This window comes from Microbacterium sp. EST19A, assembly GCF_019969685.1.
Lineage (GTDB): Bacteria > Actinomycetota > Actinomycetes > Actinomycetales > Microbacteriaceae > Microbacterium.
The window spans coordinates 1,065,294-1,120,271 of record NZ_JAHXYZ010000001.1 but is presented as its reverse complement, the minus strand read 5'-3'; the positions used below and the strand labels follow the sequence as shown (position 1 = coordinate 1,120,271).

Genomic DNA, 54,978 nt, shown 5'->3' with positions numbered 1-54,978 from the left:
TGCCCGGGTGGGCAGGCGGACGCGTCTCGCTACTGCGCGGCGTTCTGGCAGCTGGGGCAGAGGCCCCAGAAGGTGACTTCGGCTGTCTGGACGGTGAAACCCCCGGCCGAGGACGGGGTGAGGCACGGCGCCTCGCCGACGACGCAGTCCACATCGCCGACCGCACCGCATCGGGTGCAGACGACATGGTGATGGTTGTCGCCGATGCGCCGCTCATAGAGGGCTGCGGAGCCTGCCGGTTCGATCCGGCGGATGAGTCCCGCCGTCGTCAGGTCCGCGAGGATGTTGTGCACCGACTGGATCGACGTCGTCGGGAGCACGTCGCACACCGCGCGGTAGAGCCGCTCGGCATCCGAATGGGCCATGGAGTCCAGCGCCTCGAGAACGGCGACGCGGCCCGCGGTCGCCCTCAGTCCGGCGTCGCGAAGCGCCGAGTCGAGTGCTGTCTCCATGTCCTCGACCCTACACGTCTTTTGAATCATTCAAAAGAAGGATGCTGGTATATCGGAGCTAGCCTCCCAGCAAACTTTCAGGTATATGTATCAGCTATGGACTCCATCACCACTCAGACCGACCTGACCGCGCTTTACGGCGTCTCCGGCGTCATCAGCTTCATCATCTACATCATCCTCGCGATCGCCCTCTGGAAGGTCTTCGCCAAGGCCGGTGAGCCCGGATGGCTCGCGATCATCCCGATCGTGAACGTCTTCGTGCTCGTCAAGATCGCCGGCTTCTCGATGTGGCTGGGACTGCTCTACCTCATCCCCATCGTCAACATCATCATGCACATCATCGTCGCCCTGCGCGTGGGCAAGGCCTTCGGCAAGGACACGGTGTTCTCCGTCTTCCTGCTGTGGCTGCTCTCGATCATCGGATACCTCATCCTCGGCTTCGGCTCCGCGACCTACGACCGCTCGCGCATCGCCTGAGTCCACTCACCCGCCGGACGAAGACCCCCGCAGCCGACAGCTGCGGGGGTCTTCTGCGTGCCGGGGTCAGGACTCCGACGGGGCCAGAGGCAGCTCGCGGCCGTAGTTCCACGAGAGGATGGCCGGCTGCTCGCGGTAGTAGCTGAGAACCGACACCGATCCCGCGTCCAAGCTGATCTGCGCGCCGAATCGCGGAGCCTGCCGCAGGAACACGGCCGTCAGGATGCGCAGGAAATGGCCGTGCGCGACCAGCGCCACATCTCCGTCGACCAGGGCGGGGAGCACGCGCGTCAGCACTCGTGAGGCCCGCGCGGCCACTTCCTCCACCGTCTCTCCCGGGGTCTTGCCCCGGATGACGCCGTGGGTGAAGGCGCTCCAGTCGTAGCCGAGCTCCGCGCGGATGTCCTTCGTGCTGCGGCCTTCGTATCCGCCGTAATCCCACTCGACGAGAAGCGGATCCACGTCGGCGTGGAGCCCCGCGAGCTCTGCGGTGCGCCGGGCGCGCTGCAGCGGCGAGGTCAGCACGAGCGAGAAGTCGTAGTCGGCGACCAGTTCGCCGGCACCCCGGGCGAGATCCTCGCCGCGAGGTGTCAGCGGGACATCCGTCAATCCGGTGTGCAGCCCCGCTCTCGACCACTCCGTCTCGCCGTGGCGCAGGAGCACGAGCTTCCCGGTGGGGTTGTCGGGGGCGGGGCGGTCGGGCAGCGGATCGATCGTGGGCACACTGTCAGGCTGTCACGATCAGCGGAGCCTGTCACGCCCGCGTGATGGTGAACCCTTCGCCGCGCACGCGCACTTTCCCGCCCTGCACGGCCTGGCCGCGCGACGAGCCGTCGGCGTCGTACGACCGACCGGAACCGGGCGCGAGCGCCGCGACCCGCTCGTCGTGCCGGGCGCCGTTGGCGTAGAGCACGGCCGACCCCGACGTCGTCGCGTAGACCGCGTTCACGACCTTCGGCTGGATCACCAGGGCATCGAGCCGCACGTCGCCGCGACTCGTGCAGCGCACGGTCACCGCGGCATCCGGAAGATCGCCGCCGAGCAGCTGGGGCACCAGCATCCCGTCCGCCTCGGTCAGGCCGCGGTCGCCCGTGCCGCCGGCCGGAGTCTTCGTGCTCCAGAGCTTGCGTCGACCCTTGAACACCTCCCACACCGCGTCGCCGACCTCCGCCGCCTGCCGCCAGACGAGACCGTGCAGGATGCCGCCGGCCTCGGTCACGTCGAATTCGGCCCACTCCCCGCGGGCCAGGCGCACGAAGGAGGCGCCGGAAAGGTTGCCCTCGCCGATCCAGGCGCCGGTGTCGGGAGTCTCGACGACCGCGCCGGGCGAGAGTCGCGCGGTCTCGGCCTCGAGCACGCGCAGCCCCGAGAACGAGCGCAGCCCGGTGATCGAGGTCGCCAGCTCGGCGATCCCCCGGTCGGCGTCGAGCAGCTGCATCGTGAGCAGTCCGTGGATCGTCGACTCGGCGCCGGAATTCCGGTTCACGCGTCCGTCGGTCTCCACGCCGTCGAAGGTGACGCCGGTGGCCGGGTCGTACACCGGGAGGCCGGCGGTGTTCGCGCCGAAGAACCAGCCGGCGGCGAGGCCGGCGAGCACGCGGTGGCCTTCGCCGCCCGCGGCGACCGCGCCCGCGACGCGACCGTGCGCACCGTAGGCGATCTGCGCCTCGGCGGGGAGGGGCGCCCACGCGTTGTGCGGACCACCGGAGGCGAGCACCTGCGGCGTGAAGCGTCCGGCATCCGCCAGGGCGGCGGCGGTCCAGTCGCGTCGGCGCAACACGGCGCCACCACGCGCCAGCGCCTCCGGAGCGGCGGCGCCCCACGCGTGCCAGAACCCGAGCGAGCCCGTCCACGGCAGGACCGCGCCGAACGGCCAGCCCTTCGACGGGTCCGCGGCCATCGCGACCACCCCTTCGCCGTAGGTCTGCAGCGCCTTGCGGCTGCGGCCGTCGCCGGCTTCGGACGCGGCTGCGAGGCCGAGCATGGCCTCGGCCGTGGCATCCGCTCCTCCGGCGATCAGCCATGCCGGCAGCTTCCGGCCGTCGCTCTTCACCCACTGCCCCGCACGTGACAGCGACTCGCGGCCGAGGGCGTCGAGGCACAGGTGCAGGCGGGCGAGCAGGAAGGCCGCGAAGTCGGCGTCGACATCGCGGAAGGCGGCATAGCCCTCACCGAACGCCCACACCGAACGGGCGAGCCAGTACGACTCGGCCGAGTCTGACGGATCGGGCAGCTCGACGGGGATCGCGCTGGGGTTCAGTGTGCCGTCCTCCTGCTGCCACAGCACCACGCGACCGGCGTTCGGCCCGGTGGTCGTCTGCAGGAACGCGAGCGATCGCAGCACGTCGCGCGCTTCGTCGGCGGTCTGCGCGTCGCCGGTCGCCTTCCAATCGCGCAGGAACACGATCGCCGCGCGCGCGATGTCGTCGGCGTTGTACGCGCCCTGCGTCCAGTACCCGGTGACCGCGTCGCGCGTGCCGCCGCCGACCGGACGATAGCCGCCGGCCCCGTCGGTGTCGGCATAGGTCCAGGGCGCGCGGACGATCGGCCGCACGTCGATGCCGTAGGTCGTGTGGGCGTCGCTCGGCGTCACCGGCACCTCCGCGAGGAGGAACCGCAGGTGCGCGAGATTCGTCAGCCGAGGTCGGCGTGCGGCCTCCAGCGGGAGCGCACCCGCGACGCCGGGCGCGGCGTGCGCCGAGCCGAAGGCGGCATCCGTCGGGAGGAGGGCGAGAGCGGATGCCGTCGCCGCGAGTGTCAGGAATGAGCGTCGTGAGGTGTCCATGTCGTCACTTCTTCGTGCTGTCAGTGGATCGGGGGGTGGTCGGATGGGGTCTAGGGGCGACGAATCGCGGAGCGGATGACGAATCGCGGAGAAAACGACGGGGATTCCTCCGCGATCCGTCCTGGTCTCCGTGATTCGTCGGGATTGGGGGTGGAGTCCGGGGCCCACAGTCGGGCCCCGGAGATCAGGCGGTCTCGGAGTCGCGCAGCGCGCGGCCCCACGGCTCGGCCGGGTCGTGGATCGCGACGGCGAGCGTCGTGTCGGATTGTCCGTAGTACGCGAACCACTTGTCCTGGAACTTCACGAGCCCTTCCACGAAGGTGACGTTCGAGACCAGGCCGTGCATGTCCTCGAAGGTCTGCGGCCGCAGCCACGGCTCCTGCAGACGCGCGATGACTTTCGTCGGCTCATCCGGGTCGATCGCGATCTGCCCGCAGCGGTAGTCGACGTCGACCGAGCCGTCGTCGTGCACGACGCGGGTGGCGCCGTTCGTGAGGAAGAGCAGCAGCCCGTTGTCGGTGACGACGGGCGACGTGCCGATCTCGACGAGTGCCTCGTCCCAGGTGCCAGGAGTCGGCGAGTACATCGGCTCGGTGTCGGCCGTGCCGGGGGTCCAGTGGATCAGGTCGTCGCTGGTGGCCCAGTAGATCGCCCCCTCGCCGAAGTACATCCACCACTTTCCGTGCATCTGCTGCGGCACGATGACCCCGGCCTTCGACCAGTTGAACCCGCGGGGATCCATGGTCTTGAAGGTGTCGAAGTCGTCGAACAGCGGACCGTGCTTGGTCCAGGTGCGCAGGTCGGTCGAGGTCGCGAGGCACAGCTGCGCGCTGCGGCGGTCCCAGCCCGTGTAGGTGAGGTAATAGGTGCCGTCGATCAGCGCGATGCGCGGGTCTTCGCAGCCGTAGGTCTCGTAGTCCTCGGAGGGCGAGAGGATCGGCGCATCCTCTCGGGTGAACGTCACGCCGTCCTTCGATCGGGCCAGGCCGATGTGGGAGATGATGTCGTCGGCGTGCGCCCGGTAGAGCAGCACGACCTCGTCGCCGTCGACGATCGCCGCCGGGTTGTAGAGGTTCGCCGATTCCCAGCTGTCGCCGCGGGGACGCAGGATGGGGTTGCCCTCGAAGGGGGTGAACGGACCGAGGGGGAAGGAGGCTCCGGAGAACATGGATGCCCTTTCTGGGTTGACGGCTTCTGGTCAGCCCTTGACGGCCGCGCCGAGGTCGGTGGCGCGGAAGAACCGTTGGAAGACGATGAACAGGATGACGACGGGGAAGGCCAGCGCGGTCGCGCCGGCGAGGATCGCTCCGTTCGGGTTCGCGGTGGACTGCGCCACGTTCGAGATGTAGTTCGCGAGGGAGACGGCGAGCGGCTGCAGCGTCGCATCCTTCGTGATGAGGAACGGCCAGAGGAACTCGTTCCAGGGGCCGATGAACGTGACGAGCACGACCGTGACCAGCACGGGCCGGATGAGCGGGATCGCGACCGAAGTCAGCAGACGGATCTCGCCGGCCCCGTCGATGCGCGCCGCCTCGAAGATCTCCACGGGCAGCGCCTTGAAGAACTGCACGAAGATGAACACCGCGGTCGTGTTGATGAGGAACGGCAGGATCATGCCCATGTACGAATCGCCGAGCCCGTAGCTGCGGGTGATCTGCACGTAGAGCGGGATCATCAGCAGCTGGAACGGCACCATCTGCACGAGCAGCATGAGCACCCAGACGACACCGCGTCCGCGGAAATCGAGACGGGCGATCGCGTAGCCGGCGAGCAGTCCGAAGACCACGGTGCCGAGCAGCACGCCTGCCGTGAAGATCAGCGAGTTCAGCAGCGAGCCCGCCAGGTCGATCCGCGAGTCGATCGCGATGAAGTTGTCGACGGTCCACCCGCTCGTCGGGAAGAGCTCGTTCGGCGCATTCGTCGGACTCTCCTGGAACGCCCCGACGATCATGAAGTAGAACGGGAAGGCGAATCCGATCGCCGCCACCGTGAGCAGGACGATGCTCAGGATGCGTGGGGCCTTGCTTCTGCGTTTCATCATCGCTCCCTGGTCGCGCGGTTCGCCGCCAGCGACAGCATCCCGACGAGGATCACGAGGATCATGCCGATGGCCGCCGCGGTGTCAGGGTTCTGCTGCTGGATGCCCAGCTGGTAGATGAGCAGCACGGGTGTGGAGGAGGCTCCGTCGGGACCGCCGCCGTTGGTGAGCAGGTACGGCTCGGTGAAGAGGTTGGCGCCGGTGATGATCGAGAGGATCAGCACGAGCGTGGTGGCGCTGCGCACGCCGGGGACGGTGACGTGCAGGAAACGCTTGAACGCGCCGGCTCCGTCGGTCTCCGCGGATTCGTAGAGTTCCTTCGGCACGTTCTGCAGCGCCGCGAGATACAGCAGGATGTAGAAGCCCAACTGCTTCCACGTCACGTACAGCGCGATCATCGGCATCGCGAGCCCGCTGTTGACGAGCCAGGACGGATCGGGGGCGAGCGGGCCGAGGATCGTGTTGATCAGACCATTGCCCGAGAAGAGCAGCATCCACACGCCGACGAGCGAGACGCTCGCCGTCAGGTACGGCACGTAGAAGGCCACCCGGTAAGCGGCCACCCATCGGATGCCGGTGTTCAGAGCCGCTGCGAGCACGAGAGACAGCACCGCGGTCAGCGGCACGTTGATCACCAGGAACACGAGCGTGTTGCGGAACGAGCCGAGCACGCGCGGATCGGTGAGCACCGTGACGAAGTTCTCGAAACCCACGAACGGACGGTCGGGCTCCGTTCCCGGTGCGGTGAAGAAGTAGTCGTGGAAGGCGATGTAGACAGCGAACGCGAGCGGATACGCGAAGATCGCGATCACGAACACGAAGTACGGCAGCGCGAACAGGCCGCCGATCGGTTGCGCACCCAGCCATCGGGTGCGCAACCGCCGGTTGTCGGTCATCAGATCACTCGGCGACGAGTTCGTCGATCTTGGACGAGGCGTTCTTCAGGAAGTCGTCGATCGAGTCCTTGCCGAAGATCACCGCGGGGGAGTACGCGTCGCGGAACGCCTGCCAGGCCTCGACCGAGTTCGGGATGCTGGGCACATCGGCGGTCGCCTCGGCCTGCTCGGCGAACGAGACGTAGTTCGGGTTCGCCTCGAAGTAGTCCGCGAAGGTGCCCGTCAGGTCGGTGCGCATCGGCATCTGGCCGGTCGCCTCGAGCAATGCCCCGTCGTTCTCGACGGTGGTGGAGAACTTCAGGAACTCCCACGCGGTGCCCTGGTTCTCGCACGCCGTGAACATCGACACGCTCTTGGAGTCGGCGAAGGTGACCGGGTTCTCGCGGCCGTCGCTCGTCGGCACGGGCATGAAGCCCACGTCGACGGTTTCGGCGTAGGACGGGATGGCCCACGGGCCGGCGAGCTGCATCGCGGTCGTGCCCGAAGACATGGCGTCGTCGGTCGCGGCCTCGTTCGGCGCCAGCTTGTCCTTGTAGATCGTGGCCCAGAACTCGGCGACCTCGCGGCCGGCATCCGAATCGATCGTGGCCTTGCCGTCTTCGACGAGCATGGTGCCGTCGGTCTCGGCGAGGTACAGCGGGTAGTAGTCGAACCACGGCTGGTAGAACTCGCTGGTCGGGGCCGGCCAGATCGCGCTCTGCACGCCCGAGTCGACGATCTTCTGCGAGCCCTCGAGGAACGCGTCGTACGTGTTCATCTGCGGGTTCTCGGGGTCGATGCCCGCGGCCTCGAACAGTGCCTTGTTGTACATGACCATGACGGGGTTCGACTTCCACGGCAGCTGGTAGTAGCTGCCGTCGCTGGAGTACGACTCGACGTCGCCGCCGCGCTCGGTGATGTAGTCGCTGCCGCCCTCGATCTTGCTGAGGTCGACGAGACCGCCCTGCTTGACCCAGCCGGAGACCGCGGCGGGCGCCACGTTGTAGACCAGGCACGGGGCGGTGCCGGCGGTGATCGCGGCGGTGATGGCCTCTTCCGACGAAGAGCCGGCGGGGATCTCCTGCGCGGTCACCTTCTCGTCGGGGTGATCGGCGTTCCAGGCCTCGACGACGGCCTTGCCCCATTCGACCTCCTGCTCGTTGTTCGAGAGCCAGATGTCGATCGGGCCGGTGCCGGAGGCGTCGCCTTCACCGCCGCCCCCTCCACCTCCGGCGGAGCAGCCGGTGGCGACGAGTGCGACAGCGCCGATGAGTGCGATGGCACGGATCTTCTTCATGGTGTCCTCCTCGACACAGTGGGTATGTCTGATGCGGGTGATGCGGATGCCGACGACGCAGTGCTCTCGCGGAAGTGCACGACGTTGCAGTCGACGATCTCGGTGCGCGGGTGCCCACCGAGGATGACTTCCCGCAGGATGCGGGCTGCGGCGCGACCGCGCGCCGCCGGGTCCGACGAGACGCTCGTCAGCGCCGGAGAGAGGTGGGCCGACAGATGGTCGTCGTCGAAGCCGGAGATCGCGAGATCCTGCGGGATCGAGAGTCCCTGCGAGCGGGCGTACGAGAGGCCGGCGATCGCCATCGTGTCGTTCGAGTACAGGATGGCGGTGGGGCGTTCGGGCAGCGCGAGCAGCTCTTCGGTGAGATCGCGTCCGCTGGCGGCGGTGAAGTCGCCCTCGCGGAGCAGCTCGTCGTCGCCCGTCGCTTCGATGTAGGCGTCGGCGCGGGCACGGGAGTGCACGTAGTCGAGAGGGCCGGAGACGTGGGCGATGCGCTCGTGCCCGGCGGCGCGGAGGTGGGAGATGATCTCGCGCATCGGGGCGGCGTCGTCGGTGCGGACGCAGGAGAACTCGGTCGCCTGGTCGTAGGCGCCGACCAGGACCGTGGGGAGTCCGAGCTCGTCGAGCAGCGGGACGCGCCAGTCGTCGGTGCGGAGGTCGAGCAGGAGGGCGCCGTCGGCGCGGCCGTGACTGAGCGTGCGATACGCGCGTTCCTCGGCGTCGCGGCCCGGGACGACCTGGAGCAGCAGGGCTGTCTCGGTCTCAGCGAGCACCGACTCGACGCCGGCGATGAAGGCCGGGAAGAACGAGTCGTTCGCGATGACCTCGGGATCACGGGCCAGCACCACGGCGACCGCGTTGGCGCGGCGGGTGGCGAGTGCCCTGGCGCTCTGGCTCGGCACCCAGTCGAGCTTCGCGGCCGCGGCCAGCACCTTCGACCTGGTCTCCTCGGAGATCGGGCGATTGCCGCTGAGCGCGTGGGAGACGGTGGCCTTGGTCACGCCGGCCTCGCGGGCCACGTCGGCGATCGTCGTGCGGCTCATGCCACCTCCTCGTGGGTTCGCACCGGAGCGCACGCACGGGGCGTTGAACCGGTTTGATCGAGTGTAAACCGGTTTGATTGCGGATGTCAACGAACGCGTCAGGCCGCGGCGTCCCACCAGTCGAGCACGCGGGTGCCGAAGAGCGTGAGCCACCGCGAAGGCTCGCCCTCCGGAGCGTCGACCGGGAACCAGACCCGCCCGGGCAGCAGCTCGCCCTGCAGCCAGGTGCCGTCGGGCTGCCGCGCGGCGCGGACCAGCTCCACCGCATCGGCGAGACGCGGGTCGGGAGGAGTCCCGTCGCGCAGCGACGCCGCGCGGAAGTGGTCGAGTGCGGTCAGCGCGCTGTATCGATAGCGGTGCGGATACGTGAAGTGCGACACGAATCCGCCCACCCGCTCGCCGGTCGACTCCCGGTACAGCAGGTGCCGCCGCAGGAGGTACTCCTCGCCGCCGTGGCGGGCATCCTGCACGGACGTGTCATCGGTCAGCTGCTCGTAGTCGAGCAGTCCGCGCAGCGCGTTGAGCGTCGAATGGAACGACGACCGCGTCGACCGGCCCTCCTCGGCCTCGCAGTTCCAGCCGCCGTCGGCGAGGCGGTGCGTCACGAACCAGCGCGCGAGCTCGCTCATGTCGACCCCGAGCCAGGCGCCGCCGGCGAGGGTGTACGCGTTGATGCACACGTCGACCTCGCCGCCCCAGAAGGGGAGGTCGTCATACTCCCAGTGGCAGTTCGCCGCCAGCTTCTCGACCGTCCCCTCGAGGGCCGCGGCATCCACGCCCCATTCGCGGAGGTCTTTGAGCGACCAGCTGGTCGCGGTCCACGGCTGCCCGGGCGCCTCAGCCTCGGGGGTGCCGAAGAAGTCCGCGGGGAAGTGTGCGCCTCCCGCCCACTGCCCGTCGGCATCCTGTCGAGCGAGCAGCGCCGCGCCGAAGCCCTCGGTCGTCACGCGCGCCCTGGTGGCCTCCCAGACCTCGGGCGGAGCATCCGTCAGATCGCGCTCGACCTGCCAGCGCAAGGAGGGGTCGGAATCGAGCAGCCAGTCGAGCACCGCGGTCGTGAGCGCCATGCCCGCACGCTACCCGGGACCGCCGACCCGGGGAAGGGTCTCAGGCGAAGCGGGTCCGCTGGATCAGCCGGGTGCGGATGTCGAACAGCTCATTGCCGCCGATGACCCGAGACCCCGGCATCCCCTTCCGCAGCAGGAGAGGCAGGGCGCTGCGGCGGACGACGACGACCGGGAGTCCGCGGATGCTGCCGAGCGGGGTGACCGCCTGAGACAGGTCGTCGTCGGGCAGGGCGATGATGGCGCCGCTGAAGCGCACCCGCGCGGTGCGGGCGATGACGTTGATCTGGGCGAGGAGCGTCGTCACGGGCGCCCGGTGCCCCAGGCTCGGACCCGTGATCTCTCCGCGGCGGAATCCGACCACGCCGCCGAAGTCCGCCGACATCACGCCGTAGAGGCCCGACGGGCCGAGCACGATGTGGTCGAGCCGATCCGCGGCATCCGTCGTCTCCGCATCGGATGCCGAGACGGCGACGCCGTGCCACAGGGTGAACCCCATGCCGAGACCGGCGACGGCCTGGGCCGTGCCCTCCTCGGCCAGCGCGTCGGCGAGCAGGCGCTTGAGCTCCCGCGGAGCCGCGCGCACCAGAGCAGGGGCGTAGGGATCGGGCACGTCCTCGCCGGCCCATTCCTGCAGGCGGGTCACGTACCGCGCCCGCCGCCACGCACCGGGCTCGCCGTACGACTTCGGTCGCGGTCGCGTGTCGGTGCGCGTGGTCGGGGCGCGCCATCCGCCCCACTCGGTCTCGACGCCGATGCCGTGGCTGCGGTCGTACGCCGCCCGGCCCTCCGGTGTGCCGACCAGTTCCCACGCACGCTGCACGCGGATGAACACGGCCGCGTCGCCGCCGGTGTCGGGGTGCGTCTGCCGCAGTCGCAGCCGATACGCGCGCCGCAGGTCGTCGTCGGCGCTGGTCGACGCGACGCCGAGCACTTCGTACGCCGACGCCGAGAGCGGACTGTCGAACATCGCGCTCCTTCCGTCGCCGCAGCATCCAGGCTATTGCGTCGGCGGCGCTGCTCCGGTCGCACTTCGTGCCGCTTCGAGAACGGTCGGACGGCAGGAACTGCGACCGGAACGACGGCCGGCGGCAGCAACTGCGACCGGAATCCCGCGAACCGCCCCGTCGACCCCGCTCAGCGGTCGACGAAGCTCATCTGCTGCGGGTTGTACCGGTCGCCGGCGACCCCGACCCGGTCAGCCAGTCGGTCGAGGTCGGCGACCTCGTCGGCCGACAGCGCCACGGCCGTCGCTCCCGCGTTCTCCGCGATCCGCGACGTGCGACGGGTTCCGGGAATCGGCACGATCCACGGCGCGCGGGCGAGCAGCCAGGCCAGGGCGATCTGACCCGGGGTGGAGTCCTTCGCCGCGGCGAGGTCGGCGACCTGTCGCACGAGCGCCTGGTTGGCCGCGCGGTTCTCCTCACTGAAGCGCGGGATGGTTCCGCGGATGTCGCCGTCCGCGAAGGTCGTGTCCTGATCGACCGTGCCGGTGAGGAATCCCTTTCCGAGCGGGCTGAACGGCACGAAGCCGATCCCGAGTTCGCCCAGCACCGGAAGGATGTCGGCTTCGGGATCGCGCGTCCAGAGCGAATACTCGCTCTGGAGGGCGGTGACCGGCTGCACGGCGTGCGCCCGGCGGATGGTGGATGCCGAGGCCTCGGAGAGTCCGAAATGGCGCACCTTGCCTTCGGCGATCAGGTCGGAGACCGTGCCGGCGACGTCTTCGATCGGAACCTCGGGGTCGACGCGGTGCTGGTAGAAGAGGTCGAGCACGTCCGTGCGCAGGCGACGGAGCGACTCCTCGGCGACGCGGCGGATCTGCGCGGGCGTGCTGTCGAGGCCGACGCTGCGACCGTCTTCGATGCGCCAGCCGAACTTCGTGGCGATCACGACGTCGTCGCGGATGGGCTCGAGCGCCTCGCCGACCAGCTCCTCGTTGACGTAGGGGCCGTAGACCTCGGCCGTGTCGAAGAACGTGACGCCGTGATCGGGTGCGGAGCGCAGCACGCCGATCATCTCGGCACGGTCGCCGGGGTTCGGCCCGTAGCTCTGCGACATGCCCATGCAGCCGAGTCCGACCGCCGAGACCTCGAGGCCCTGTCCGAGAGTGCGGAGGTGCATGAGGAGTTCCTTCCTTCGGGAGCGAGGCCGCCGGTGCGACCGTGCGATCGACGTTACGCGCGGTGCTCGTGGCGAGGGAGGGGCTGGCGGAACCCCTCTCTCCCGGGCGGATCGACCGAACGATGGAGGCGCCGGGCGCGGGCCGGGGGAAGAATGTGAGGATGCCGTCCACCGAGCCGTCGCCCCGCCAGCCCGCACGCACGTGGGCGAGCCTGGTCGGGTCGATCCGCATCGGTCAGGCGGTCATCACGGTCGTGCTGCTCGTGATCGGGGCATGGCGTGCGGCGGCCGACGGCGTGCCGCTGCCCTGGGTCCTCGCGCTGTCGCTCGTGTTCCTCGGCTGGTACGGCGGCGGACTGCTGCTCAGCAGACGGACCGCCGATCGGCGGCTGGCGACCTGGTGGCTGCTCGGTCTGACACTCATCTGGCTCGGCGCGGTCGCCGTCTCGCCCGAGTTCGTGTGGCTCGCCTTCCCGCTGTGGCTGCTCGCCGGATTCGTGGTGCGCCTGCCCGGGGCCCTGCTGCTCAGCGCCGCCGTGCTCGCGGTCGTCATCACCGCGCCCCTGGTCCGCACCGGCACGACGAGCTACGCCAACGTGATCGGCCCGCTGGTCGGCGGGGTCTTCGCACTCGGCATCTCGCGCGGCTACCTCGAACTCGTGCGCGACGGGCGCGAGCGTCGGCGGCTGATCGCCTCGCTGGTCGCTACGCAGGAGGAGATGGCCGCGCTGCAGGATGAGCTCGCCCGCACGCAGCGCGAGTCGGGCGCGAGCGCCGAGCGCACCAGGGTCTCGCGCGACATCCACGACACCGTCGCCCAGAGCGTCTCCTCGATCGGGATGCTGGCGCGCTCGGCTCTGGAGACCGACGACCAGGCGCAGAGCACTCGTGCGCTCACGCAGATCGGGGCGCTCGCCGCGGAGGGGCTCGCCGATGCGCGGCGCATCGTGAACGCCCTGATGCCCGCCGAACTCGAGTCGAGTGCGCTCGGCGACGCCCTCGCGCGCATGCTCGAACGCCTGGCCGCGGAGACCGGGATCACGACGACGCTGCACGCGGACGACGACCTGCCCTCGCTCGGCCTCGACGCCGAGGTCGCCCTGCTGCGCACCGCGCAGTCGGCCCTCGCGAATGTCCGCTCGCACGCCGCCGCCACTCGAGTCGTGGTCACCCTCGCCGACGCCGGCGACGCCGTGCGGCTCGACATCGTCGACGACGGGGTCGGTTTCGACGCCACGCACTGGGACGCTCAGGGCGGAGCGGTGGCCCAGGGCGGCGGCTACGGGCTGCGGTCGATGCGTGCGCGGCTGCGCGAGCTCGGCGGGGGACTCGACGTGGAGAGCGCCCTGGGCGACGGCACCGCGCTGTCGGCGCACGTCCCTCTCGGCGGCGCCGCTCCGGCACGGCGATCCGGAGATGACGGATGACCGCCGTGCGCGTGCTGCTCGTCGACGATCACCCCATCGTCCGCGCCGGGGTGCGCTCGCTGTTCGACCGCCGCGACGACGTCGAGGTCGTGGGGGAGGCGGCATCCGGCGAGGAGGCCGTGCTGCTCGCCCGGCACCTGACCCCCGACGTCGTGCTGTGCGACCTGCGGCTGGGCGAGGGCATGGACGGCGTGCAGACGACCGCGGCCCTGCGTGCGCAGCATCCGCCTCCCGCCGTGATCATCCTGACGACCTTCGACCGCGACGCCGAGATCCTCGGAGCGATCGAGGCGGGAGCGGCCGGCTACCTCCTCAAGGACGTGGCGCCCGACGACATCGTGAAGGCCATCCGGCAGGCGGCATCCGGCGGACTGGTGCTCGGGCCGGAGCTCAGCGAGCGGGTCGGGCAGGTGATGCGGGCTCCCCGCGTGCGTCTGACGGAGCGGGAGCAGGAGGTGCTCGCGCTGCTCGACACCGGGGCGTCGAACCGCGAGATCGCGAAGACCCTGTTCGTCACCGAGGCGACCGTGAAGACGCACCTCGTGCACGTGTTCGAGAAGCTCGGCGCCGACAGCCGCGCCCGCGCGATCGCCATCGCCCGGGACACCGGCCTGCTCTGACGTCGACTCGGCTGCGACGCGGCGGCATCCGCATCTCAACCGTTCGATGGATCCCCGGGAGGGACGCTGCGCCGAGGCTGGAAGCGACCCGAAAGGTACACCCATGCGCAGACTCTTCCACGCCGCGTTCGCCTACATGATCGTGGGCGTCGCCTCCGGACTCTTCTACCGAGAGTTCACCAAGATCAACGACTTCCCCGAGGGGGAGGCGACGCAGCTCGGGCTGGTGCACACGCACCTGCTGGTGCTGGGCTTCGTCGTGCTCCTCATCGTCCTCCTCCTGGAGAAGGCGTTCGCCCTGTCGGAGAGCCGCCTCTTCGGCTGGTTCTTCTGGCTCTACAACGCCGGCCTCGTGCTGACCTCGGCGACGCTCGTGTGGCACGGCATCCTGACGGTGCTCGGCCAGGAGTCGTCGAAGATGATCGCCGGCATCGCGGGAACCGGGCACATCCTGCTCACCGCCGGGATGGTGCTGCTGTTCCTCGCGCTGCGCAAGCGCCTCTTCGCCGCGAAGGATGCCGCTCCGGAAGCGGCCGTCCTGGCGCGGGCCTAATCCGCCTCCACGGACTCGTCACGCAGGTACCGGATGTGCGCCTCGTGGCGGGTCAGGTGGTTCTGCGACTTCCGCACGAACAGCCAGGCCACGATCAGCAGCGCGAACCAGATCGGCGTGACGAGCAGGGCGGTCAGGGTGTCGGGCTGGGTGGTCAGCGCCCAGAGGATGAACACGAAGAAGGCGAGCACGACGTAGACCATGACCACGCCGCCCGGCATCCGGAACGTCGACGCGGCGACCTTCTCGGGCCGACGACGACGGTAGGCGAGGTAGCTGCAGAGGAAGATCGTCCACACGAACATGAAGCAGACGGCCGAGACGGTGGTCACCATGTCGAAGGCCGTGCCGATGTCGTCGCCCGCGTAGAGCAGCACCACTCCGGAGAGCAGCAGGATGCACGAGAGGAACAGCGCGTTCTGCGGCACCCGACGCTTCGAGAGCCGCCCGAAGAGCCGCGGGGCGTCACCGTCCTGCGCGAGCCCGAACACCATGCGCGAGGTCGAGTAGATGCCCGAGTTCGCGCTCGACATCGCCGAGGTCAGCACGACCAGGTTCACGACGGTCGCGGCGATGCCGAGCCCGGCCAGGGCGAACATCGCGATGAAGGGGCTCTCACCCGCGACGTACTCGGTCCACGGCGTCACGGCCATCAGCACGACGAGCGCGCCGACGTAGAAGAGCAGGATGCGGATCGGGATCGCGTTGATCGCCTTCGGCAGGTTGCGCTTCGGGTCCTTGGTCTCGGCGGCCGCGGTTCCGACGAGCTCGATGCCGACGAACGCGAACACGGCGATCTGGAAGCCCGCGACGAAGCCCAGGAACCCGTGCGGGAACATGCCGCCGTGATCCCACAGGTTCGCGAAGCTCGCCGTTCCGGCATCGTGCTGGAAGCCCGTGAAGATCATCACGAGACCGGTGACGATGAGCGCGACGATCGCGATGATCTTGATCAGCGCGAACCAGAACTCCATCTCGCCGAACGCCGCGACCGTCGGCAGGTTCAGGGCGAGCAGGATGACGATCACGAGCAGTCCGGGAATCCAGAGCGGGATGCCGGGGATCAAGGCATCCGTGTACCCGGCGATCGCGATGACGTCGGCCACTCCGGTGACCACCCAGCAGAACCAGTAGGTCCAGCCGGTGAAGAAGCCGGCCCAGGGGCCCAGGAGATCGCTCGCGAAGTCGCTGAACGACTTGTACTTGAGGTTCGACAGCAGCAGCTCGCCCATCGCCCGCATGACGAAGAACAGCATGAAGCCGATGATCATGTAGACGAAGATCACCGAGGGGCCGGCGACCGAGATGGTCTTGCCGCTGCCCATGAACAGGCCCGTGCCGATGGCTCCGCCGATCGCGAGCAGCTGGATGTGCCGGTTGCTCAGCGCTCGCCGCAGATGCTGGTCGTCGCCGGCGGGTCCGCCCACCCCGACGGCCCTCTCCGTGTTCTCTTTCGTCACTTTCTTCCTCCGGTGTCCCTCGATGCCGATGCCCCCGGCATCTTCTCGACCGTAGTGGGGGACGGGGTCTTCCGCACCCCCGAATCGATTCGATAAACTGGAGCCTCCCCCGGTCCGTCCCCCAGCTCTGCGAGCCGCTTCTTCATGGCCACTCCCCTCACCACGGGTCGCCCGTGGCGTGTCATCCTCGCCTTCTCCATCCCGCTCCTGATCGGCAACGTCGTCCAGCAGCTCTATCAGTTCGCCGACGCCATCGTCGTGGGTCGGCACCTCGGCGTCACCTCGCTCGCGGCCGTCGGTGCGACCGGCAGCCTGCTGTTCCTGCTGCTCGGCTTCGCCTGGGGCCTCACCAGCGGATTCGCGATCCCGATCGCCCAGGCCTTCGGCGCGCGCGACGACGCGGCGGTGCGGCGCTCGGTCGCGACCGGCGTGCTGCTCACCGGAACCACCAGCGTCGTGCTCACGATCGTGGCGCCGCTCATCGCCGCGCCCGTCCTCGCGCTGCTGCAGACCCCGCCCGAGCTGATGGCCGAGGCGACGGTCTTCACCCAGATCAGCTTCCTCGGTGCCGGCGCGACGATGTTCTTCAACTACCTCTCCGCGATCATCCGCGCGATCGGCGACTCGCGCACGCCGCTGGTGTTCCTGACGGTGTCGTGCGCGCTGAACGTCGGACTCGTCGTGCTCATGGTCGGTCCGCTCGAGTGGGGCGTCGCGGGTGCCGCGCTCGCGACCGTGGTCGCGCAGGCCGTGTCGGTCGCGCTGTGCCTGGAGTTCGTCCGCCGTCGCCTGCCGATGCTGCACCTGCGCCGGATGGACTGGCGGGTCACCCGCGGAGACATCGCCGAGCACCTGCGCCTCGGGCTCCCGATGGGCTTCCAGGCATCGATCATCGCGATCGGCACGCTCACCGTCCAGGTGGCGCTGAACACCATCGGCTCCGATGCGGTCGCCGCGTACACGACCGCGTCACGGGTCGACGGACTGGCGGTGGCGCTGCTCTCGTCTCTCGGTCTCGCCAGCTCGATGTACGCGGCGCAGAACCATGGCGGTCGTCGCCCCGACCGCATCCGCCGCGGCGTGGTCGAGGCCACGTGGATGGCGATCGTCTCGGGTGTCGTCCTCGGCGGTCTGATGATCGCCTTCGGCGCGCCGATGGTGCGGCTCTTCATCGGCGCCGGATCCGACGACGTCGTGGACTACGCCCACCAGATGCTGATCGTCAACGGCTGCGGATACTGGGCTCTCGGCGTGCTCTTCGTGCTGCGCGGTGCCCTCCAGGGGCTCGGCCACACGCTCGTGCCGACGGTGACGGGGGTGATCGAACTCGTGATGCGCGTCGGCGCTGCCATCGTGCTCGGCGCCATGATCGGCTTCACCGGTGTCGCCCTGAGCAACCCCCTCGCCTGGGTCGGCGCGATCGTGCTGCTCGTCCCGGCCTACGTCACAGCACATCGCGCGCTGGCGCGGATGCCGGTCGACCCCGCCGAGGCCACCGAGACGTCGGCGATGGCGATCATCGGTCCGACCGACGGCTCCATGGTCGTCGACGCCGTGATCACGCAGCCGGTTCCCACCATCCGCACGTCCCGTCTGCGGAAGCTCACTCTGCGCAGGCGGCCCTCCGATCGCGCCCGCCGCTGACCCGGCGACGACGATTCTGCGTCCGGAAAGAACGGAACGCGCAGGAAAAAGATCGTTCTTGAGGATGATGCCGCGTCGCACTTGAGACGGATGGCATTCGCCTGACACTCTCATAGTGTCGAAGGAGCGGATATTCCGCTGACGGGGGGTCGTCATGACGACATGGAGGGTGGCCAGCGATCTGGCCTCGGTGATGGTGCCGATCGGAATCGTGGGTGCGGTGCTCGCCGCGATCTGCGCGATCGTGGCGGCGGTGGCGATCGTCCGCGGGGCCGAAGGGCTCAGCGGCGGAGCCGTCGCCGTCTGGATCGTGGGCGCGCTGACGAGCTTCACGGCGTCGTTCGCGAATCAGTGGATGCCGTTGATCGTCGCCTGCTCCGCGCTCGTGGCGATGCTCGTGATCGGCGGGGTCGTCCGGCTGATCGTCGGCGCGACGGCAGACGGGCGAGAGGCGCGACGACAGGCGCGGGAGCGGGAGCCCGTGCCCTCCGTGGTCAAGCCGGCGCCGGCGATGCAGAGCGCGTCGACCGGGGCGATCGCCGTCGTCTCCTGACGTCTCAGCGGTAGTCGCGGTCGCGGTGCTGTCCGGTCTCGTCGCCGGACTCCGTGCGCGCGGCCTCCCGGGCGCGCAGCTCGACACGGCGGATCTTCCCGGAGATCGTCTTCGGAAGCTCCGGGACGAACTCGATGATGCGCACCCAGAGGTGCGACGACAGCCGTTCGTGCGCGTACGAGAAGATCGCACGCGCGGCGTCGGCGTCGTCGTCCGTGGCATCCGGCCTGAGGCACACGTACGCCTTCGGCACCGCGAGACGCGTCGGGTCCGGGCTCGGGATCACGGCGGCCTCGATCACGAGGTCGTGCTCCAACAGCACCGACTCGAGCTCGAACGGCGAGATCTTGTAGTCGGACGCCTTGAAGACGTCGTCCGATCGTCCGATGTACGTCAGGTAGCCGTCGGCGTCGCGCACGGCGATGTCGCCGGTGTGGTGGTAGCCGCCCTCCCGTGATTCTGCGGTCTTCTGCGGGTCGTCGTAGTAGCCCGCCATGAGTCCGAGCGGTGGCCGGGACAGGTCGAGCGCGATCTCGCCCTCGTCCTCGACCTCGGCGCCGGAGGCGGGGTCGAGCAGCACCACCGGGTAGCCGGGCAGGGGCCGTCCCATCGAGCCGACCTTCACCGCCTGGCCGGGGGAGTTGCCGATGCAGGCGGTCATCTCGGTCTGGCCGAAGCCGTCGCGGATGGTCCCGCCCCATGCCTCACGCACGCGGTCGATCACCTCGGGGTTCAGCGGCTCGCCGGCGCCGACCAGCTCGCGCGGCGGGTGGGTCAGCCGGGCGAGGTGGGCTTGGATCAGCATCCGCCACACCGTCGGAGGTGCGCAGAACGTCGAGACATGATGCCTGTCCATGACCTGCATGAGCGTGTTCGCGTCGAACCGGTCGTAGTTGTAGACGAACACGGTCGCCTCGGCGAGGAACGGCGAGAAGAAGCTCGACCAGGCGTGCTTCGCCCAGCCCGGCGACGAGATGTTGAGGTGCACGTCATCCGGGCGCACGCCCAGCCACCACATGGTCGAGAGGTGCCCGACCGGGTACGAGACGTGCGTGTGCTGCACGAGCTTCGGGCGGTTCGTCGTGCCGGAGGTGAAGTACAGCAATGCGGTGTCGGTCGCCCGGGTGGGTCCATCCGGGTCGAACGTCGTCGCCGCGGTGCGGGAGTCGTCGAATCGTGCCCAGCCCGAAGGCGCGTCGTCGCCGACGCCGATCCGCAGGATGCCGGCGTCGACACCGCTCAGACGGTCGGCGAGTCCGCCGAGGGTCACGACGGCGCGGGCGCGCCCGTGCTCGGTGCGATAGGCGAGATCGGATGCCGAGAGCAGCGTCGACGTCGGGATGGACACCGCGCCGATCTTCGTGATCGCGAGCATCACCTCCCACAGTTCGATGGTGTTGCCGAGCATCACGATGACGTGGTCGCCGCGACGGATGCCGATGTCGGTCAACCATGCGGCGACCTGGTCGGAGCGGGCGGAGAGCTCGCCGTACGTCCACTCCTGAACGCTCAGGTCGGCGGACACGATCTGCACGGCGGGACGATCGGGTCGTTCGCCCGCGAGCACGTCGAACCATTCGAGGGCGAAGTTGAACTCCTCGAGCTCGGGCCACGCGAAGCCGGCGCGCGCGGCGTCGTAATCGGTGGCGTGCGCGAAGAGGAAGTCCCGCATCTTCCGGATCGTGTGCGTGGCGGCGGTGGCACTGCGGCTCATCGGAACTCCCTTGCTGATGTGCAGTCCATCCTCGCAGCTAGCGCGCGAGCAGGCCGCTGCCGTCACGGAGCTCGAACACGAGCTGCGTCTCGGTGCCGCGCACGACCGGGTGGATCGTGATGTGCTCGAGCACGATGTCGCGGAGCGCCGTGGCATCCTCGACCGCCACGTGCACGAGGAAGTCGTCGACTCCGGCGACGTGGAACACCTGCAGCACGCGCGGCACGCTCACCAGGGCATCGAACAGCGCCGTGACCTTCGGGCCGGTGTGATTGGCGAGGCGCACCTTGATGATCGCCTGCAGCGGGAATCCGAGCGCGGCCTCGTCGACGCGGATGCGGGTGTCGCGGATGATCCCGCGCTCCCGGAGGCTCCGCACGCGATGAGCGCAGGTCGATTCCGCCAGGCCGAGCCGGTGGGCGAGCGCCTTGTTCGTGATCTCCGCGTCGCGGGTGAGCACCGCGAGCAGCGCGAGGTCGATCTCGTCGAGCGGTGAGCCTTGCGCTTTCGGCAACGGAATCCTCTCATCAACGGTCGATATTGCTCAGAATAGCCATCTGCGCGGATTAATTGGCGGATACTGTCGAATTTGAACGCAACTCTGATGTTTCCGGCAACGTGGAGGCATGACTGCACCGCTGCATCCCGACACCGTCGCCGTCCACAGCGGCCGTTCCGACCTCGAAGGTCTCGGGGTCCACGCGCTGCCGATCGACCTGTCGACGACCAACCCGCTTCCCGACATCGAGCGCGGCGGCGACTCCTACGAGGCGATGGCCACCGGGGGACGGCCACCCGCCGACGGGAGCATGGTCTACGCCCGGCTCTGGAATCCGACGGTCGCGCGCTTCGAAGAGGCGCTCGCCGAGCTGGAGCACGCCGAGGCCGCCGTCGCCTTCGCGTCGGGCATGGCGGCGATGACCGCGGTGATCCTCGCGCACACGAACGCGGTGGGCAAGCGGCACGTCGTCGCGGTGCGTCCTCTCTACGGCGGCACCGACCACCTGCTCGGCTCAGGTCTCCTCGGCGCCGAGGTCACCTACTGCGATCCGCACGAGGTGGCCGACAGCATCCGCTCCGACACCGGTCTCGTCGTGGTCGAGACGCCGGCGAATCCCACGCTCGACATCGCGGACATCGCCGACGTCGTCGGGCAGGCGGGGGAGGTGCCGGCCGTCGTCGACAACACGTTCGCCACCCCGGTTCTGCAGAACCCGATCGACCTCGGTGCGGCGATGTCGCTGCACAGCGCGACCAAGTACCTCGGCGGTCACGGCGACGTCATCGCCGGCGTCGTGGCGTGCAGCGAGGAGACCGCCGAGGCGCTGCGCCGGGTGCGGGCGGTGACGGGTGGCCTCCTGCATCCTCTCGGCGCGTATCTGCTGCATCGCGGACTCACGACCCTGCCGGTGCGGATGCGCCAGCAGCAGGAGAACGCACAGCGGATCGTCCAGTGGCTGATCGACCGCCCCGAGGTGGTCGAGGTGTTCTACCCGGGGCTCGACGGCGACCCGCACGGCATCCTGGAGCGGCAGATGCGGGGCACGGGCGCGATGATCGCGATGCGGATGCGGGGCGGCTTCGCCGCTGCGTCGGCGATCACGACGGCGACGACGCTGTTCACGCACGCGGTGTCGCTCGGCGGCGTCGACTCGCTGATCCAGCATCCGGCCGCGCTCACGCACCGCCCGGTGCCGCCCGAGGCGCGCCCTGCCGCCGACGTGCTCCGGCTCTCGATCGGCCTGGAGAGCGCCGACGACCTGATCGCCGACCTCGCGCAGGCGTTCGCGATCGCGCCGCAGCCGGACGATGCCGCGGCATCCGTCCTGTCCGGCGAACTGCACGCGACCCGCTGACGCCGACGCTCAGAGCGATGGCAGCCGGATCGTCCCCGTCGCGATGCGCTCGGTCGGCATCCGGTCGCGGTTGTACGTGATCTCGCGGTAGCCGTGCGGCGTGGGCACGCCGTCGTCGTCGAGGCTGACGAACACGATCTTCTCGATCGTGAGGATGCGCTTGCGCGTGATCATGTTGCGCGCGAGCGCCCGCATCGTGAGCGACGTCGTGCCGAAGTGCGTGGCCTGCAGGCCGATCTCGATCAGGTCACCCTGCACCGCCGAGGCCTCGAAGTTGATCTCGGAGATGTGCTTGGTGACCGCGCGGTAATTGCCGAGTTGCACGATCGCGTAGATCGCCGCCTCCTCGTCGATCCACTTCAGCAGGCTGCCGCCGAACAGCGAGCCGTTCGCGTTGAGGTCCTCGGGTCGCACCCACTTGCGCGTGCGGAAGTTGATCCCGTCCTCCGACCACTGCCATGCGGGTGCCGTCTGCTTCGCCATGGTGCCGAGAGTACGAGGGCTGTGAGTCGGCGGTGTTACAGCAGGTTTTCCGCGGTGTGCACGCCGCCGATCCCGTGCCTCTGCTCACGGCGGATCCGCTCGGGGCGGATACCGGCCCGCGACCGCGGCGACCGGCGGATGCTGGGGGCATGAGCGAAGACAACCCCATCCCGCAGTTCGGACCCGAAGCCCGACGGGCCCTGTTCCACGAGCGTGTGCTCGTGCTCGACGGCGCCCTCGACGACGACAACGGGACCCTGCTCATGACGCAGCTGCTCGCGCTGTCCGCGGAAGACGCGACGACCGACATCGCGCTGTGGATCCACTCGCCCGGCGGCTCGGTGCCGTCGATGCTCGCGATCCGCGACCTCATGCAGCTGGTGCCCAACGACGTGTCGACCCTCGCGCTCGGCCTCGCCTGCAGCGCCGGTCAGTTCCTGCTCTCCGCCGGCACGAAGGGCAAGCGCCGCGCCCTGCCGCACGCCCGCATCCTCATGCACCAGGGATCGGCGGGCATCGGCGGATCCGCGGGCGAGATCGAGACGCAGGCCGACGATCTGCGGCACATGCGCGACACCGTGCTCGGCCTCATCGCCGACGACACCGGCCAGCCCGTGACGCGGATCTTCGAAGACTCCCTGCACGACCGCTGGTACACCGCCACCGAGGCGCAGGACTACGGCTTCATCGACGAGATCGTCGGCTCGCTCGCCGAGATCATGCCTCGTCGACGCCCGCGCGTCGGACTGGGGGCGAACGCATGAGCACCTACTCGATCCCCAACGTCATCGCGCAGCATCCGCGCGGCGAACGCATCATGGACGTCTACTCGCACCTGCTCGCCGAGCGCGTGATCTACCTCGGCACCGGTATCGATGCGGGCGTCGCCAACGCCCTGATCGCGCAGCTGCTGCATCTCGACGCCGACAGCCCCGAGAGCGGCATCCAGTTCTACATCAACAGCGAAGGCGGCGATCCGGGCGCGGCGCTCGCGATCTACGACACCATGCAGCACATCCGTCCCCGCATCGCGACGACGTGCGTCGGGCAGGCGATCGGTCCGGCCGCGCTGCTGGTCGCCGCCGGTGCCCCGGGCGAGCGGGCGGCCCTGGCCCACGCGCGCATCGTGCTGCACCAGCCGGCCGGACAGTCGCGCGGAGCCATCCCCGACCTGATCCTCGCGGCCGACGAGGTGGTGCGGGTGCGTTCCGACATGGAGGCGATCCTCGCCGCGCACAGCGGACGCACGGTCGAGGAGCTGCGGGCCGACACCGATCGGGACCGCGTGTTCACGGCATCCGCCGCCCTCGACTATGGGCTCATCGACACCGTGCTCGGCGCACGCACGTCGGCCGGTTGACGGCTCGCCTGCCGGCCGAGGAGCGGATGCCGCCGACTGGAGGGACGGATGCCGCGGCTCAGGCGGCCAGCGCGAACACGGCGCGTCCGGCCGACGCCAGCGCGGACGCCGGCGCGGTCGCCGTCGTCGAGCGCAGTTCGTCGGCCACGGCGCTGGTGAGTTCGATCAGCGAGGTCTCGAGCGCACCGCTGATCGCGGCGATCATCTCGCTCGACGGCTCCTTCAATCCGCGCTCGACCTCGGACAGGTACTGCGGGGAGACGCCGGCCTTCTCGGCGGTCTCGGTGAGCGTCTCCTCGCGGTCGTGCCGGCGACGGCGCAGCTGGTCGCCGAGGAGTTGACGCCAGAGCGGCTCGGGGTCGCTCGGCTGCGGGCGACGGACGGAACGAGGGGCGAGGGGGAACGGAACGATGTCGGCCATGCCTCACGATAGGCCGCCGCATCCGCGCTGTTCGAGCGGTTCTGCTCAGAGCAGAACCGATATACCAGCATCTTCCACACCTCGCCAATTCGGTGTGAACAGCCGACTGATAACTTTCTGCGCGCCGGTACAACGCCATGCTTCCGTGCCGGCACAGCCCTATGGGGGCATAGGGATTAGGGCGGGGAGTGAGAGCGACCTGGTTCGCTCTCACTCCCCACGCCCCGGTCACCAACGGAGAGAGCGGACGCGACGAAATGATCAACGGATTCAAGGAATTCATCCTCCGAGGCAATGTCATCGAGCTCGCGGTCGCCGTGGTCATCGGCGCCGCGTTCACCGCCATCGTCAACGTGCTGGTGGAAGCACTCATCAACCCGCTGATCGGGCTGTTCTTCCAGGCGGGGAGCCTGAACGAGGCGATGCAGGTCTCGGTTCCGACCTTGGGCGGCGGAACCTCGGTCTTCTCGTTCGGCCTGATCATCGGTGCGGTGATCAACTTCCTCGCGGTGGCCGCGGTGGTCTACTTCGTGTTCGTGCTGCCGATGAACAAGGCGAAGGAGCGCGCGGACAGACTGCGCCCCGCCGTCGTCGAGCCCGAACCGCTGCCGACCGAGGCGGAACTGCTCGTCGAGATCCGCGATCTGCTGCAGTCACGCAGGTCCGTCTGATGGTGCGGCCCGCGTCGTCACGTCTCCTCGCCGTCGTCACGGCCGGTGTACTGCTCGCCGCGGGTCTGACCGCCGTCGTCGCGCCGGCTCCTGTCGCGGCAGCAGCACCCCTGGCGTGCTTGAACACCTTGTACTTCAGCAACAGCACGGCAGCGAACGTGGGTCAGCTCGACCTGACCACCGGCACGACATCGGCGGCCCCCGTGTTCGCCACCCCGGCGACCGCGGGCACGAACACGAACCAACTGGGCGTCGGGCCCGGGGGAACCGTCGCCATCACCGGCACGACCACGAGCCTCGTCGAATACGAGCCGACGGCGAGCGCCGCGGGCACCACCACCGTCTCGCCGAAGGCCGCCGGCGTCGGAGGGGGCACGATGGGTGCCGTCAATCCCCTGACCGGGCTCTACTACTACGGAGCCTTCTCGGGCGCGACGGTCAACATCTACGTCTTCGACCCGAGGACCAACAGCGCTCCGGCAGGCCCCGTCGTGTCCGTGACGACGGCGAACGCTCCGGGCGGCAACGGCGACATGGCGTTCGATAAGGACGGGCGGCTCTACCTCGTCTCCGGCAGTGCGACCCAGGCGGCGCTCTACGTGGCGGAGGGCGTGGTCCCGACATCCGGCACGGGCGCGACACTGACCTCTCGCGAACTGTCCCGCGGCACCACCACCGTCGCGACCAACGGCATCGCGTTCGGGTCCGATGGATTCCTCTACCTCGGCGGCAGCACGGTGCTGCAGAAGACCAACCCGATCACGGGCGCACCCACCGGTACGACGTTCACGCTCACGGGCGCCACGTCGACCGACCTGGGTTCCTGCGCGAACCCGTCCACCACGCAGACGGTCGCCGGGTTCGACGGTCCCCGGCTGACCCCCACCGATCAGGTGCGCGTCGTGCTGGAGGGCGGATCGTACGGTCAGAGCGGAACCGGCCCCGATTTCCCGCCGAGTTCGTCGGGACCCGACGGCGGCGGAGTCCCGAGCGAGCCAGGACTGATCATCCCCGGCGAGACCTACACCTTCCGACAGGAGCCGGTCGCCGGCACGGACCTCAGCGAATACCGGACCACCTGGTCATGCGCGGACGGGACCGGTGCCGTCGTCTCGAGTGGCACGGGTAACAACGCCAGTTTCACGGCGCCGACCGGCACCGATGGCGCGAACATCGTCTGCTCCTTCGTCAACGTGCTGCCTCCTCCTGTCGCGGTCCCGGACGCCGGGGCCACCCCGTTCGGAGACCCGATCACACTGCCGGGTGCGACGAACGATCAGCCAGGCACCGGCGCGATCCTCCCCGCGCAGACCGTGTTCACCGATCCCGCTGCGACCGACGGCGGCACGCGTCTCGAGACCGCGCAGGGCATCTGGACCCTCGGCGCCGACGGCCGCGTCACGTTCACTCCCGCTCCGGGGTTCAGCGGGGACGCCACGACCGAGTACCGCATCATCGACGACAACGGTCAGACGTCGACCACCACCGCCACCGCCTCGGTCCGCCCCGGTCCCGCGGCGGGCGCCGACACCGCCACGACGACGCAGGGGACGGGGGTGCAGATCGCGGTGCTCGGCAATGATGCTCCCGGGCAGAACGCCGACGGCACGCCGGGCACGATCCCACCGGCATCCGTGCTCTTCGCACCGACCGGACAGCCGGCCGGTGCGGTCGTCAGCGGCGATCGCCGCCGTCTCGAGGTGCCGGGAGAGGGCGTCTACACGATCGACCCGGCCACGGGGGTCGTGACCTTCGAGCCCGAGGCGACCTTCGACGGACCGACCACGACCCCGGTCACCTACGGCTTCATCGACAGCCTGGGCAACCCGGCGTCGGCGACCATCGCGGTGACGGTCACCGCCGTCGGTCCGAGAGCCGTCGACGACAGCGTGCAGACCCCCTACCGGTCGCAGGTGGGTATCGACGTCGTCAGCAGCGACCTCGATGGTCCCGGTGGACCGATCGTCCCCACCTCGACCGTCTTCACCGATCCCGCGGCCACCGATGGCGGAAAGGCTCTCGCCACACCGCAGGGCGAGTGGAGCATCGACGAGTTCGGGGATGTGCGGTTCGTGCCGGCGGATGGCTTCGTCGGAACGGCGTCGACGACGTATCAGATCACCGATGAGAACGGACAGACCGCGACGGCGACGGTGTCGGTGGTCGTCCTTCCCGGCCCGGTGGCGAATCCCGACTCCGCCTCGACAACGCAGAACGTCGACGTCTCGTTCCCCATCCTCGGCAACGACGTGCCCGGCGCCGGTCCGGCCGGCACCACCTCGGGATTCGACCCGGATTCCGTGCGGTTCCGCGTCACTCCCGGCCTCCCCGCCGGCAGCGCGATCAGTGCCGGTGGACGCGTGCTCACGGTCCCCGGCGAGGGCGTCTACGCGTTCGACCCTGCGACGGAGGTGGTCTCGTTCGATCCCGAGCCGCGGTTCCGCGGTTCCGCCACGCCCGTCACCTATGTCGTCACCGACACGTTCGGCAACGACGCGTCGACGACGATCGCGGTCACCGTCACGCCCATCACCCCGGTCGCGATCGGCGACGCCGCGAAGACCCCGGGGGCGACGCCCGTGGTGATCGACATCCTCGCCAACGACGCGCCCGGTGCTCCGTCGGTGCCGTTGGTCCCGGACTCGGTCGCGTTCACGTCTCCCGATGCGACGGACGGCGGCACGACGCTCGTCGTGCCGGGGGAGGGGACCTGGACCGTCCGGGATGACGGCAGCGTGCGCTTCGCACCCGTCGCCGGCTTCGAGGGCCCGACCACTCCCGTGACCTACAGCGTTCTCGACGAGAACGGCACCGTCGCTTCGGCCGAGATCATCGTGACCGTCGGCAGCGGTGCGATCGCCGTGCCCGATTCCGCCACCACGCTCCAGAACACCGCGGTCGTCATCGACGTGCTCGACAACGACCTCGCCAGCGATCTCGGAAACCCCTGCGACCCCGGCGAGACGGATGAGCCCGCGGGGTGCGACACCGGACAGTTCTTCCCCCCGAGCGTGGCCTTCCCGACGACGGGTCAGCCTGCGGGAGCGATCGTGTCGGACGACGGCACGACCCTCACCGTTCCGGGTGAAGGCGAGTACTCGGCCGACCCCGCCGGTCGAGTCACCTTCACCCCCGAGCCGGCCTTCGCCGGCGTCACCACCCCGGTCGTGTACACCGCGACCGACTCGAACAGTGCGAACGTCACGTCGACGATCACGGTCACCGTCGGCGCCGTCACGCCCGTCGCGCAGGACGACCGTGCGAGCACCCCGTATGCCGTGCCGGTCACGGTCGACCTGCTCGACGACGACAGTGCCGGTGACCCGTCCGCCCCGCTGGTACCGGCCGCCACGACCTTCCCGGCGACCGGTCAGCCCGCCGGAGTCACGGTATCGGCCGACGGGAAGACGCTCACCATCGACGGCCAGGGCAGCTACGTGCTCGACGCCGCGGGAGCGGTCGTCTTCACCCCGGCCGACGGATACAGCGGCACCACCACGCCGGTGGCCTACCGGATCACGGATGCCAACGGCACGACCGCCGACGCGCGCATCCAGGTCACCGTTCGCCCCGGGCCGTCGGCCACCCCCGACGCCGACTCGACGCTGCAAGGGGTGCCGGTGACCGTGCAGCCCTTCTCGAACGACATCCCGTCGCAGGACGCTGACGGCTCGGCGGGAGACTGGGACCTCAGCACGCTGCGGTTCCCGACGACCGGGCAGCCGGCCGGAGCCCAGGTGCTCGACGGCGGCACGCGCCTCGTGATGCCGGGCGAGGGCACCTACACGGCGGCCGCAGACGGGTCGGTCACCTTCACGCCGCTCGCCGCGTTCCGCGGCGGCGCCACCCCGGTGTCGTACACCGGAACCGATGAGATCGGCAACGCGGTCTCGTCGACCATCACGATCACCGTCGCCCCGGTCGTTCCGACGGCGGCGGATGATTCCGCGGTCACACCCTTCGCGACACCGGTGACGTTCGACGTCGCAGGGAACGACGCACCGGGCGATCCCGCGGTGCCGCTCGATCCCGCCTCCGCGGTGTTCGAGACCGCCGGCATCCCCGCCGGGCTCACGGCGGAGATCCGCGATGCGGGCAAGACGCTCGACGTCGCCGGTGAGGGCGTCTACACGCTGCGCGACGACGGTACCGTGACGTTCGCCCCCGCGTCCGGGTTCAGCGGCACGAGCACGGCGGTGCGCTACACGATCCGCGATGAGAACGGTTCGTCCTCGGTCGCCGCGCTCCGCGTGACCGTGCGTCCCGGTCCGGTCGCCACCCCCGACTCCGACCGCACGTCGCAGAACGTGCCGGTGACGGTCGGCATCCTCGGCAACGACCGTCCGGGGCAGCTCGCCGACGGCACGGACGGCGAGCTCGACCCCGCGTCGGTCGTGTTCCCGCCGACGGGCCAGCCGGCCGGATCGACGGTCGGTGACGGAGGGAAGACCCTCGAGGTCCCCGGTGAAGGCGTGTACAGGATCGGCGCGGACGGACAGGTGACCTTCACGCCCGAACCGCCGCTCCGCGGTGCGGCGACGCCCGTCGTCTACGCCGTGACCGACTCGCTCGGCAACGTCGCCTCGTCGACGCTGACCATCACGGTGGCCGGAGTCGACCCGATCGCACGGAGCAACGCGGCGACCACGTCACAGGGCGTTCCGGTCGTGATCGACGTGATCGGCAACGACTCGTCGGGAACGGATGGCGCGGCGCTCGACCCGGCATCCCTCCGCATCGTCGGTGCCGGCGGCACCCTCGTGACCGAGCTCCGCGTGCCGGGCGAGGGCCTCTGGGCCGTCGTCGACGGCACCATCGTGTTCACTCCGGCAGCGGGCTTCGTCGGCACCACGACGCCGATCACCTACTCGGTGGCCGACGCCAACGGCACGCGGGTCACCGCGACGGTCACGGTCACGGTGGCGGCGGGTGCGGCGGCGGGGCCGGCTCTCCCGACGACCGGCGGTGCGGTTCCCTGGGCGCCCCTCGGTGCCGGTTTCCTCCTGCTGCTCGCGGGACTCGTGATCGTGCTTCTCCGCCGGCGGTCGGCCCGCTGAACGGGCGGCGCGCGGAGGCTAGAGGGCGGCCGTCACAGCGGGGAGCAGCTTGGTCAGGATGCCGCCGAGCTGCGCGCGCTCCTCATCGCTGAGCGGATCCAGCACGAGCTCGCGGATCTGCGCGACGTGCACCGGGGCGGCGGAGCGCAGCAGTTCCCGCCCGGCGGGAGTGAGCGTCGCTGAGAGCGTCCGCTTGTCGCTGGAGCACGACGACCGCGCCACCCACCCACGCTCCTCCAAGGAGTCCAGGGCATGGCTGAGGCGCGACCTGCTGAGCCCTGCGATGTGGGCGAGCTCCGTCATGGTGACGGCACCCTCGCCGCTCCCCGCCAGGGTGATGAGGATCGCGTAGTGCGCGTGATTCAGGCCGGTCTCGGCCTTGAGCGCTCGGTCGAGCACCTGCGGGAGCAGCTGCACGAAGCGGATGGTCGGCAACCACGTCGCCATCTCGGCGTCGTCGAGTCGCCGATCGTCCATCACGCGGCGGACAGATCGATCGTGTGCGCGGTGTGGTCGCGCTTCGCCTGCAGGTAGCGGGAATTCGCGTCCGACAGGTGCACCTCGGTGCGCACGCGATCCGTGACCCGGATGCCGAGGGCCTCGAGCTGCACGGCCTTGTCGGGGTTGTTGCTCAGCAGGCGGATGCTGTCGACGCCTTCCGCGGCGAGCATCTGCGCCGCGACCGTGTAGTCGCGCTCGTCCTCGCCGTGGCCGAGCGCGACGTTCGCCTCGTACGTGTCGAGTCCGGCATCCTGCAGCGCGTAGGCATCGAGCTTCGCGTAGAGGCCGATGCCCCGGCCCTCCTGGCGGAGGTACAGCAGGAATCCGCCCTCGTCGGCGATCCGCTCGACCGCTTCGCGCAGCTGCGGACCGCAGTCGCAGCGCTCGGAGCCGAACACGTCACCGGTCAGGCATTCGCTGTGCGGACGCACCAGGGGCGCGTCGCCGCCGGCATCCGCTCGTTCCATCGCGGCGCGCCAGTCGCCGAGTCCCAGAAGCAGGTGCTCGCGTGCGTCGACGAGACCGTCGAACGTGACCACGTCGGCCGTCGTGGCGTAACCGTCGGCGAACCGCATCGGCACCCGCACGCGGGTCCGCTCGGTCGCGACAGGAACGACGGTTGAAGTTTCAATCATGCGAGGTGCAACGCCTCGGCGAGCGGGCTATTCCCGACGACGACGGATGAGCTTCAGCTCACTGGCGAGGATGCCGAGCACGACCAGCGCTCCGCCGATGAGCGCGGTGGCGGGCAGCCGCTCGCCGGCGATGCGTCCGATCACCCCCGCCCACACCGGTTCTCCGGCGTAGATGATCGTGGCGCGGGTGGGTGACACCGACTTCTGCGCCCAGTTCATGGTGAGCTGGATCAGGCAGCTGGCGGCGCCGAGTCCGACGGCGCAGCCCACCCAGATCCAGGAGAACTCCGGGAAGCCCTCGCCGACGACCGGCATGGTCAGAAGGCCCAGGACGCCGGCGGTGAGCAGCTGCACCACGGTGATGCGTCCGAGATCGATCTTCCCGGCGAAGAGGCTGATCAGGATGATCTCCGCCGCGATCGGCAGGGTGCTGATCATCGTCGCGATCTCTCCGGCACCGAGGCTCAGCGCGAACGCGTCCGGCCCGGCGATGAGCAGCAGTCCGACGAAGGCGAGTCCCGCTCCGACGAAGGCCATGGCGGGCGGGCGCGTGCGGAACACCGCCCACTGCGCGAACGGCACGAGCGGCACGTACATCGCGGTGATGAACGCGGAGGTGCTGCTGTCGATCGTCTGCAGGCCCAGCGTCTGGAGACCGTAGCCGAGGTAGATCATCACGCCGATCGCGACCCCGGCTCCGATGTCGCGCCAGCGGATGCCGCGCAGCACGCGCCGGAAGATCACCACGCTGATGAGGCCGGCGATGAGGAACCTGATCCCGACGAAGAACCACGGGCCGGAATGCTGCATCGCCCAGTGCACGAGCAGGAACGTGCTGCCCCACACCGCGGTGATCGCGATGAGGGCGGCCTCCTGCGGACGGAAGCGCATCCAGTGAAGACGAGAGGGCATCGCAGCCCTTTCTCGACGTTGCCGGATCGAGCCTATCGCCCGGGGTCGCCGACGAATCGTGACGCGAGAAGACGGGGGCGGGCGGATGCCGCGGCCGACTCGCTAGCCTCGGAGGATGAGCAGTTTCGTGAGCGTGAACGAGTTGAAGGACCTCCTCGCCCAGGGCGCACCGGTCCGGGTGATCGACGTGCGGTGGCGGCTCGACCGTCCGGAGGCCGGACACGACGACTACCTGACCGGGCACATCCCCGGCGCGGTGTTCGCGTCGCTCGACACCGAGCTCTCCACGCACGGAGAGCCCTCCGAGGGGCGGCACCCGCTGCCGTCGACCGAGACCCTGCAGACGGCCGCACGCCGCTGGGGCGTCCGCACCGGAGACATCGTGGTCGCCTACGACGACGCCAAGAGCACCGCCGCATCGCGTGCCTGGTGGCTCCTCCGTCAGGCCGGCGTCGACGTGCGGGTGCTCGACGGCGGGCTGCGCGCCTGGAAGGCCGCCGGCCTCGACGTCGCGACCGACGAGGTGTCACCCGAGACCGGCGACGTCGTGCTCGACGACATCGGACGCGACGCACTCTCCATCGACGAAGCGGCCGCGTTCCCGGCATCCGGCGTCCTGCTCGATGTGCGGGCCCCGGAGCGCTACCGCGGCGAGACCGAGCCGCTCGATCCCGCCGCCGGCCACATCCCCGGCGCCCGCAACCTTCCGACGATGCTGCATCTCGACGCCGAGGGGCGACTGCTCGATCCGGAGACCGTCCGCGCGAACTTCGCCGCTGTCGGCGTGACCCCGGGGGCCTCCGTCGCCGCGTACTGCGGATCCGGAGTCACCGCGGCGCACACGGCCCTGATCCTCAGCGAGGTCGGCATCGACGCGAAGGTGTTCCCCGGGTCGTGGAGCCAGTGGTCGAACACGCCGGGGCGCCCGGTCGCGACGGGTGATCAGCCGGGCTGATCGCCCACGGGCTCGCGGGGACCGTATCCCCACAGCAGCTCGACGGCACCCGGACCGAACGCCCGATGCACCAGATGCACGGACCCGCCGCCGCCGGGCGACACCGGGGTGACCGTGACGCCCGATGGGGTCGACACCCGCTCCTCGCACCAGTCCGGCAGGGCATCCGGATGGAATCGCACCCAGACCAGGAGTTCCCGGCACTGGCGCGCGACGGCATGGCCGGTCTCCCGCGTCGCCGGGTAATCGGGCGGGTAGGCGACCGACCATTCGACCATCGTCGTGTCGGGAGCGGTCAGCGGGGCGTCGAGCTCGAACAGCACGCCGTGGACCTCGCCGGCGCCGTGCGAGTACGTACCGGCGATCCGCCCGCCGGACACCGCGCGGAAGATCGGCGCGGGCGTGGGGAGCCCGGGGGTCAGCTCGAGGAACGGCGTCGCGGTCATCGTGCCGGACGTCGCCTGCAGGACGCTCCGGGTGCTGCAGAACGACACGTTGCCCTGAGCGTCGACATCCGTCACGGAGTGGGTGGTCACCTCGCGCGACGTATCGGGATAGGCGGCGCCGAGCGCGGCGTAGGCATCCTTGACGGCCTTCTCGATGTCCTGCTGGTCGATCGGGAACTGGGTCGGCCCGAGCGGTCCGGTGCGTTTCGTGGACGGCAGCTGACGGCTGAGGTCTCCTTCGTCGAGCCCCAGCAGCTCCTCGATGTCGGCCAGTGCCGCGAGCGACTGCACGCCCTCCGGGCGGCGGGCGCCGGAGCGCCAGTAGCTGAGCGTGGCGATCGAGACGCGGTTCCCGCGGTGCTTGAGCTGCTTCTGGAGCCACGAGAGCGTGACGTCCTTCGCGTTGATCGCATCGCGAAGAGCACCGGCGAACGCGTCCGAGGAAAGCCCTCGATCGTCATATTCGAAACTCATCACACGCCCCCTCCGGTATGTGAAAGTGAAAACCCTAGAGTGAGCATACGACCGCACACGCACACCTCAGGGGACCGGGTGGGCGAGTGAGGTCGCTCGGCTGTGTCGTCGAAGGGCAGGGTGCCCGACCTTGCGCACGACCAGTCCGACGCAGTGACGCCCCCTTGCTGCGTTCGTCGTGAAGCCCGGTGATCGATCTGGGGAGATCCACCGGGCTTCACGAACACCCTCCCGTGCCCTCCGACGCGACCGCTCCGCGCCCCCGCGTAGACTGGGAGGAACACCCCGGAGGACCCTGGATCTTCATGTCTGCCCCTGCCCGCGCATTCACCGTGCGACACGTGCAACTGCTGCGCGCGCTCTTCGCAGCCATCGCCGCGGTGATGATCACGTTCTCCTCCGACCACTCGGCTCCGGTCGGCCTCTCGGTCTTCAGCGGATTCGTCCTCGTCACCGCCCTGGTCCAGTTTCTCGCGGCCTGGCTGGTGGTGCCGAAGGGCTCCCGCTGGTCGTACGTGCTCCTCGGCGCGCTCGGCGTCGTCGCCGGCATGACGAGCGGCGTCCCGGCCTGGCGCACGGATGACCTCTTCTTCGTCGTCGTCTCGGTCTGGGCGATCCTCAGCGGCGGCATCGAACTCCTGGCCGGCTTCCGTGCGCGCCGCACCGCCGACCCGCTCGCGCGGGATGCGATCACGGTCGGCGCCTTCGGCATCCTCCTGGGCATCGTCCTGCTGCTGATCCCGGCCGGATTCCTCCAGGAGTACACGATCGACGAGGCCGGCACGTTCCTGCTCTCCGGCATCATCCTCGGTGTGGGCATGTTCGGCGGCTACGCCGCCATCGTCGCGGTCTTCCTCGGCATCGCCGGCCTCACGCCGAAGCGGAGGGATGCCGCAGGCGACCTGCCGGTGGTCGACGCGGTCGACGGCCCCGCGGCATCCGTCACCGACCAGAGCGCCACGCCGGCCGAGCGCGGAGGAGACCGATGAGCGACGAGAAGCCCACCCGCCGGGACATCCTGCGGCCCCTGCATCTGCTCGGGATCGCCCTGGCCTGCGGCGTCTTCGCCATGATCGTCACTCTGGTCTCGACCGGCGCCTTCACCGCACGCGTGAACGCGGCGATCGCGAACGGCAACTACGACGGCCTCACCCCGGTGGCGCTCGGTCTCGTCGTCGGCGGTGCCGCCTTCATCGCGACGCTGCTGATCCTCGCGATGCTGATCCTCGCGGTCGATCCGGCCGACGTCACCAAGACGATCGACCGTCCGGTTCTGTACGACCCGGAGTCCGGTGACGATGCGGGTTCCGAGAAGCCCGGCCCCGCATCCTCGTCCTGACGATCGCGCGATCCGGAATAGTCGCGCGTGAGAAGGGCTTGTGCCTAGAGTGACTGCCTCCGTCGACCGCGCCTCCATCGGACTGCGCTCGGCACGCGGGCCGATCCTCGGTGCGCTCATGCTCGCCACCGGCCTCATCGCCATCGACGCGACGATCCTCGCGACGGCGGTGCCCAGCATCGTGCGCGAGCTCGGCAGCTATCAGCAGTTCCCGTGGCTGTTCTCGGTGTACCTGCTGGCGCAGGCCGTGAGCGTGCCGATCTATTCGCGGTTCGCCGACACCGTCGGGCGGAAGCCGATCATCCTGCTCGGCATCGCCCTGTTCCTGCTCGGCTCGATCCTCTGCGGTTTCGCCTGGAGCATGCCCGCCCTCATCGCCTTCCGCGTCATCCAGGGTCTCGGCGCCGGCGCGGTCGCGCCGATGGCGATGACCATCGTCGGCGACATCTACACCGTGGCCGAACGCGCCAAGGTGCAGGGCTATGTCGCGAGCGTGTGGGCGGTGTCGTCGGTCGTCGGCCCGGCGCTCGGCGGCGTCTTCGCGCAGCTCGAGGCGTGGCGGTGGATCTTCTGGGTCAACATCCCGCTCTGCCTGATCGCCGGATGGATGCTGCTGCGCAAATACCACGAGAAGAAGCAGACGCAGCGGCACCGCATCGACTACGCCGGAGCGGTGCTGCTCACCGTCGGGCTGACGGGGATCATCCTCGGACTGCTGGAGGGCGGCAACGCCTGGGCGTGGATCTCGGCGCAGAGCGCGCTGTGCTTCGGCGTCGGCGTCCTCGCGCTCGCAGGATTCGTGCTCGTCGAGCGCCGCACGCCGGAGCCGATCGTCGACCTGCGTCTCGCGCGCCGGCGGCTGATCCTCACGACGACGATCGTCTCACTCGGTGTCGGCGCCCTGATGATCGGCGTCACGAGCTTCGCTCCGGCGTACCTCGAAGGGTCCATCGGCATCGCGCCCCTGCTCTCCGGACTGGCGGTCGCGGCACTGACGCTCGGCTGGCCGCTCGCTGCGGCGAACGCGGGCCGGCTCTACCTGCGGATCGGCTTCCGACGCACCACGCTCATCGGGATGAGCATCGCCACGGTGGCCGCGATCGCACTGGCCGTGGTCTCGCCATGGCCGAACCCGTTCGTCATCGCCGGAGTCGCCTTCCTGCTCGGATTCGGACTGGGGTGGAGCGCCGCCCCGACCCTGATCGCGGCGCAGGCCTCGGTCGGATGGGGAGAGCGCGGGGCCGTCACCGGCATGAACGCGTTCGCGCGATCGGCGGGCAGTGCGGTCGGCGTCGCCGTCTTCGGGGCGATCTCCAACTCCGTGATCGCTCAGGGACGCGGACCCGGAGACCCCGACACGATCATCTCGGCATCCGTCTGGGTGTTCGTGGCTGTCGCGGTGACCGCCGTGCTCACGCTCGTCGCCGCCGCCTTCATGCCGAAGGACCCGGCGCCCGAGTACTCCGGCGAGGTCGACGACGTGCACGTCACCGAGAACTGAGTCCTACGCGCCGAGTTCCCGCAGCCGGATCACGACTCGGTCGAGCAGGTCATCGACCGCGTCCGCGTCATAGCCGGGTGCGAACATCGTCGCGACCTCGAACTGACGGACGACGACGTCGTCGCCGCGCAGGGTCGACGGCCTCCCCGCTTCTCGCCCCTTCAGCGCCGCGCGGCATTCGCCGAGGAATCGGTCGACATCGGCGACGTCGAAGCGCGTGCCGATCCGGCGGAGGCGGATTCCCTCCGCTGTCACGTCCTCGACGCGGAGCTGCGGGGTGGAGGTCACTTCGCGAGGCGCTCAGCGATGCCCGTGTAGGTCGCGGGCGTCAGCGCGAGCAGACGCTGCTTCGCGGCATCGCCGATCTCGAGACCCTCGACGAAGGCGGCGAGATCCGCGCCGCCGACGCGGTGACCGCGCGTGAGCTCCTTGAGCAGGGCGTACGGGTCGCTGATGGTCGACCGACCGGCGACGACCTCTGCCCGGATGACGGTCTGGATAGCCTCGGCGAGGACCTCCCAGTTCACGTCCAGATCGGCGAGCAGCACATCGCGCGACAGCGAGATCGCGTTCAGACCGCGACGCAGGTTGTCGAGCGCGAGCTGCGAGTGCCCGAAGGCGACACCGATGTTGCGCTGCGTGGTCGAGTCGGTCAGGTCGCGCTGCAGTCGGCTGGTGACCAGGGTCTGGCCGAGCGAGGCGAACAGGGCACCCGAGATCTCGAGGTTCGCCTCGGCGTTCTCGAACCGGATCGGGTTGATCTTGTGCGGCATCGTCGACGAGCCGGTGGCCCCGGCGACCGGGATCTGCGCGAAGTAGCCCAGCGAGATGTAGGTCCAGATGTCGGTGGCGAGGTTGTGCAGGATGCCGCCGGCGTGACGCACCCGGTCGTAGAGCTCGACCTGCCAGTCGTGCGACTCGATCTGCGTGGTGAGCACGTTGAAGCCGAGCCCGAGGCCCTCGATGTACTCGCGGGCGATGGTCGGCCAGTCGGCGTCGGGGTCGGCGGCGAGGTGCGCCGACCAGGTGCCGGTCGCGCCGGAGAATTTGGCGAGGTAGTCGGATGCCGCGATCTGGCCGCGCACGCGCTCGAGACGCCAGGCGAAGACGGCGATCTCCTTGCCCATGGTCGACGGGGTCGCGGGCTGTCCGTGCGTGCGGGAGAGCATCGCGGCGTCTGCGTGCTCGACGGCGAGTTCGCGGAGCTTCGCGATCACACCGTCCAGCGCAGGCAGCCAGACCTGCTCCACCGCGCGCTTGACGGTGAGCGCGTACGACGCGGAGTTGATGTCCTCGCTGGTGCACGCGAAATGCGTGAGTTCGGCGATGGCATCGAGACCCAGCGTCGAGAGGCGGTCGCGCACGAGGTACTCGATGGCCTTGACGTCGTGCTGAGTGACGGCTTCCTTCTCGGCCAGCCAGTCGATCTCGGCCTGCCCGAAGTCGCGGTACAGGGCGCGCAGGCGCTCCTTGTCGGCATCCGACAGCGGGGACGTCTCGAACAGCGAGCGGTCGGTGAGGGCGATCAGCCACTCCACCTCGACCTCGACTCGCGCGCGATTCAGGCCGGCCTCGGAGAGGAAGTCGGCGAGTCCGGTCACGGCGCCGCGGTAACGGCCGTCGAGCGGGCTCAGGGGCTGCGGCGGAAGCGAAGGCTGGAAAGTCAGGGGATTCCTCCTGATGAGGCCCCGGAAGTCCGGGGCGTGCGGGGGAGACGAAGAGCGGGCTCGAGCTGGCGGAACAGGCCCCGCGTCGCCGCCTCAATCATACCGAGCACCGAATCGAACATTTCGGCGCCGGCGTAGTACGGATCGGGCACGTCGTGGGTCGACGCGTTCGGGTCGAAGGCGAGAAGGAGCGTGACCTTGCCCTCTTCGTCCTCGTCGCGTGCCCATTCGCGGAGGATCCGCTCATGGGTGCGGTCGAGCGCGACCACGAGATCGTTGTCGGCGAAGGATGCCGCGGTGAACTGCCGCGCACGATGCTGCGATCCGTCGTAGCCGTGCCGCTCGAGGGAGTCGATCGTGCGGTGGTCGGCGCGCTCGCCGAGGTGCCAGTCGCCGGTCCCGGCGCTCCGCGAGATGATGCGGGACCCCAGGCCCTGGCGCTCGGCGAGGTCACGGAAGACGACCTCTGCCATGGGAGAGCGGCAGATGTTCCCCGTGCAGACGAAGATCACGCGGAAGGCCACCGGGGATGTCACCCGTCTATTCTGCCGGTCGGCGGCGGTCCTGCACAGCGGGCCCGGCGTTCCACGATCCCTGCACAGCGCGGGTGAGCGGTTTTCTGTCCACCGGACGGATGAATCCGGCCCGGCGGAGCGTCTCGGAGCACGGATGCTGGACCCATGCACCCCCTGATGAACATCGAGACCGGCACTGTCGACGATGCCTGGGCGCGGCTGGCCGCCCTCCGAGAACTCCGAGCGGCGATGGGCGCCCTCGAGGACGCGGGCGCGTCGCTGGTGGGTCTCGTCGACGACACGACCTGGCGATCCGACGGCGTCCGCGCCTTGCACGAGCTCCTCGAGGAGATGCAGCGCCTCGCGAGCGGCCACCTGTTCACCCTTCGCGCGAAGACGTGGGAGCTGGAAGGAGTGGCCGCAGGATGAGCGGGGAACTCGAGATCGATCACGGCGGCGCGATCGCCGTCGACACGGAGCAGATGCGGGCCGTCGGCGCTCGGGTGGCGGCGCTCGCCGTCCCGTTCGAAGAGGCTCGCGCCGCGATCCGCAGAGCGCTGGATGTGATCGTCTGCACGCTCTCACTCGCCGACGAGGTCGGAACCGATGTGCTGCGTACGTCCGCTGCGAAGATCGACGGGATGCGGGCCGACGCCGAGGATGCGGGCGTGAAGACGCTGCTCATGGCCGACGCCTTCGAGGTGGTCGAACTCCGCGCCGAGGCGGAGGCGCTCGCGGTCACGGGCGCGGCGGGAGCGCCCGAACTGCTCGCGCGCATCGATCGGATGCTGGCCGCCGACGCGCGTCTCCAGCCGATGGTCGATGAGCTGATGGCGCAGTGGAGGGCGGAGCGGTTCGAGGGGCTGGCGACGCAGTGGAACTGGAACGGCCGGTTGCCGCCGATATTCATGCTCGGTGCCATGGTCGGGATCGCGTCGCGCGTCGGGGTGGTGCAACCGGGAACCAGGCTGACGGGTACCTCCGAGGCCATCGCCCTCAAGACGGTTCGGTCGACGACGCCCGCTACCGGTCCGACGACCCTCCGTGGATCGATGCAACGGATGCCGCAAGACCCGAGCGCGCAGGTGGCGGTCGAGAAGCTCACGTTCGCGGACGGTTCCACGAAGTTCATGGTCTATCTCAAGGGGACGCAGACCTTCGCGCCACAGGACATGGGCGGTCCGGAACCGTGGGACATGAAGTCCAACATCGAGCTCTACTCGAGCGAGAGGTCGGCGTCGTATCAAGCGGTTCTCGATGCTCTGGCGGCGGCCGGTGCTGATTCCGGCGACGCGATCGGCGTGGTCGCGCACTCGCAGTCGGGCATGATCGCGGCGCACCTGGCCGTGGAGAGCGCGTTCGACGTCGAGTTCGTCGCGACGGCCGGGAGCCCGAAGATGCCGATGCTGGGCGACGACACGCTCCTCGTGCAGCTGGCACACACCGATGATGTGGTCTGGAGCCTGTCGGGCGGGGGATCACCGGCGAGCAGCGGCTCGCCGGACAGCTTCGTCGCGACCCGCGTCGGCGATCCGGATGCGCGGATCCAGGACATGGGGCTCGCGCCGCACCGGTGGGAGCCGTATCTCGAGACCGCGTCGATGGTCGACGAATCCGACGATCCGCGCGCCGTCGCGCTCGGCGCCTATCTCGGGACGCTCGGCGAGGCGGTCGCAGTCGAGCGCACGGAGTACCACGCGGAGCGGGCGGACCGCTTCCGGTGATGGCTGAGAGCAGTGGTGTATTGCAGGTGTATCATCGGTGTATGGCGCGCACGAACATCGACATCGACGAGGAGCTGGTCCGTGAGGTCATGCGTCGACATGACCTGCGCACCAAGAAGGACGCGGTCGACCTCGCACTTCGACGCCTCGTCGGCGTGCCCCTGACGAAGGAGTTCCTGCTCGGTCTCCGCGGCACGGGATGGAGCGGTGACCTCGACGCGATCCGGGACGACGCACCTTCGTCGTGGGGCGCGGAGTGATCCTCGTCGACTCCTCTGTCTGGATCTCCTACCTGCGCGACGACGGCACACCGGTCGTCGACACGCTGGATGCGCTCCTGTCTGCGGGAGCGGAGGTGGCGACGACGGAACCCATCCTCATGGAACTGCTCGCCGGAGCTCGGAAGGCGCAGGAGCTCACCCGGGTGGAAGCTCTGGCGAACGGCCTTCCGACGGTCCCCGTCGAACCCGTCACCGACTTCCGGAACGCGGCAGCGCTCTACCGCGCCTCAGCGATGAACGGGCACCCGATCCGGAGCATGACGGACTGCCTCATCGCCGCCATCGCGCTTCGCCGCGACGTGCCGCTGCTGCAGCGCGACCGGGACTTCACCTACCTGGCCGAGATCAGCCCGCTGCGGTTGCACCCGCTCGAGGAGTGAGCCGGCGTCGTCCCGGTCAGTCGCGGCGGCGCTGCTTCTTGCTCTGCGGGCGCAGGATGAAGCCGAAGATGCCGTTGATCACCGAGATGATCAGCGCCGCCAGCACACCCCACCAGAAGTCGCCGACGGTCAGGCCCCAGCCGAAGCCGCTCGTGATCCACGCGGTGAGCCAGAGCAGGAAGCCGTTGATGATCAGACCGATGAGGCCGAGCGTGAGGATGTAGAGCGGGAATGCGACGATCTTCACGACCGTGCCGATGATGGTGTTCACGATCGCGAAGATCGCGGCGACCGCGAGCAGCGTCAGCACCAGCTGGAGGGTCTCGCCGGGCGGGAACGCGGTGATCACGACCTGCAGGGCAGGGATCAGCGTGACGACCCAGAGGGCGAAGGCGTTGACGACGACGCGGATGATGAAGCGCATAGTGCGTCCAGTGTCGCACGGACGCCTCCGCTTGTCAGGGAGCAGCCTCAGCGGATGTGCGCCGCGATGACCTGAGCGATCTCCTTCAACTCGAGCCTGCTCTGGGCGACGTCGAGGACGAAATCGAACGCTTCATCGTTCGTGAACGTCACCTCGAAACCGTTGAGCTCGATGAAGATGAAGGTGAGGTACAGAGAGATCCGCTTGTTGCCGTCGAAGAGCGCGTCATTCTGCGCCACGGAACTGATGAGGGCTGCAGCCTTCTCCTCGAAGCCCGGGTACGCATCTACGCCGAACATCCCTGCCGACGGTCGGGCGAGCGCGGAGAAGAGCAGCCCCTCGTCACGCACCTGCAACCCGAGCTTCGCGATCAGCGCCAGAGCCTGCTCAGGCTCGATGTACTCGATCGGCATGCGTCAGGCGTCTTCGAGTCGCTTCAGCGTCTCGGCGTAGCGCTCGGTGACACCGGCTGCGGTCGAGAGCACGCGATCGGTCTTCATCTCGCTGTTCACGAATCGCTGCGCCGCCTCGATGATCACCGCGTGCTTCGACGTGTGCCGAGCGCGAGCGATCGCCTCGAGCTGAGCGTCGAGTTCTTCCGGGAGTCGCACCGTCATTGCCATACCAGAATGGTACCACTCGCGTCCCCCGCCACGATCGTAGACTCAACTCGTGACCGAGCCCATCCTGCCCCGCATCCGCCCCGCCATCGCCGCTCTCGCGCCGTACCGCCAGGGAAAGCAAGCGGGACCCGATGCCTTCAAGCTGTCGAGCAACGAGAATCCGTTCGATCCGCTGCCCTCGGTCGCCGAGGCTCTCCAGCACACCACCCCGATCAACCGCTACCCGGATGCGACGGCCGGCCGCTTGCGCGCGCGGCTCGGGGAGCGCTACGGGGTCGACGCCGACCAGGTGCACGTCGCCGCGGGCAGCGTCTCGATCCTGCACCAGCTGATCCTCGCGACGGCGTCCGTCGGCGATGAGGTGATCTACGCCTGGCGTTCCTTCGAGGCGTACCCGAGCCTTCCGCTCGTCGCGGGAGCCACGGGAGTGCAGGTCCCCCTCACCGCCGAGTCGCGTCACGACCTCGAGGCGATGGCGGATGCCGTCACCGAGCGCACCCGCGCGATCATCCTCTGCACGCCGAACAACCCGACCGGTCCGATCATCACGAGCGACGAGTTCGCGACCTTCGTCGCGCGGGTGCCCGGCGACGTCCTGATCATCCTCGACGAGGCGTACGCCGAGTTCGTCACGGCACCCGACGCCGTGAACGGGCTCACCGGGCGTCTCCACGAGAAGCATCCGAACGTCGTCGTGCTGCGCACCTTCTCGAAGGCGTACGGCCTGGCGGGGCTCCGCGTCGGCTACGCGATCGGAAACGTCGCCGTCCTCAACGCGGCCCGCGCCACCGGCATCCCTCTCTCCGTCACGTCGGCCGCCGAGAACGCCGCGATCGCGAGCCTCGACGCCGAGCCCGAGCTCCTCGAACGCGTCGCGGTCATCGTCGAGCGTCGCACCCGTCTCGTGGAGGGTCTTCGCGCCCAGGGCTGGGATGTCCCCGACTCGCAGGCGAACTTCGTCTGGCTGCCGACGGCGGAGCGGACCGACGAGATCGCCGCGGCCTTCGGCGAGAACGACCTCGTCGTGCGGGCATTCCCCGGTGACGGCATCCGCATCTCCGTCGGCGAAGAGGGCTCGATCGACCGCGTCCTCGAGGTCGCGGCCGGGGTCCGCTGAGTCCTCACTCTGCGCGTCTGAGGCCGGATTCCTCCGGATTCCCGGCAGATACAAGGGCCTCCTAGGTATGCGTGACCGGGCATGCGGGCACGGGTAGCGTGTGAGCGTGACCTCGTCAGAGACTGAACTCGTCCGCGTCCTGGATCAGGACGGCCGCTATGCGCCGAGCCCCGCTGCCGAGCAGTATCTGCCGCTGATCGAGGCGATCGGCGATGCAGAGCTCGAGCAGTTCTACCGCGACATGTCGATCATCCGCGCCATCGACACCCAGGCGACGAACCTGCAGCGTCAGGGTCAGCTCGCGCTGTGGCCGCCGAGCCGCGGACAGGAGGCGGCGCAGGTCGGCTCCGCCCGGGCGACGCGCGCACAGGACACGATCTTCCCGTCGTACCGCGAGCACGCCGTCACGCGGATCCGCGGCGTCGACCCGCTCGACATCATCAAGCTCATGCGCGGCGTCTCGCACGGCGGCTGGGATCCGACGGATCCGAAGAACGGCAACACGCGCCTCTACACGCTGGTGCTCGGATCGCAGGCCCTGCACGCCACCGGGTACGCCATGGGCCTCTCGTTCGACGGGCGCACCGGCACCGGCGATCCCGAGCGCGACGAGGCGGTCATCGTCTACTACGGCGACGGAGCCTCCAGCCAGGGCGACGTGCACGAGGCTATGGTCTTCGCGGCGAGCTACCAGGCGCCGTCGGTCTTCTTCCTGCAGAACAACCACTGGGCGATCTCGGTGCCCGTCACGACGCAGTCGCGCGTGCCGCTGGTCGAGCGCAGCGCGGGCTACGGCATCCCCAGTGTCCGCGTCGACGGCAACGACGTGCTCGCGAGCTACGCCGTCTCGCGCGTCGCGCTCGACGAGGCGCGCAGCGGCCAGGGGCCGCGAGCGATCGAGGCCGTCACCTACCGGCTCGGTGCCCACACCACGAGCGACGACCCGACGAAGTACCGGCACACCGACGAAGAGGACATCTGGGCGCTCCGCGACCCGATCGTGCGGATGCGCACCTTCCTCGAGGGGCGCGGCGCCGCGGCATCCTTCTTCGACGATGTGGATGCCGAGGGAGCGGATGCCGCCGAGGACCTGCGCGCACGCACCGTCGAGCTCGGCCCGCCGCCGGTGAGTCGGATGTTCGACCACGTCTACAGCGATCCGCATCCGCTGATCGAGGAGCAGAAGGCCTGGCAGGCGAAGTACGAGGCATCGTTCGAAGGAGGGCAGGCATGACTCTCGAGACGATGCCGCTGAGCAAGGCGATGAACGCCGGCCTGCGCAAGGCGATGGAGAACGACCCGAAGGTGATCCTCATGGGGGAGGACATCGGCAAGCTCGGCGGTGTCTTCCGCGTGACCGAGCACCTGCAGCGCGACTTCGGCGACAAGCGGGTGCTCGACACCCCGCTCGCCGAGTCGGGCATCGTGGGCACCGCGATCGGACTCGCGATGACCGGGTTCCGGCCCGTCATCGAGATCCAGTTCGACGGGTTCGTGTTCCCCGCGTTCGATCAGATCACGACGCAGCTCGCGAAGCTCACCAACCGGCACGAGGGCAGGATCTCGCTGCCGATCGTGATCCGCATCCCCTACGGCGGGCACATAGGGGCGGTCGAGCACCACCAGGAGAGCCCCGAGGCGTACTTCACCCACACTCCCGGTCTGCGGGTGGTGTCGCCGTCGACGCCGAACGACGCCTACTGGATGATCCAGGAGGCGATCGCCTCGAACGACCCCGTGATCTTCATGGAGCCCAAGAGCCGCTACTGGCCCAAGGGCGAGGTCGAGCTCGACGCGTCGGCCGCTCCGCTGCACGCCTCGCGGGTCGTCCGCACCGGCACCGACGTGACGCTCGTCGGCCACGGCGCGATGGTCACGACGCTGCTGCAGGCCGCGGCGCTCGCCGAAGCCGAGGGCACCAGCTGCGAGGTCGTCGATGTGCGCTCGCTCTCGCCGGTCGATTACGCCCCGATCCTCGACTCGGTGCGCAAGACCGGGCACATGGTCTACGCGCAGGAGGCGCAGGGCTTCACGAGCCTCGGCAGCGAGATCGCCGCGACGGTCATGGAGCGGGCGTTCTACGCACTGGAAGCTCCGGTGCTGCGCGTCTCCGGGTACGACACCCCGTTCCCGCCCGCGAAGCTCGAGGGCGTGTATCTTCCGGATGCGGACCGCATCCTCGAAGCCGTCGATCGCTCCCTGTCTTACTGACACCGCCTACTGACGCCGTTCCGAAAGGCCCTCATGAGCACGCAGAACTTCAACCTCCCCGATGTCGGCGAAGGCCTGACCGAGGCCGAGGTCGTGGCCTGGAAGGTGGCGCCCGGCGACACCGTGGCGATCAACGACGTGATCTGCGAGATCGAGACCGCGAAGTCGCTCGTCGAACTGCCCTCGCCGCACGCCGGCGTGGTGGATGAGCTGCTCGTCGCCGAGGGTACGACCGTCGAGGTCGGCACGCCGATCATCAGCTTCGTCACCGCTGCGGCGGCCGCTCCGGTGGTCGCGGTGGCTCCGGCTCCGGAAGAGGGCGGCGGCTCCGTGCTCGTCGGCTACGGCACCGGCGGTGGTGCGACCTCACGTCGTAAGCGCCCCGCCGAGCGTGCCGTGCGCTCTTCGGTCGGCGTCATCGCGAAGCCGCCGATCCGCAAGCTCGCCCGCGACCTCGGCGTCGACCTCACCGCGGTGGCGGCGACCGGCGCCGACGGCGAGGTCACCCGCGATGACGTCGTCAAGCACGCCTCGCAGACGAGCGTGTTCCGCAACATCGAGACCCCTGAGTGGGGCGAGGTGCGCGAGGAGACGGTTCCCGCGCCGCAGAGCGCTCCGGTCGGTCTGGCTCGCGGGCTCGCTCCCGCCACGGCCGGCACGAGCGACGACGGACGCACCGAGTCGATCCCGGTCAAGGGCGTGCGCAAGGCCACCTCGTCGGCCATGGTGCAGAGCGCGTACTCGGCCCCGCACGTGACGGTGTGGAAGGAGATCGACGCGAGCCGCACCATGGAGCTCGTGAAGCGCCTCAAGGCGTCGCCCGACTACGCCGATATCCGCGTCTCACCGCTGCTGATCATGGCGCGCGCGGTCATCTGGGCGGCCCGCCGCACCCCGATGGTGAACGCCGCCTGGATCGAGACGGATGCCGGCGCCGAGATCTCCGTGCGCCACTACGTGAACCTCGGCATCGCCGCCGCCACCCCGCGCGGCCTGCTCGTGCCGAACATCAAGGATGCGCAGGACCTCGGCATGAAGGACCTCGCTCGCGCGCTCAACCGCCTCACGCTCACGGCTCGCGAGGGCAAGACCTCTCCGGCCGACCAGCAGGGCGGCACGATCACGATCACCAACATCGGCGTGTTCGGGATGGATGCCGGCACCCCGATCATCAACCCCGGCGAGGCCGGGATAGTGGCCATGGGCACGATCAGCCAGAAGCCGTGGGTCGTCGACGGGGAGGTGCGTCCCCGCTGGGTGACGACGGTCGCCGGATCGTTCGACCACCGCGTGATCGACGGCGACGGCATGAGCCGGTTCATCGCCGACGTGGCATCGGTGTTGGAGGAGCCGGCGCTGCTCGTCGACTGACCGCGTCTCTCTGCCGCCCAGTCCTCAGCGCAGCGAGTACCCTCCGTCGACGTACAGCGTCGAACCGGTCGTGTAGCCGTTGACGAGCAGGTGGATGACGGCATCCGCCACCTCGCCCTCGGTGCCGGGGCGACCGAGCAGGGTGTCGGCGCTGAACTGCGCGAAGGCGGCCGCGCGGGCCGCCTCGTCGCGGTTCGCCCAGAGGTTGCCGTCGATCGTCCCGGGCGACACCGCGTTGACGCGCACCGGTGCGAGCTCCACGGCCAGGCCGCGCGCGAGCCCTTCGATCGCGGCGTTCGCAGCGACGTACGCGGGCGCGGCCGCGGGCGGGCGCACGCTCGCCGCCCCCGACATCAGCACGATCGATGCATCGGGGGAGAGACGGTCGAGAGCGGCGCGCACGACCCGGTACTGGCCCCAGAACTTCGACTCGAAGGGGGATGCCGCGGCCTGAGGGTCGAGGGCGCGCATCGACCCGACCACGTAGTCGGCGGCCGTGGTGAAGATGCCGTCGACGGTCGGGATGTCAGCGAAGAAGCGGGTGATCGACTCCTCGTCGGACGTGTCGACGGTGTTCCCGCGGGCCCGCGGTCCGAGTTCGGCGACCGCGGCCTCGAGCCGGCTCGGCGTGCGGCCGCCCAAGACGACCGATGCGCCGAGGGCGATCGCTCGTCGCGCGACCTCGAGGCCGATGCCGGAGCCGCCCCCGATGAGCACGATCGTCCGATCGTGGAGGCGGGTGTCGATCGATTCCGTGGTGTGCGCTGACATGGTTCCATTGTGCGACGCCGCGGAAGACGGCCGGATATGCGGTGTGCACATCTCTCACGAGAATCAGTGCACTCTGCATGTTCCTGTGTGCTGACTGCGCGGATACCGTGGCCGGAACCCGTCCACATGACTCTGGAGAACACCATGGCCACCACGGCACACGCCGACGATTTCGCCCTCAGTCGCGTCCGTCCGGAGGCGCGAAAGCCCTGGTTCGGTATCGCGGTACAGCGATTCGGTCAGGTTTCCGCACTCTCGCAGTTCCTGCTGGGCGCCACGCTCGGCTACAGCATGACATTCGGGGAAGCCTTCCTCGCGCTCCTCCTCGGCTCGATCATCCTCGAGGTGATCATGTGCATCGTCGGCATCATCGGCCAGAAAGAGGGTCTCAACACGGCCCTCCTGGCCCGATGGACCGGCTTCGGGGAGGTCGGCGCCTCGCTCGTCGGACTCGCCATCGGCATCAGCCTGATCGGATGGTTCGGCATCCAGAGCGCGATCTCCGCCGAGTCGCTCGACGCTCTGCTGCCCGGCGTCATGCCGATCTGGGCGTGGAGCCTGCTCTTCGGCCTCGCAGTCACCGCGATCGTCGCCTTCGGCTTCAAGGGCATGCAGTGGCTGGCGAACATCACGGTGCCGCTCTTCCTCATCCTCGTCGGGTGGTCGATCATCAGCGAGCTGGTCGATCACGACCTGGGCGAGCTGGTCACCGGACCCGCTCCCGGTCCCACGATGAGCGTGTGGGCGGGCACCGGCATCGTCGCCGGCGGACTCATCGTCGGCGCGATCATCACGGCCGACATGACGCGCTTCAACCGGTCGCGTGCCGACGTGATCAAGCAGACCGTGGTCGGCGTCTCGCTCGGCGAGTTCGTGATCGGCCTCGCCGGAGTGCTCCTGGCGCACGCCGCGGCCTCGGGCAACATCGTCGCGATCGTCACCTCGTCGATCGGCTTCGTGGGCCTGATCATCGTGATCACGGGCACCCTGAAGATCAACGACTGGAACCTGTACTCGTCGACGCTCGGCCTGGTCAACTTCATCTCCACGGCGTTCAGCAAGAACCTCCACCGCGTCACGACGACGATCGTCCTCGGCGTCGTCGGCTCGATCCTCGCCGCCGTCGGCATCCTCGGTCAGTTCTCCGGCTTCCTCATCATCCTCGGCGTGGCCTTCCCTCCGATCGCCGGCATCATGGTCGCCGAGTACTTCATCGTGCGGCGCTGGCGGCCGGAACTCGATGCGAGCCGGGAGACGGGTCGCCTCCCGGAGACGGCACCGCGCATCGTCCCGGCGACACTCGTGATCTGGCTGGTGTCGGCCCTCGCCGGTTACGTCATCACGTGGGGCATCCCTCCCGTGCTGTCGCTGATCCTCTCGATGGTCCTGTACGTCATCGCGGGCAAGCTCGGCTGGGTGCGCGGCATCGGCACCGCGCGTACGGCGCAGCCGGAACTCGAGACGGATGCCGCGGCCGACGCGGTGCCCGGTCTCGGCGCCACCCACTGACTCCCGCAACAGGACTCCCGCAACACCAGCAGCAGAAGCAACAGAAAGAGAACCACCCACATGCACATCGGAATCGATGTCGGCGGAACCAACACCGATGCCGTCCTCATGGACGGCACGCGCACCCTCGCGGCGGTGAAGCACGCGACCACGGAGGACGTGACGACCGGCATCGTCCAGGCGATCGACGCCCTGCGCTCCGGCCACCACTTCGACGGGGAGAACATCTCCGCCGTGATGATCGGCACGACGCACTTCATCAACGCCCTGGTCGAGGCCAAGCGCCTCGCACCGACCGCGGCGCTGCGTCTCGGGCTGCCCGCCACGAAGGCCCTCCCACCGCTCGTCGACTGGCCCGCCGGGCTCGTCGAGGCGATCCAGGGCCGGAGCTACCTCGCCCACGGCGGCTACGAGTTCGACGGGCGGCCGATCTCTCCGCTCGATCCGGACGAACTCCGCGAGCACGCCGCCGACATGCGTGCCAACGGCATCCGCTCGGTCGCGATCTCCTCGGTCTTCAGCCCGGTCAACCACGATCTCGAGGTCGAGGCCGCGCGGATCATCGCCGAGGAGCTCGGCGATGACGTGGCGATCTCCCTCTCGCATGAGATCGGCCGGATCGGGCTGCTCGAACGGGAGAACGCGACGATCATCAACGCCGCGCTGCGCGAGCTCGCGTCGGAGATCGTCGACGGGCTGACCGCCGCCGTGCGCAAGCAGGGCATCCAGGCGCCGATCTTCCTCAGCCAGAACGACGGCACGCTCATGGACGAGGACTACGTGCGTCTGTACCCCGTGGCGACCTTCGCGTCGGGCCCGACGAACTCGATGCGCGGCGCCGCCCTGACCAGCGGTCTCGCGACGTGCGCCGTCGTCGACATCGGCGGCACCACCACCGACATCGGACTGCTCATCAACGGCTTCCCCCGGGAGACGGCGAACGAGGTGAAGGTGGCCGGCATCCGCACGAACTTCCGGATGCCGGATGTGCTGTCGATCGGAATCGGCGGCGGGTCCATCGTGAACGAGGAGACCGGCGAGGTCGGTCCCGAATCGGTGGGCTACCGGCTCACGACCGAGGCGCTCGTGTTCGGCGGGTCGACGCTCACCGCGACCGACATCGCGGTCGCAGCCGGCCGGGCCGACATCGGCGACGCCTCGAAGGTCGCTCACCTCGATCGCGCGTTCGTCGAGCGGGTGCTCGAACGGATCGGCGAGCGGGTCGCTGAGGCGGTGGACCGCATGCGCACCTCGCCCGAACCGATCCCGGTGGTGGCCGTCGGCGGCGGATCGATCCTCGTCTCCGGGGAGCTCCCGATCTTCGGTGCCGCACAGCGCCCCGAGAACTACGCGGTCGCGAACGCGATCGGCGCCTCCATCGCTCAGGTCGGCGGCGAGATCGACAAGGTCTACGCGATCGAGCCCGGTCGCCGGGAGGAGGCGATCGCCGCGGTGCGTGCGGAGGCCGTCGACAAGGCCATCGCCGCCGGTGCGTTCCCCGCCTCGGTCGACATCGTCGACTTCGACGAGGTCCCGATCCCGTATCTCCCCGGCAACGCCACCCGCATCCGGGTCAAGGCCGTCGGCGATCTCGACATGGGCGGTGTGCGATGAGCTGGACGATCACCCCCGACCTCATCCCGGGCCTCGCCCGCGGTGCCGCCGTGCTCGGCACGGGTGGTGGCGGCGACCCGTACATCGGAGCGCTGCTCGCCTCGCAGGCCCTGCGCCTGCACGGCGACGTCACGGTCATGTCGCTGGACGAGGTGCCGGATGACGCGCTCGTGCTGACCGTGGCCATGATGGGCGCTCCGACCGTCATGGTCGAGAAGCTCCCGAGTCTCGACGAGGTCACCGCGCCCGTGCGGGCCCTGGGCGCGGCGCTCGGCCGACCCGTCACGCACATCGCCTGCGCGGAGGTCGGCGGCGTCAACTCCACGATCCCGATCGCGGCCGCTGCCGCACTCGGCCTGCCCCTGATCGACGGCGACGGCATGGGTCGTGCGTTCCCCGAGCTCCAGATGGTGCTGCCGACCCTGTACGGCATCGATGCGTCACCGCTCGCGTTCAGCGACGAGAAGGGCAACGTCGGTGTGCTGACCACCGTCGACAACAGCTGGACCGAGCGCATCGCGCGGGTCGCCTGCGTGGAGATGGGATGCTCCGTGATGATCTCCGGCTTCCGGATGTCGGGCGCACAGGCGCGCGAGGCTCTCGTCGCGGACTCCCTGTCGCTGTGCCGTGAGATCGGCGCGGGCATCGATTCCGCGCGGGAGGCCAAGACGGATCCGGTCGCGGAGGTGGTCGCTCTTCTCGGCGGACGCGAGCTCTTCGACGGCAAGGTCGTCGATGTGGAGCGCGCGACCACCACCGGCTTCGCCCGCGGCAGGGCGAGGATCGAGGGCGCCGACTCGGCGCTCGAGCTCTCGTTCCAGAACGAGCACCTCATCGCGACGCTCGACGGGCAGACCCTCGTGACCACGCCCGACCTGATCATCGTGCTGGAGCACGACTCGGGTGAGCCGATCACGACGGAGGGGCTGCGCTACGGTCAGCGCGTGCGCGTGATCGCCGCGCCAAGCGACGAGCGCTGGCACGGCGCTGCCGCGCTGGCGATGGTCGGTCCGGGCTACTTCGGGTACGACCTCCCCTCGCATCGCTTCGACGGTCGGGTCGAGAGCTTCGCCGAGGAGGATGCCGCGTGAGCTGGCAGCTGACACGTGCGGACCTGCCCGATCTCGCACGCGGCGCGACGCTGCTCGGAACCGGCGGCGGCGGGGATCCGTACATCGGCAAGATGCTGGTCGAGCAGGTGCTCGGCGATCGGTCGATCACGATCCTCGACCCCGACGACCTGACCGACGACATGTTCGTGATCCCGACGGCGCAGATGGGGGCGCCCACCGTGATGATCGAGAAGATCCCGGCGGGCTTCGAGGCGACACTCGCCCTGCGCACGCTCGAGGAGCACCTCGGGCGGACGGCGGACGCGACGATGCCGATCGAGTGCGGAGGCATCAACTCGATGATCCCGCTCATGGTCGCCGCCGAGACGGGCCTTCCCGTCGTCGACGCCGACGGGATGGGGCGCGCGTTCCCCGAGCTCTCGATGGAGACCTTCGCGGTCTACGGTGTGCACGGATCGCCTCTCGCCCTGGCCGGGGAGCGGGGCGAGCGCGTGATCATCGACACCGGTGACGACGACCGCCAGATGGAATGGCTGGCGCGGGGCATCACCATCCGGCTCGGCGGGGTCGGGCACATCGCGGAGTACGCGATGTCGGGTGCCGATGTGAAGCGCACGGCGGTGCCCCGCACGATCTCGATGGCGCTCGCACTGGGGCGGACGATCCGTCTGGCGAGAGAGGCGCATCGGTCGCCTTTCGAGGCCATCGCCGAGACGCTCTCCACGACCCTCTACCCGCACGTGCGCAAGCTTTTCGTCGGGAAGGTGACCGACGTGGAGCGCCGCACCACCGAGGGGTTCGCGCGAGGGACCGCCATCGTCTCGGCATCCGATCCGTCGAGTGATGACCGCCTGGAGATCTCGTTCCAGAACGAGAACCTCATCGCGCGCCGCAACGGCGAGGTGGTCGCCATCGTGCCCGACCTCATCTGCGTGGTCGACCACGAGTCCGCCGAGCCCATCACGACCGAGGGCCTGCGCTATGGGCAGAGGGTGCGCGTGCTCGGCATCTCGACCCCGGAGATGATGCGCACGCCCGAGGCCCTGCAGGCGTTCGGGCCGACGGCGTTCGGGCTGGCCGAGCCCTTCTCGCCGGTGGAGACAGCGGGGGAGCGGCGAGCCTAGGCTGAGGCCATGCCGGTCACCCTCGATCTCGACAGCCTCCCCGCGCTGGCGACCGGGTTCGCGCTGCTCGGTTCCGGCGGCGGCGGAGGAACGACGATGCTCGAGCTGGTGCTGCGGGATTCCCCGGACTGGCCGATCACCCTGTATGACGTCGACGACCTCGATCCGGACCTCCCCTGCCTCGGCGCGGGTTTCGTCGGATCGACCATCCTTCTCGGCGAGAGACTGATCGCCGACGATCCCTTCGCTCGACTCATCGCCGCGGCGGAGCGCTGGCTGGGCCATCGGGTTCCGGTCGTCTGCTCACTGGAGGGCGGCGGTCTCAACGGCCTCGCCTCCTTCACGCTGGCCGGCGAGCGGATGATCGTCGACGCCGACCTGACCGGCCGCGCCGTCCCGGCGCTCGACCAGATGTCGCTCCTCGTCGACGGTGTGCCGAACGTCATCGTCACGTGTGACACGGGCGCCGGCGGCGTGGCGCTTGTCGACACCGACCGCGCGGTCGACGTCGAGCGCATCGTGCGGGCGGCGACGGTTCAGGCGGGTGGCGCCGGGGGCATGGTCTTCGCCGGGTTCACCGTCGGAGACCTGCGCGAGCACGCGATCGTCGGCAACGCCGCGCACGCGCTGAAGCTGGGTACGGCCTTCCTCTCTGCCGAGACCGGGCCGCTCCGCGATCTCGCGGGGGCGCTGGGCGGACGGCTGCTCGCCGAGGGGCGCATCACCGCGATCGAGATCGATGAGCGGGACCCGCACGTGACGATCTTCGGCATCGAGGGGAGTGCCGGCGAGGTGCACAGGCTCGTCGCACGGTCGGAGAGCCTCGCGATGATGACCGACGGAAGGCTCGAGGCCGCGGCGCCTGATCTGGTCGTCGTGCTCGACGCGATCTCCCGCGACATCCTCGAGGTTCCGCACCTGTCGATGGGGCGATACGTCGCCGTTGTGCACCTCGGCGGCCCGGAGTGGTGGTCGCACTCCGCCGAGCGTCTCCGCCATGTGGTGCCCTCCGCCTACGGGCTGGATGAACTGGACGGACCGACATGACCGACGCGCTCCTGCTGAGTGCTCTGCTCGCTCACCCCGAGAACGGCGGCGTGCGCGCGATCGCCGGGCCGGAGGACGTCGAGTGGACAGGCGTCGTCGTGGAGTCGGACGAGACACGGCTCCCGTCCGACGGCGCCGGGCGGCTCGTCGTGCTCACGGAATCGCCGCCCGCGCGTTCGTGGCAGCAGGATGCGCTCCTCCGTCGCACGCGCGATCGCGGCTTCCGTGCCCTCGCCGTGCCCCACGCGGATGCTTTCGGTGCGGGCACCCGAGCGCTCGCGGAGCGGCTCGGCTTCACGGTGCTGCACGTCGATCAGCCCATCCAGCTCGCGAAGGCGTGCTGGCAGCTCGTCGAAGCGCGGGACGCGCTCACCCTCCACTACGTGCGAAAAGTGGCGCAGTCGATCGAGTATCACGCCGACAGCCTCTCCGATCTGCTGCGCCATCTCTCCTCGAGCGTGCGGCACGGGGTCGCCCTGCTCGATGCCGAAGGGGTGCTCCTCGAATCCGGAGGGACGCTGGCCGCGGACGTGCACGCGTCGATCGACTTCGGGCCCTGGCTCGACATCGTGCGCGTGCCGGGCGGCTCGGCAGCCTCGGTGCGTGTCGACAGTCCCAGCCGGGAGGGTCTGCGGCTCGCGTTCTTCGGCGACGGGCTCGACGAGCGGCAGGTCGCAGCCCTCGCGGTCGCCGCCGAGGTGGCGATGCCCGCTGTCGCCGCCCGGATCCTCATCGACGAGGTCAACGAGGTCAATGACGCCTCGGTGTCGTCAGGAGTGCTCCGCGACTT

Annotated in this window: 56 protein-coding genes (1 of these 56 cut by a window edge); 29 read left to right on the top strand and 27 right to left on the bottom strand. The window is 69.5% G+C overall.

All coding sequences use genetic code 11. The features are described from left to right. Positions 1-29 precede the first annotated feature (29 nt). On the bottom strand, positions 30-452 hold the full coding sequence (locus tag LC452_RS05535; RefSeq protein ID WP_223623027.1) for a Fur family transcriptional regulator: 423 nt from the start codon (positions 450-452) through the stop codon (positions 30-32). Positions 453-548: 96 nt separating this feature from the next. On the opposite strand from LC452_RS05535, the gene LC452_RS05530 reads away from it, so the two are divergent. Further along, positions 549-929 (top strand): DUF5684 domain-containing protein, encoded by a 381-nt coding sequence (locus tag LC452_RS05530; protein ID WP_223623026.1) that lies wholly within the window; start codon positions 549-551, stop codon positions 927-929. A 66-nt stretch (positions 930-995) separates the two neighbouring features. Here LC452_RS05530 and LC452_RS05525 read toward each other — a convergent pair whose 3' ends face one another. The 10 genes from LC452_RS05525 to LC452_RS05480 all read right to left on the bottom strand — a co-directional run bounded on the left by LC452_RS05525 (position 996) and on the right by LC452_RS05480 (position 12,155). Next, on the bottom strand, positions 996-1,652 hold the full coding sequence (locus LC452_RS05525) for a histidine phosphatase family protein (protein ID WP_223623025.1): 657 nt from the start codon (positions 1,650-1,652) through the stop codon (positions 996-998). A 31-nt stretch (positions 1,653-1,683) separates the two neighbouring features. Continuing rightward, positions 1,684-3,714 carry a hypothetical protein gene (locus LC452_RS05520; protein ID WP_223623024.1) on the bottom strand — a complete coding sequence of 677 codons (2,031 nt, stop codon included), beginning with the start codon at positions 3,712-3,714 and terminating at the stop codon, positions 1,684-1,686. A 184-nt stretch (positions 3,715-3,898) separates the two neighbouring features. After that, positions 3,899-4,882, bottom strand: a complete 984-nt coding sequence (locus LC452_RS05515) for a glycoside hydrolase family 130 protein (RefSeq protein WP_223623023.1) — start codon at positions 4,880-4,882, stop codon at positions 3,899-3,901. Positions 4,883-4,912: 30 nt separating this feature from the next. Then, a complete protein-coding gene (locus LC452_RS05510; RefSeq protein ID WP_136055827.1) occupies positions 4,913-5,755 on the bottom strand; it encodes a carbohydrate ABC transporter permease in 843 nt (280 codons plus the stop codon). Beyond that, entirely contained in the window at positions 5,752-6,648 is an 897-nt protein-coding gene (locus LC452_RS05505; protein ID WP_136055828.1) for a carbohydrate ABC transporter permease, read from the bottom strand. Before LC452_RS05505 ends, LC452_RS05510 begins: the two co-directional genes overlap by 4 nt. Before the next feature lie 4 nt (positions 6,649-6,652). Next, positions 6,653-7,924, bottom strand: a complete 1,272-nt coding sequence (locus LC452_RS05500; protein ID WP_223623022.1) for an extracellular solute-binding protein — start codon at positions 7,922-7,924, stop codon at positions 6,653-6,655. Then, on the bottom strand, positions 7,921-8,967 hold the full coding sequence (locus LC452_RS05495; protein WP_223623021.1) for a LacI family DNA-binding transcriptional regulator: 1,047 nt from the start codon (positions 8,965-8,967) through the stop codon (positions 7,921-7,923). The genes LC452_RS05500 and LC452_RS05495 overlap by 4 nt, the downstream gene beginning before the upstream one ends. Positions 8,968-9,065: 98 nt before the next feature. Then, the gene (locus tag LC452_RS05490) at positions 9,066-10,034 is read right to left on the bottom strand and encodes a squalene cyclase (protein ID WP_223623020.1); all 969 of its coding nucleotides are present in this window, start codon (positions 10,032-10,034) and stop codon (positions 9,066-9,068) included. Between the two features lie 40 nt (positions 10,035-10,074). Next, positions 10,075-11,001: a DnaJ domain-containing protein gene (locus tag LC452_RS05485; RefSeq protein WP_223623019.1), complete on the bottom strand. Its 927-nt coding sequence runs from the start codon at positions 10,999-11,001 to the stop codon at positions 10,075-10,077. Between the two features lie 167 nt (positions 11,002-11,168). After that, positions 11,169-12,155: an aldo/keto reductase gene (locus tag LC452_RS05480; protein WP_223623018.1), complete on the bottom strand. Its 987-nt coding sequence runs from the start codon at positions 12,153-12,155 to the stop codon at positions 11,169-11,171. 161 nt (positions 12,156-12,316) lie between these two features. Here LC452_RS05480 and LC452_RS05475 point away from each other — a divergent pair, with 161 nt between their 5' ends. From LC452_RS05475 to LC452_RS05465, 3 genes are all read left to right on the top strand, one after another. Further along, positions 12,317-13,582, top strand: a complete 1,266-nt coding sequence (locus LC452_RS05475) for a sensor histidine kinase (protein WP_223623017.1) — start codon at positions 12,317-12,319, stop codon at positions 13,580-13,582. After that, on the top strand, positions 13,579-14,202 hold the full coding sequence (locus LC452_RS05470) for a response regulator transcription factor (RefSeq protein ID WP_223623016.1): 624 nt from the start codon (positions 13,579-13,581) through the stop codon (positions 14,200-14,202). Before LC452_RS05475 ends, LC452_RS05470 begins: the two co-directional genes overlap by 4 nt. A 103-nt stretch (positions 14,203-14,305) precedes the next feature. Then, positions 14,306-14,755 (top strand): DUF2871 domain-containing protein, encoded by a 450-nt coding sequence (locus LC452_RS05465; protein ID WP_223623015.1) that lies wholly within the window; start codon positions 14,306-14,308, stop codon positions 14,753-14,755. Here LC452_RS05465 and cycA read toward each other — a convergent pair. Then, entirely contained in the window at positions 14,752-16,215 is a 1,464-nt protein-coding gene (cycA, locus tag LC452_RS05460; RefSeq protein WP_223623014.1) for a D-serine/D-alanine/glycine transporter, read from the bottom strand. The two genes, LC452_RS05465 and cycA, sit on opposite strands and share 4 nt — an antisense overlap. Positions 16,216-16,359: 144 nt before the next feature. Here cycA and LC452_RS05455 point away from each other — a divergent pair, with 144 nt between their 5' ends. Together LC452_RS05455 and LC452_RS05450 are read left to right on the top strand one after the other, a co-directional pair. After that, positions 16,360-17,859, top strand: a complete 1,500-nt coding sequence (locus LC452_RS05455) for an MATE family efflux transporter (protein WP_223623013.1) — start codon at positions 16,360-16,362, stop codon at positions 17,857-17,859. 154 nt (positions 17,860-18,013) lie between these two features. Next, positions 18,014-18,412, top strand: a complete 399-nt coding sequence (locus tag LC452_RS05450; protein ID WP_223623012.1) for a hypothetical protein — start codon at positions 18,014-18,016, stop codon at positions 18,410-18,412. 4 nt (positions 18,413-18,416) lie between these two features. On the opposite strand, the gene LC452_RS05445 is transcribed toward LC452_RS05450, so the two are convergent. Both LC452_RS05445 and LC452_RS05440 read right to left on the bottom strand, forming a co-directional pair. Continuing rightward, positions 18,417-20,126, bottom strand: coding sequence for an AMP-binding protein (locus LC452_RS05445; protein WP_223623011.1), 1,710 nt, complete (start codon positions 20,124-20,126; stop codon positions 18,417-18,419). Between the two features lie 37 nt (positions 20,127-20,163). Further along, a complete protein-coding gene (locus tag LC452_RS05440) occupies positions 20,164-20,640 on the bottom strand; it encodes an Lrp/AsnC family transcriptional regulator (RefSeq protein WP_223623010.1) in 477 nt (158 codons plus the stop codon). A 112-nt stretch (positions 20,641-20,752) separates the two neighbouring features. On the opposite strand from LC452_RS05440, the gene LC452_RS05435 reads away from it, so the two are divergent. Continuing rightward, complete coding sequence (locus LC452_RS05435) at positions 20,753-21,982, top strand: PLP-dependent aspartate aminotransferase family protein (protein ID WP_223623009.1); 1,230 nt, start codon at positions 20,753-20,755, stop codon at positions 21,980-21,982. A 9-nt stretch (positions 21,983-21,991) separates the two neighbouring features. Here LC452_RS05435 and LC452_RS05430 read toward each other — a convergent pair whose 3' ends face one another. Further along, the gene (locus LC452_RS05430; RefSeq protein ID WP_223623008.1) at positions 21,992-22,465 is read right to left on the bottom strand and encodes an acyl-CoA thioesterase; all 474 of its coding nucleotides are present in this window, start codon (positions 22,463-22,465) and stop codon (positions 21,992-21,994) included. Positions 22,466-22,614: 149 nt separating this feature from the next. Between LC452_RS05430 and LC452_RS05425 the strand changes: the two genes are divergently transcribed. Next, entirely contained in the window at positions 22,615-23,229 is a 615-nt protein-coding gene (locus tag LC452_RS05425; RefSeq protein WP_223623007.1) for a ClpP family protease, read from the top strand. Continuing rightward, positions 23,226-23,825, top strand: coding sequence for a ClpP family protease (locus tag LC452_RS05420; RefSeq protein ID WP_223623006.1), 600 nt, complete (start codon positions 23,226-23,228; stop codon positions 23,823-23,825). The genes LC452_RS05425 and LC452_RS05420 overlap by 4 nt, the downstream gene beginning before the upstream one ends. Before the next feature lie 58 nt (positions 23,826-23,883). Here LC452_RS05420 and LC452_RS05415 read toward each other — a convergent pair whose 3' ends face one another. After that, positions 23,884-24,246: a helix-turn-helix domain-containing protein gene (locus LC452_RS05415; protein ID WP_223623005.1), complete on the bottom strand. Its 363-nt coding sequence runs from the start codon at positions 24,244-24,246 to the stop codon at positions 23,884-23,886. 257 nt (positions 24,247-24,503) lie between these two features. On the opposite strand from LC452_RS05415, the gene mscL reads away from it, so the two are divergent. Both mscL and LC452_RS05405 read left to right on the top strand, forming a co-directional pair. After that, positions 24,504-24,917 (top strand): large conductance mechanosensitive channel protein MscL, encoded by a 414-nt coding sequence (gene mscL, locus LC452_RS05410; RefSeq protein WP_223623004.1) that lies wholly within the window; start codon positions 24,504-24,506, stop codon positions 24,915-24,917. Beyond that, complete coding sequence (locus tag LC452_RS05405) at positions 24,917-29,974, top strand: Ig-like domain-containing protein (protein ID WP_223623003.1); 5,058 nt, start codon at positions 24,917-24,919, stop codon at positions 29,972-29,974. Before mscL ends, LC452_RS05405 begins: the two co-directional genes overlap by 1 nt. Before the next feature lie 18 nt (positions 29,975-29,992). Here LC452_RS05405 and LC452_RS05400 read toward each other — a convergent pair whose 3' ends face one another. From LC452_RS05400 to LC452_RS05390, 3 genes are read right to left on the bottom strand one after another with little or no spacing between them, the layout of a single operon-like run. Further along, positions 29,993-30,451 carry a MarR family winged helix-turn-helix transcriptional regulator gene (locus tag LC452_RS05400; protein WP_223623002.1) on the bottom strand — a complete coding sequence of 153 codons (459 nt, stop codon included), beginning with the start codon at positions 30,449-30,451 and terminating at the stop codon, positions 29,993-29,995. After that, positions 30,451-31,110 carry a GTP cyclohydrolase II gene (ribA, locus tag LC452_RS05395; protein WP_223623001.1) on the bottom strand — a complete coding sequence of 220 codons (660 nt, stop codon included), beginning with the start codon at positions 31,108-31,110 and terminating at the stop codon, positions 30,451-30,453. Before ribA ends, LC452_RS05400 begins: the two co-directional genes overlap by 1 nt. A 27-nt stretch (positions 31,111-31,137) precedes the next feature. Beyond that, positions 31,138-32,022 carry a DMT family transporter gene (locus LC452_RS05390; protein WP_223623000.1) on the bottom strand — a complete coding sequence of 295 codons (885 nt, stop codon included), beginning with the start codon at positions 32,020-32,022 and terminating at the stop codon, positions 31,138-31,140. 115 nt (positions 32,023-32,137) lie between these two features. Here LC452_RS05390 and LC452_RS05385 point away from each other — a divergent pair, with 115 nt between their 5' ends. Then, positions 32,138-32,977, top strand: coding sequence for a sulfurtransferase (locus tag LC452_RS05385; protein ID WP_223622999.1), 840 nt, complete (start codon positions 32,138-32,140; stop codon positions 32,975-32,977). On the opposite strand, the gene LC452_RS05380 is transcribed toward LC452_RS05385, so the two are convergent. Next, entirely contained in the window at positions 32,965-33,897 is a 933-nt protein-coding gene (locus tag LC452_RS05380; protein WP_223622998.1) for a hypothetical protein, read from the bottom strand. The genes LC452_RS05385 and LC452_RS05380 overlap by 13 nt on opposite strands. Positions 33,898-34,202: 305 nt before the next feature. Between LC452_RS05380 and LC452_RS05375 the strand changes: the two genes are divergently transcribed. From LC452_RS05375 to LC452_RS05365, 3 genes are read left to right on the top strand one after another with little or no spacing between them, the layout of a single operon-like run. After that, the gene (locus tag LC452_RS05375; protein ID WP_223622997.1) at positions 34,203-34,886 is read left to right on the top strand and encodes an acyl-CoA synthetase; all 684 of its coding nucleotides are present in this window, start codon (positions 34,203-34,205) and stop codon (positions 34,884-34,886) included. Then, a complete protein-coding gene (locus LC452_RS05370) occupies positions 34,883-35,236 on the top strand; it encodes a hypothetical protein (RefSeq protein ID WP_223622996.1) in 354 nt (117 codons plus the stop codon). Before LC452_RS05375 ends, LC452_RS05370 begins: the two co-directional genes overlap by 4 nt. A gap of 49 nt (positions 35,237-35,285) precedes the next feature. Next, entirely contained in the window at positions 35,286-36,737 is a 1,452-nt protein-coding gene (locus LC452_RS05365; protein ID WP_223622995.1) for an MFS transporter, read from the top strand. A gap of 3 nt (positions 36,738-36,740) precedes the next feature. On the opposite strand, the gene LC452_RS22040 is transcribed toward LC452_RS05365, so the two are convergent. From LC452_RS22040 to LC452_RS05350, 3 genes are read right to left on the bottom strand one after another with little or no spacing between them, the layout of a single operon-like run. Further along, on the bottom strand, positions 36,741-37,025 hold the full coding sequence (locus tag LC452_RS22040) for a DivIVA domain-containing protein (RefSeq protein WP_223622994.1): 285 nt from the start codon (positions 37,023-37,025) through the stop codon (positions 36,741-36,743). Next, positions 37,022-38,404, bottom strand: a complete 1,383-nt coding sequence (gene purB, locus LC452_RS05355) for an adenylosuccinate lyase (protein ID WP_223624697.1) — start codon at positions 38,402-38,404, stop codon at positions 37,022-37,024. The genes LC452_RS22040 and purB overlap by 4 nt, the downstream gene beginning before the upstream one ends. Further along, complete coding sequence (locus LC452_RS05350) at positions 38,401-38,940, bottom strand: low molecular weight protein-tyrosine-phosphatase (protein ID WP_223622993.1); 540 nt, start codon at positions 38,938-38,940, stop codon at positions 38,401-38,403. Before LC452_RS05350 ends, purB begins: the two co-directional genes overlap by 4 nt. Before the next feature lie 144 nt (positions 38,941-39,084). Here LC452_RS05350 and LC452_RS05345 point away from each other — a divergent pair, with 144 nt between their 5' ends. The 4 genes from LC452_RS05345 to LC452_RS05330 are packed head-to-tail and all read left to right on the top strand — an operon-like array spanning position 39,085 to position 41,304. Continuing rightward, on the top strand, positions 39,085-39,348 hold the full coding sequence (locus tag LC452_RS05345; RefSeq protein WP_223622992.1) for a hypothetical protein: 264 nt from the start codon (positions 39,085-39,087) through the stop codon (positions 39,346-39,348). Next, entirely contained in the window at positions 39,345-40,643 is a 1,299-nt protein-coding gene (locus LC452_RS05340; RefSeq protein ID WP_223622991.1) for a hypothetical protein, read from the top strand. Before LC452_RS05345 ends, LC452_RS05340 begins: the two co-directional genes overlap by 4 nt. Before the next feature lie 41 nt (positions 40,644-40,684). Beyond that, a complete protein-coding gene (locus LC452_RS05335) occupies positions 40,685-40,903 on the top strand; it encodes a type II toxin-antitoxin system VapB family antitoxin (protein ID WP_223622990.1) in 219 nt (72 codons plus the stop codon). Next, the gene (locus LC452_RS05330; protein WP_223622989.1) at positions 40,900-41,304 is read left to right on the top strand and encodes a PIN domain nuclease; all 405 of its coding nucleotides are present in this window, start codon (positions 40,900-40,902) and stop codon (positions 41,302-41,304) included. The genes LC452_RS05335 and LC452_RS05330 overlap by 4 nt, the downstream gene beginning before the upstream one ends. Positions 41,305-41,320: 16 nt before the next feature. Here LC452_RS05330 and LC452_RS05325 read toward each other — a convergent pair whose 3' ends face one another. The 3 genes from LC452_RS05325 to LC452_RS05315 are packed head-to-tail and all read right to left on the bottom strand — an operon-like array spanning position 41,321 to position 42,351. Beyond that, positions 41,321-41,728, bottom strand: a complete 408-nt coding sequence (locus tag LC452_RS05325) for a phage holin family protein (protein ID WP_223622988.1) — start codon at positions 41,726-41,728, stop codon at positions 41,321-41,323. A gap of 47 nt (positions 41,729-41,775) precedes the next feature. Next, positions 41,776-42,141, bottom strand: coding sequence for a type II toxin-antitoxin system death-on-curing family toxin (locus LC452_RS05320; protein WP_223622987.1), 366 nt, complete (start codon positions 42,139-42,141; stop codon positions 41,776-41,778). 3 nt (positions 42,142-42,144) lie between these two features. After that, positions 42,145-42,351, bottom strand: a complete 207-nt coding sequence (locus LC452_RS05315) for a ribbon-helix-helix protein, CopG family (RefSeq protein ID WP_223622986.1) — start codon at positions 42,349-42,351, stop codon at positions 42,145-42,147. A 49-nt stretch (positions 42,352-42,400) separates the two neighbouring features. Between LC452_RS05315 and LC452_RS05310 the strand changes: the two genes are divergently transcribed. The 4 genes from LC452_RS05310 (at position 42,401) to LC452_RS05295 (ending at position 47,050) form a co-directional block, all read left to right on the top strand. After that, positions 42,401-43,468, top strand: coding sequence for a histidinol-phosphate transaminase (locus LC452_RS05310; RefSeq protein ID WP_223622985.1), 1,068 nt, complete (start codon positions 42,401-42,403; stop codon positions 43,466-43,468). A gap of 106 nt (positions 43,469-43,574) precedes the next feature. Continuing rightward, complete coding sequence (locus LC452_RS05305) at positions 43,575-44,702, top strand: thiamine pyrophosphate-dependent dehydrogenase E1 component subunit alpha (protein ID WP_223622984.1); 1,128 nt, start codon at positions 43,575-43,577, stop codon at positions 44,700-44,702. After that, positions 44,699-45,679: an alpha-ketoacid dehydrogenase subunit beta gene (locus LC452_RS05300; protein WP_223622983.1), complete on the top strand. Its 981-nt coding sequence runs from the start codon at positions 44,699-44,701 to the stop codon at positions 45,677-45,679. Before LC452_RS05305 ends, LC452_RS05300 begins: the two co-directional genes overlap by 4 nt. 33 nt (positions 45,680-45,712) lie before the next feature. Further along, positions 45,713-47,050, top strand: coding sequence for a dihydrolipoamide acetyltransferase family protein (locus LC452_RS05295; RefSeq protein WP_223622982.1), 1,338 nt, complete (start codon positions 45,713-45,715; stop codon positions 47,048-47,050). A 24-nt stretch (positions 47,051-47,074) separates the two neighbouring features. Here LC452_RS05295 and LC452_RS05290 read toward each other — a convergent pair whose 3' ends face one another. Beyond that, on the bottom strand, positions 47,075-47,821 hold the full coding sequence (locus tag LC452_RS05290; RefSeq protein ID WP_223622981.1) for an SDR family oxidoreductase: 747 nt from the start codon (positions 47,819-47,821) through the stop codon (positions 47,075-47,077). 144 nt (positions 47,822-47,965) lie between these two features. Here LC452_RS05290 and LC452_RS05285 point away from each other — a divergent pair, with 144 nt between their 5' ends. The 6 genes in view from LC452_RS05285 to LC452_RS05260 are tightly spaced (at most 60 nt apart) and all read left to right on the top strand, a layout consistent with a single transcriptional unit that may run on beyond the window. Continuing rightward, entirely contained in the window at positions 47,966-49,330 is a 1,365-nt protein-coding gene (locus LC452_RS05285) for a cytosine permease (RefSeq protein WP_223624695.1), read from the top strand. A 60-nt stretch (positions 49,331-49,390) separates the two neighbouring features. Then, the gene (locus tag LC452_RS05280; RefSeq protein WP_223622980.1) at positions 49,391-50,944 is read left to right on the top strand and encodes a hydantoinase/oxoprolinase N-terminal domain-containing protein; all 1,554 of its coding nucleotides are present in this window, start codon (positions 49,391-49,393) and stop codon (positions 50,942-50,944) included. After that, the gene (locus LC452_RS05275; protein WP_223622979.1) at positions 50,941-52,035 is read left to right on the top strand and encodes a DUF917 domain-containing protein; all 1,095 of its coding nucleotides are present in this window, start codon (positions 50,941-50,943) and stop codon (positions 52,033-52,035) included. The genes LC452_RS05280 and LC452_RS05275 overlap by 4 nt, the downstream gene beginning before the upstream one ends. Beyond that, complete coding sequence (locus LC452_RS05270) at positions 52,032-53,141, top strand: DUF917 domain-containing protein (protein ID WP_223622978.1); 1,110 nt, start codon at positions 52,032-52,034, stop codon at positions 53,139-53,141. Before LC452_RS05275 ends, LC452_RS05270 begins: the two co-directional genes overlap by 4 nt. Before the next feature lie 9 nt (positions 53,142-53,150). Beyond that, positions 53,151-54,188: a DUF917 family protein gene (locus LC452_RS05265; RefSeq protein WP_223622977.1), complete on the top strand. Its 1,038-nt coding sequence runs from the start codon at positions 53,151-53,153 to the stop codon at positions 54,186-54,188. Then, positions 54,185-54,978: the 5' portion of a CdaR family transcriptional regulator gene (locus LC452_RS05260; protein ID WP_223622976.1), read on the top strand. 715 nt of this gene lie beyond the right edge of the window; 794 of the gene's 1,509 nt are visible here — the first part of the coding sequence; the start codon lies at positions 54,185-54,187; its stop codon lies beyond the right edge, outside the window. Before LC452_RS05265 ends, LC452_RS05260 begins: the two co-directional genes overlap by 4 nt.

What these genes read in the sequence shown, in the direction of transcription:
- LC452_RS05265 (WP_223622977.1), top strand. Translation starts at nt 53,151, where the DNA reads ATGCCGGTCACCCTCGATCTCGACAGCCTCCCCGCGCTGGCGACCGGG.
- LC452_RS05285 (WP_223624695.1), top strand. Translation starts at nt 47,966, where the DNA reads ATGGCCACCACGGCACACGCCGACGATTTCGCCCTCAGTCGCGTCCGT.
- LC452_RS05490 (WP_223623020.1), bottom strand. Translation starts at nt 10,034, where the DNA reads ATGGCGCTCACGACCGCGGTGCTCGACTGGCTGCTCGATTCCGACCCC.
- LC452_RS05450 (WP_223623012.1), top strand. Translation starts at nt 18,014, where the DNA reads ATGACGACATGGAGGGTGGCCAGCGATCTGGCCTCGGTGATGGTGCCG.
- LC452_RS05320 (WP_223622987.1), bottom strand. Translation starts at nt 42,141, where the DNA reads ATGCCGATCGAGTACATCGAGCCTGAGCAGGCTCTGGCGCTGATCGCG.
- LC452_RS05325 (WP_223622988.1), bottom strand. Translation starts at nt 41,728, where the DNA reads ATGCGCTTCATCATCCGCGTCGTCGTCAACGCCTTCGCCCTCTGGGTC.
- LC452_RS05385 (WP_223622999.1), top strand. Translation starts at nt 32,138, where the DNA reads ATGAGCAGTTTCGTGAGCGTGAACGAGTTGAAGGACCTCCTCGCCCAG.
- LC452_RS05465 (WP_223623015.1), top strand. Translation starts at nt 14,306, where the DNA reads ATGCGCAGACTCTTCCACGCCGCGTTCGCCTACATGATCGTGGGCGTC.
- LC452_RS05430 (WP_223623008.1), bottom strand. Translation starts at nt 22,465, where the DNA reads ATGGCGAAGCAGACGGCACCCGCATGGCAGTGGTCGGAGGACGGGATC.
- LC452_RS05370 (WP_223622996.1), top strand. Translation starts at nt 34,883, where the DNA reads ATGAGCGACGAGAAGCCCACCCGCCGGGACATCCTGCGGCCCCTGCAT.
- LC452_RS05425 (WP_223623007.1), top strand. Translation starts at nt 22,615, where the DNA reads ATGAGCGAAGACAACCCCATCCCGCAGTTCGGACCCGAAGCCCGACGG.
- LC452_RS05390 (WP_223623000.1), bottom strand. Translation starts at nt 32,022, where the DNA reads ATGCCCTCTCGTCTTCACTGGATGCGCTTCCGTCCGCAGGAGGCCGCC.
- LC452_RS05300 (WP_223622983.1), top strand. Translation starts at nt 44,699, where the DNA reads ATGACTCTCGAGACGATGCCGCTGAGCAAGGCGATGAACGCCGGCCTG.
- LC452_RS05435 (WP_223623009.1), top strand. Translation starts at nt 20,753, where the DNA reads ATGACTGCACCGCTGCATCCCGACACCGTCGCCGTCCACAGCGGCCGT.
- LC452_RS05335 (WP_223622990.1), top strand. Translation starts at nt 40,685, where the DNA reads ATGGCGCGCACGAACATCGACATCGACGAGGAGCTGGTCCGTGAGGTC.
- LC452_RS05405 (WP_223623003.1), top strand. Translation starts at nt 24,917, where the DNA reads ATGGTGCGGCCCGCGTCGTCACGTCTCCTCGCCGTCGTCACGGCCGGT.
- LC452_RS05455 (WP_223623013.1), top strand. Translation starts at nt 16,360, where the DNA reads ATGGCCACTCCCCTCACCACGGGTCGCCCGTGGCGTGTCATCCTCGCC.
- LC452_RS05445 (WP_223623011.1), bottom strand. Translation starts at nt 20,126, where the DNA reads ATGAGCCGCAGTGCCACCGCCGCCACGCACACGATCCGGAAGATGCGG.
- LC452_RS05520 (WP_223623024.1), bottom strand. Translation starts at nt 3,714, where the DNA reads ATGGACACCTCACGACGCTCATTCCTGACACTCGCGGCGACGGCATCC.
- LC452_RS05480 (WP_223623018.1), bottom strand. Translation starts at nt 12,155, where the DNA reads ATGCACCTCCGCACTCTCGGACAGGGCCTCGAGGTCTCGGCGGTCGGA.
- mscL (WP_223623004.1), top strand. Translation starts at nt 24,504, where the DNA reads ATGATCAACGGATTCAAGGAATTCATCCTCCGAGGCAATGTCATCGAG.
- LC452_RS05515 (WP_223623023.1), bottom strand. Translation starts at nt 4,882, where the DNA reads ATGTTCTCCGGAGCCTCCTTCCCCCTCGGTCCGTTCACCCCCTTCGAG.
- LC452_RS05380 (WP_223622998.1), bottom strand. Translation starts at nt 33,897, where the DNA reads ATGAGTTTCGAATATGACGATCGAGGGCTTTCCTCGGACGCGTTCGCC.
- LC452_RS05415 (WP_223623005.1), bottom strand. Translation starts at nt 24,246, where the DNA reads ATGGCCGACATCGTTCCGTTCCCCCTCGCCCCTCGTTCCGTCCGTCGC.
- LC452_RS05505 (WP_136055828.1), bottom strand. Translation starts at nt 6,648, where the DNA reads ATGACCGACAACCGGCGGTTGCGCACCCGATGGCTGGGTGCGCAACCG.
- LC452_RS05275 (WP_223622979.1), top strand. Translation starts at nt 50,941, where the DNA reads ATGAGCTGGACGATCACCCCCGACCTCATCCCGGGCCTCGCCCGCGGT.
- LC452_RS05420 (WP_223623006.1), top strand. Translation starts at nt 23,226, where the DNA reads ATGAGCACCTACTCGATCCCCAACGTCATCGCGCAGCATCCGCGCGGC.
- LC452_RS05500 (WP_223623022.1), bottom strand. Translation starts at nt 7,924, where the DNA reads ATGAAGAAGATCCGTGCCATCGCACTCATCGGCGCTGTCGCACTCGTC.
- LC452_RS05315 (WP_223622986.1), bottom strand. Translation starts at nt 42,351, where the DNA reads ATGGCAATGACGGTGCGACTCCCGGAAGAACTCGACGCTCAGCTCGAG.
- LC452_RS05400 (WP_223623002.1), bottom strand. Translation starts at nt 30,451, where the DNA reads ATGGACGATCGGCGACTCGACGACGCCGAGATGGCGACGTGGTTGCCG.
- LC452_RS05375 (WP_223622997.1), top strand. Translation starts at nt 34,203, where the DNA reads ATGTCTGCCCCTGCCCGCGCATTCACCGTGCGACACGTGCAACTGCTG.
- ribA (WP_223623001.1), bottom strand. Translation starts at nt 31,110, where the DNA reads ATGATTGAAACTTCAACCGTCGTTCCTGTCGCGACCGAGCGGACCCGC.
- LC452_RS05485 (WP_223623019.1), bottom strand. Translation starts at nt 11,001, where the DNA reads ATGTTCGACAGTCCGCTCTCGGCGTCGGCGTACGAAGTGCTCGGCGTC.
- LC452_RS05295 (WP_223622982.1), top strand. Translation starts at nt 45,713, where the DNA reads ATGAGCACGCAGAACTTCAACCTCCCCGATGTCGGCGAAGGCCTGACC.
- LC452_RS05290 (WP_223622981.1), bottom strand. Translation starts at nt 47,821, where the DNA reads ATGTCAGCGCACACCACGGAATCGATCGACACCCGCCTCCACGATCGG.
- LC452_RS05495 (WP_223623021.1), bottom strand. Translation starts at nt 8,967, where the DNA reads ATGAGCCGCACGACGATCGCCGACGTGGCCCGCGAGGCCGGCGTGACC.
- LC452_RS05345 (WP_223622992.1), top strand. Translation starts at nt 39,085, where the DNA reads ATGCACCCCCTGATGAACATCGAGACCGGCACTGTCGACGATGCCTGG.
- LC452_RS05340 (WP_223622991.1), top strand. Translation starts at nt 39,345, where the DNA reads ATGAGCGGGGAACTCGAGATCGATCACGGCGGCGCGATCGCCGTCGAC.
- LC452_RS05280 (WP_223622980.1), top strand. Translation starts at nt 49,391, where the DNA reads ATGCACATCGGAATCGATGTCGGCGGAACCAACACCGATGCCGTCCTC.
- LC452_RS05475 (WP_223623017.1), top strand. Translation starts at nt 12,317, where the DNA reads ATGCCGTCCACCGAGCCGTCGCCCCGCCAGCCCGCACGCACGTGGGCG.
- LC452_RS05510 (WP_136055827.1), bottom strand. Translation starts at nt 5,755, where the DNA reads ATGATGAAACGCAGAAGCAAGGCCCCACGCATCCTGAGCATCGTCCTG.
- LC452_RS05530 (WP_223623026.1), top strand. Translation starts at nt 549, where the DNA reads ATGGACTCCATCACCACTCAGACCGACCTGACCGCGCTTTACGGCGTC.
- LC452_RS05470 (WP_223623016.1), top strand. Translation starts at nt 13,579, where the DNA reads ATGACCGCCGTGCGCGTGCTGCTCGTCGACGATCACCCCATCGTCCGC.
- LC452_RS05535 (WP_223623027.1), bottom strand. Translation starts at nt 452, where the DNA reads ATGGAGACAGCACTCGACTCGGCGCTTCGCGACGCCGGACTGAGGGCG.